The 57671-nt window shown below is 52.8% G+C and carries 51 protein-coding genes, 1 rRNA gene and 1 riboswitch; of the genes, 48 read left to right on the plus strand and 4 right to left on the minus strand.

What is annotated here, in order from left to right; genetic code table 11:
- Positions 1-223: 223 nt before the first annotated feature.
- The 23 genes from rrf (at position 224) to ilvA (ending at position 29304) form a co-directional block, all read left to right on the plus strand.
- Positions 224-340, plus strand: a 5S ribosomal RNA gene (rrf, locus tag HYD27_RS11035).
- Positions 341-1017: 677 nt separating this feature from the next.
- Positions 1018-1758: an acyl-[acyl-carrier-protein] thioesterase gene (locus HYD27_RS11040; protein WP_219214892.1), complete on the plus strand. Its 741-nt coding sequence runs from the start codon at positions 1018-1020 to the stop codon at positions 1756-1758.
- Positions 1759-1793: 35 nt separating this feature from the next.
- Positions 1794-3932 (plus strand): DNA topoisomerase III, encoded by a 2139-nt coding sequence (locus tag HYD27_RS11045; protein WP_219214895.1) that lies wholly within the window; start codon positions 1794-1796, stop codon positions 3930-3932.
- 295 nt (positions 3933-4227) lie between these two features.
- Positions 4228-5472 (plus strand): MFS transporter, encoded by a 1245-nt coding sequence (locus HYD27_RS11050; RefSeq protein ID WP_220101592.1) that lies wholly within the window; start codon positions 4228-4230, stop codon positions 5470-5472.
- 81 nt (positions 5473-5553) lie between these two features.
- Positions 5554-5817: a DUF1294 domain-containing protein gene (locus HYD27_RS11055; RefSeq protein WP_219214902.1), complete on the plus strand. Its 264-nt coding sequence runs from the start codon at positions 5554-5556 to the stop codon at positions 5815-5817.
- 26 nt (positions 5818-5843) lie between these two features.
- On the plus strand, positions 5844-6278 hold the full coding sequence (locus tag HYD27_RS11060) for a universal stress protein (protein ID WP_219214904.1): 435 nt from the start codon (positions 5844-5846) through the stop codon (positions 6276-6278).
- A gap of 160 nt (positions 6279-6438) precedes the next feature.
- Positions 6439-6540: riboswitch (purine riboswitch) on the plus strand.
- A gap of 242 nt (positions 6541-6782) precedes the next feature.
- Positions 6783-7268: a 5-(carboxyamino)imidazole ribonucleotide mutase gene (gene purE / locus HYD27_RS11065; protein ID WP_219214907.1), complete on the plus strand. Its 486-nt coding sequence runs from the start codon at positions 6783-6785 to the stop codon at positions 7266-7268.
- Positions 7265-8638, plus strand: coding sequence for a 5-(carboxyamino)imidazole ribonucleotide synthase (gene purK / locus HYD27_RS11070; RefSeq protein WP_228745085.1), 1374 nt, complete (start codon positions 7265-7267; stop codon positions 8636-8638). Before purE ends, purK begins: the two co-directional genes overlap by 4 nt.
- 6 nt (positions 8639-8644) lie before the next feature.
- On the plus strand, positions 8645-9940 hold the full coding sequence (gene purB / locus HYD27_RS11075) for an adenylosuccinate lyase (protein WP_219214910.1): 1296 nt from the start codon (positions 8645-8647) through the stop codon (positions 9938-9940).
- Between the two features lie 49 nt (positions 9941-9989).
- Positions 9990-10880 (plus strand): phosphoribosylaminoimidazolesuccinocarboxamide synthase, encoded by an 891-nt coding sequence (locus tag HYD27_RS11080; RefSeq protein WP_219214912.1) that lies wholly within the window; start codon positions 9990-9992, stop codon positions 10878-10880.
- A gap of 65 nt (positions 10881-10945) precedes the next feature.
- Entirely contained in the window at positions 10946-11191 is a 246-nt protein-coding gene (purS, locus tag HYD27_RS11085; RefSeq protein ID WP_019913657.1) for a phosphoribosylformylglycinamidine synthase subunit PurS, read from the plus strand.
- A 5-nt stretch (positions 11192-11196) separates the two neighbouring features.
- Positions 11197-11886 (plus strand): phosphoribosylformylglycinamidine synthase subunit PurQ, encoded by a 690-nt coding sequence (gene purQ, locus HYD27_RS11090; protein WP_219214916.1) that lies wholly within the window; start codon positions 11197-11199, stop codon positions 11884-11886.
- Entirely contained in the window at positions 11864-14110 is a 2247-nt protein-coding gene (purL, locus tag HYD27_RS11095; RefSeq protein ID WP_219214921.1) for a phosphoribosylformylglycinamidine synthase subunit PurL, read from the plus strand. The genes purQ and purL overlap by 23 nt, the downstream gene beginning before the upstream one ends.
- Positions 14095-15591, plus strand: coding sequence for an amidophosphoribosyltransferase (gene purF, locus HYD27_RS11100; protein ID WP_219214925.1), 1497 nt, complete (start codon positions 14095-14097; stop codon positions 15589-15591). Before purL ends, purF begins: the two co-directional genes overlap by 16 nt.
- Before the next feature lie 876 nt (positions 15592-16467).
- The gene (gene purM, locus HYD27_RS11105) at positions 16468-17508 is read left to right on the plus strand and encodes a phosphoribosylformylglycinamidine cyclo-ligase (RefSeq protein WP_219214927.1); all 1041 of its coding nucleotides are present in this window, start codon (positions 16468-16470) and stop codon (positions 17506-17508) included.
- Positions 17508-18122: a phosphoribosylglycinamide formyltransferase gene (gene purN, locus HYD27_RS11110; RefSeq protein WP_219215252.1), complete on the plus strand. Its 615-nt coding sequence runs from the start codon at positions 17508-17510 to the stop codon at positions 18120-18122. The genes purM and purN overlap by 1 nt, the downstream gene beginning before the upstream one ends.
- A gap of 418 nt (positions 18123-18540) precedes the next feature.
- A complete protein-coding gene (gene purH / locus HYD27_RS11115; protein ID WP_219214929.1) occupies positions 18541-20088 on the plus strand; it encodes a bifunctional phosphoribosylaminoimidazolecarboxamide formyltransferase/IMP cyclohydrolase in 1548 nt (515 codons plus the stop codon).
- A 23-nt stretch (positions 20089-20111) separates the two neighbouring features.
- Positions 20112-21377, plus strand: coding sequence for a phosphoribosylamine--glycine ligase (gene purD, locus HYD27_RS11120; RefSeq protein WP_219214932.1), 1266 nt, complete (start codon positions 20112-20114; stop codon positions 21375-21377).
- 265 nt (positions 21378-21642) lie between these two features.
- Positions 21643-22989, plus strand: coding sequence for an SEC-C metal-binding domain-containing protein (locus HYD27_RS11125; protein ID WP_228745086.1), 1347 nt, complete (start codon positions 21643-21645; stop codon positions 22987-22989).
- Positions 22990-23226: 237 nt separating this feature from the next.
- On the plus strand, positions 23227-24645 hold the full coding sequence (locus HYD27_RS11130; protein ID WP_309242050.1) for a transcriptional regulator: 1419 nt from the start codon (positions 23227-23229) through the stop codon (positions 24643-24645).
- A 232-nt stretch (positions 24646-24877) separates the two neighbouring features.
- On the plus strand, positions 24878-25135 hold the full coding sequence (locus tag HYD27_RS32665) for an aspartyl-phosphate phosphatase Spo0E family protein (RefSeq protein WP_219214943.1): 258 nt from the start codon (positions 24878-24880) through the stop codon (positions 25133-25135).
- A 502-nt stretch (positions 25136-25637) separates the two neighbouring features.
- The gene (locus HYD27_RS11140) at positions 25638-27821 is read left to right on the plus strand and encodes a methyl-accepting chemotaxis protein (RefSeq protein ID WP_219214945.1); all 2184 of its coding nucleotides are present in this window, start codon (positions 25638-25640) and stop codon (positions 27819-27821) included.
- 220 nt (positions 27822-28041) lie between these two features.
- Positions 28042-29304 (plus strand): threonine ammonia-lyase IlvA, encoded by a 1263-nt coding sequence (ilvA, locus tag HYD27_RS11145; RefSeq protein WP_219214948.1) that lies wholly within the window; start codon positions 28042-28044, stop codon positions 29302-29304.
- A gap of 75 nt (positions 29305-29379) precedes the next feature.
- Here ilvA and HYD27_RS11150 read toward each other — a convergent pair whose 3' ends face one another.
- Both HYD27_RS11150 and HYD27_RS11155 read right to left on the minus strand, forming a co-directional pair.
- The gene (locus HYD27_RS11150) at positions 29380-30327 is read right to left on the minus strand and encodes a hypothetical protein (protein ID WP_219214951.1); all 948 of its coding nucleotides are present in this window, start codon (positions 30325-30327) and stop codon (positions 29380-29382) included.
- Between the two features lie 41 nt (positions 30328-30368).
- A complete protein-coding gene (locus HYD27_RS11155) occupies positions 30369-31031 on the minus strand; it encodes a DUF1129 family protein (protein ID WP_219214954.1) in 663 nt (220 codons plus the stop codon).
- A gap of 181 nt (positions 31032-31212) precedes the next feature.
- Between HYD27_RS11155 and HYD27_RS11160 the strand changes: the two genes are divergently transcribed.
- From HYD27_RS11160 to HYD27_RS11200, 9 genes are all read left to right on the plus strand, one after another.
- A complete protein-coding gene (locus tag HYD27_RS11160) occupies positions 31213-31413 on the plus strand; it encodes a hypothetical protein (protein ID WP_219214957.1) in 201 nt (66 codons plus the stop codon).
- Between the two features lie 205 nt (positions 31414-31618).
- On the plus strand, positions 31619-32449 hold the full coding sequence (locus HYD27_RS11165; protein WP_219214960.1) for an alpha/beta hydrolase family protein: 831 nt from the start codon (positions 31619-31621) through the stop codon (positions 32447-32449).
- A gap of 85 nt (positions 32450-32534) precedes the next feature.
- Complete coding sequence (locus tag HYD27_RS11170; protein WP_219214962.1) at positions 32535-33311, plus strand: DODA-type extradiol aromatic ring-opening family dioxygenase; 777 nt, start codon at positions 32535-32537, stop codon at positions 33309-33311.
- A 247-nt stretch (positions 33312-33558) separates the two neighbouring features.
- Positions 33559-34662, plus strand: coding sequence for a DUF3048 domain-containing protein (locus HYD27_RS11175; protein ID WP_219214963.1), 1104 nt, complete (start codon positions 33559-33561; stop codon positions 34660-34662).
- Between the two features lie 204 nt (positions 34663-34866).
- Positions 34867-35484 carry a DUF47 domain-containing protein gene (locus HYD27_RS11180; protein ID WP_219214965.1) on the plus strand — a complete coding sequence of 206 codons (618 nt, stop codon included), beginning with the start codon at positions 34867-34869 and terminating at the stop codon, positions 35482-35484.
- Between the two features lie 12 nt (positions 35485-35496).
- Complete coding sequence (locus tag HYD27_RS11185) at positions 35497-36486, plus strand: inorganic phosphate transporter (RefSeq protein WP_219214967.1); 990 nt, start codon at positions 35497-35499, stop codon at positions 36484-36486.
- Between the two features lie 326 nt (positions 36487-36812).
- Positions 36813-37541, plus strand: a complete 729-nt coding sequence (locus HYD27_RS11190; protein ID WP_219214969.1) for an amino acid ABC transporter ATP-binding protein — start codon at positions 36813-36815, stop codon at positions 37539-37541.
- 39 nt (positions 37542-37580) lie between these two features.
- On the plus strand, positions 37581-38426 hold the full coding sequence (locus HYD27_RS11195; RefSeq protein ID WP_219215255.1) for a glutamate ABC transporter substrate-binding protein: 846 nt from the start codon (positions 37581-37583) through the stop codon (positions 38424-38426).
- 203 nt (positions 38427-38629) lie between these two features.
- Positions 38630-39280: an amino acid ABC transporter permease gene (locus tag HYD27_RS11200; RefSeq protein WP_219214971.1), complete on the plus strand. Its 651-nt coding sequence runs from the start codon at positions 38630-38632 to the stop codon at positions 39278-39280.
- Here the strand turns inward: HYD27_RS11200 and HYD27_RS11205 are convergent.
- Complete coding sequence (locus HYD27_RS11205) at positions 39277-39474, minus strand: hypothetical protein (RefSeq protein WP_219214972.1); 198 nt, start codon at positions 39472-39474, stop codon at positions 39277-39279. The genes HYD27_RS11200 and HYD27_RS11205 overlap by 4 nt on opposite strands.
- A gap of 491 nt (positions 39475-39965) precedes the next feature.
- Here HYD27_RS11205 and HYD27_RS11210 point away from each other — a divergent pair, with 491 nt between their 5' ends.
- The 4 genes from HYD27_RS11210 to corA all read left to right on the plus strand — a co-directional run bounded on the left by HYD27_RS11210 (position 39966) and on the right by corA (position 44269).
- On the plus strand, positions 39966-40616 hold the full coding sequence (locus HYD27_RS11210) for an amino acid ABC transporter permease (protein ID WP_219214975.1): 651 nt from the start codon (positions 39966-39968) through the stop codon (positions 40614-40616).
- 92 nt (positions 40617-40708) lie between these two features.
- Positions 40709-41998: an ATP-binding protein gene (locus HYD27_RS11215; RefSeq protein ID WP_219214979.1), complete on the plus strand. Its 1290-nt coding sequence runs from the start codon at positions 40709-40711 to the stop codon at positions 41996-41998.
- A gap of 3 nt (positions 41999-42001) precedes the next feature.
- Positions 42002-42904, plus strand: a complete 903-nt coding sequence (locus HYD27_RS11220; protein ID WP_219214983.1) for a response regulator — start codon at positions 42002-42004, stop codon at positions 42902-42904.
- Positions 42905-43309: 405 nt separating this feature from the next.
- Positions 43310-44269: a magnesium/cobalt transporter CorA gene (gene corA / locus HYD27_RS11225; RefSeq protein WP_219214985.1), complete on the plus strand. Its 960-nt coding sequence runs from the start codon at positions 43310-43312 to the stop codon at positions 44267-44269.
- 65 nt (positions 44270-44334) lie between these two features.
- On the opposite strand, the gene HYD27_RS11230 is transcribed toward corA, so the two are convergent.
- Positions 44335-44901, minus strand: a complete 567-nt coding sequence (locus tag HYD27_RS11230) for a tyrosine protein kinase (protein WP_219214987.1) — start codon at positions 44899-44901, stop codon at positions 44335-44337.
- 430 nt (positions 44902-45331) lie between these two features.
- Here HYD27_RS11230 and HYD27_RS11235 point away from each other — a divergent pair, with 430 nt between their 5' ends.
- The 12 genes from HYD27_RS11235 (at position 45332) to HYD27_RS11290 (ending at position 57468) form a co-directional block, all read left to right on the plus strand.
- Positions 45332-45622 carry a YerC/YecD family TrpR-related protein gene (locus tag HYD27_RS11235; protein WP_019913624.1) on the plus strand — a complete coding sequence of 97 codons (291 nt, stop codon included), beginning with the start codon at positions 45332-45334 and terminating at the stop codon, positions 45620-45622.
- A 3-nt stretch (positions 45623-45625) separates the two neighbouring features.
- Complete coding sequence (locus HYD27_RS11240; RefSeq protein WP_219214989.1) at positions 45626-46390, plus strand: sirohydrochlorin chelatase; 765 nt, start codon at positions 45626-45628, stop codon at positions 46388-46390.
- A gap of 318 nt (positions 46391-46708) precedes the next feature.
- Positions 46709-47596 (plus strand): diacylglycerol kinase, encoded by an 888-nt coding sequence (locus HYD27_RS11245; RefSeq protein WP_219214991.1) that lies wholly within the window; start codon positions 46709-46711, stop codon positions 47594-47596.
- Between the two features lie 196 nt (positions 47597-47792).
- Complete coding sequence (gene rlmD, locus HYD27_RS11250; RefSeq protein WP_219214993.1) at positions 47793-49460, plus strand: 23S rRNA (uracil(1939)-C(5))-methyltransferase RlmD; 1668 nt, start codon at positions 47793-47795, stop codon at positions 49458-49460.
- A gap of 295 nt (positions 49461-49755) precedes the next feature.
- Entirely contained in the window at positions 49756-49986 is a 231-nt protein-coding gene (locus tag HYD27_RS11255; protein ID WP_219214995.1) for an AbrB/MazE/SpoVT family DNA-binding domain-containing protein, read from the plus strand.
- The gene (gene mazF / locus HYD27_RS11260; RefSeq protein WP_219214998.1) at positions 49980-50321 is read left to right on the plus strand and encodes an endoribonuclease MazF; all 342 of its coding nucleotides are present in this window, start codon (positions 49980-49982) and stop codon (positions 50319-50321) included. The genes HYD27_RS11255 and mazF overlap by 7 nt, the downstream gene beginning before the upstream one ends.
- Before the next feature lie 197 nt (positions 50322-50518).
- Positions 50519-51508, plus strand: a complete 990-nt coding sequence (locus HYD27_RS11265) for a tRNA dihydrouridine synthase (RefSeq protein ID WP_219214999.1) — start codon at positions 50519-50521, stop codon at positions 51506-51508.
- Between the two features lie 53 nt (positions 51509-51561).
- Complete coding sequence (locus HYD27_RS11270) at positions 51562-52935, plus strand: YecA family protein (protein ID WP_219215001.1); 1374 nt, start codon at positions 51562-51564, stop codon at positions 52933-52935.
- 365 nt (positions 52936-53300) lie between these two features.
- The gene (locus HYD27_RS11275; protein ID WP_219215004.1) at positions 53301-53870 is read left to right on the plus strand and encodes an SF0329 family protein; all 570 of its coding nucleotides are present in this window, start codon (positions 53301-53303) and stop codon (positions 53868-53870) included.
- Between the two features lie 243 nt (positions 53871-54113).
- Positions 54114-55136 (plus strand): carbohydrate-binding protein, encoded by a 1023-nt coding sequence (locus HYD27_RS11280; protein WP_219215007.1) that lies wholly within the window; start codon positions 54114-54116, stop codon positions 55134-55136.
- A 283-nt stretch (positions 55137-55419) separates the two neighbouring features.
- Positions 55420-56661, plus strand: coding sequence for a S1 family peptidase (locus tag HYD27_RS11285; RefSeq protein WP_219215010.1), 1242 nt, complete (start codon positions 55420-55422; stop codon positions 56659-56661).
- 30 nt (positions 56662-56691) lie between these two features.
- Complete coding sequence (locus HYD27_RS11290; RefSeq protein WP_219215013.1) at positions 56692-57468, plus strand: hypothetical protein; 777 nt, start codon at positions 56692-56694, stop codon at positions 57466-57468.
- The last annotated feature ends 203 nt before the right edge of the window (positions 57469-57671 follow it).

Genomic DNA, 57671 nt, shown 5'->3' on the forward strand with positions numbered 1-57671 from the left:
TTGAAGACGACGAGGTAGATAGGTTGGAGGTGGAAGTGCAGCAATGCATGGAGCTGACCAATACTAATCGGTCGAGGGCTTATCCAAGAACATAAAACGCAGATTCGTTTCGGATTCAGTTTTCAGGAATCAAAGTCCTGATATAGCTTAAGCTGCATGTCCTTTGAGAGGACTGATCTTTTCTCGCAGCGATTTCGAGAAGCGGGAGCTTCGAAAAATCATGTTTGGTGGCGATAGCGGAGGGGTTCCACGCGTACCCATCCCGAACACGACCGTTAAGCCCTCCAGCGCCGATGGTACTTGGACCGAAGGGTCCCGGGAGAGTAGGACGCCGCCAAGCACACCGAGCCATTGTCGAGCAATCGGCAATGGCTTTTTTGTTGTTTTGGGAATTGGAGATAAGCCATGTGGAAAGTTGGAAATAAGTCAAAATACATTGTAGCGTGCTGAACCTCTGGGTTCTGCTTTGCAGGAGGAACAGTGAATTTAGGGGAGGCTAACTGATATCGCGGGGTAGGGAAGTGAAGTGGAATTAGTAAACCTAATGGACGAAAAATCCTTCGTTAGAAGGAGTTAGTGGGAAAAAGTAGACTTAATTGAAGCGCATTCCCCTGAAATGGGGGGAATCGGATGATTTAGTTATCCTTTTTCCCACTAACGCTTGCGAAAAAGGGGATGCAGGGAGAATTAAGTTCACTTTTTCCACTTGGGCTTCCCGCCGGGTGGTTTCAGCAGGCCGTCTTACACCTGAAATCCCAAACAGCTGCACTGTCCAGTTAAGGACGGTATAGCCGTTTTGTTCTTGTTTTGGTGGAAGTGTCCACGGACTACGGGTTGTGGATAGAATATGCGATGAGAAAGGCTGCACAAATCCTTATCCACATGTGGATGAGGATTTTTATTGCACATAGGTCCCGAAGTACTCCCCAGTTTAGGTGGATAGTGTAGAATAGATGTGGATACATAGGCTCTTTTTTTCTGAAATTAGTTTTCTTATGTTGCAAAGGGGATAACGTAGTGGATAATATACCTAATCTTCTGTGGACAGAGCAGTTTGTTGTCCAGTCAAGTGATACGGATTACCGATCTCAAGGCAAGCTCTCGTTCATTCTGGAAATCATGCAGCGTACAGCGGATGCCGCGGTCAATGCACTTGGTTTGAGTCTGGAGCAGATGCGGGGGGCTGGAATGGGCTGGATGCTGATTACCCTGGAGCTTGAAATACGGCGGATGCCAAGGCTTAGTGATCAGCTGACAGTTCAAACATGGAGTAAAGGAACCAAAGGGGCGTTATGGCAGCGGGATTACCGTATTTATGATATTAATCATGAAGAGGTAGCTGTAGCGCGTTCCATCTGGGCGCTGGTGGATATTGAGAAGCGGAAAATATTACGGCCTACTGCACTTCCGGTGCCTGTGATTCACTATGAGGGTGACTCTGTCGGCGCAATGCCTGATAAGGTAACAATTTCAGATCATATAAGCCTCCAGAACGCGTATAATTACCAGGTCCGGTTCTGTGGTCTGGACAGCAACTATCATTTAAATAATGCGCGGTATGGAGAGATCTGCTGCGATGCTCTTTCTTTGGAGGAATGGGGAGTCAGGGAGCTGAAGCGTTTCCGGATTACTTATGTACAAGAAGCGAGGTTCGGAGAGGAAATTCAGATCCAGCGATCAGCTTCAATCGCCGAAGGAATATTTGTCCAGGGTGCAGCAGGGGATAAATTGCTCTTTACCGCATGCCTGGAGTTTTGAAGATTTGTAATAAAGGATAGGGAATGGAGAGAGCTATGAAGGTATTGGTACTTGCGGAAAAACCGTCGGTTGCGCGTGAGATTGCGCGGGTCATGGGCTGTGCAAACAAACAGAAGAGCTATATTGAAGGACCGAGATATGTGGTTACCTGGGCTTTGGGACATTTGGTGGGCCTGGCGGAGCCGGAGGACTATAATAATAAATATGCCAGCTGGGCATTGGAGGATTTGCCAATTTTGCCGGAGAAGGCCAAGCTGAAGGTGCTGCGGGAGACGAGCCAGCAGTACAAGGCGGTGCAGCAGCTTATGAAACGGCAGGATATTGAGGAACTGATTGTTGCCACAGATGCTGCGCGTGAGGGCGAGCTGCTGGCGCGCTGGATCATGAATATGGCTGGATGGAAGAAGCCGTTCCGGCGCTTGTGGATCTCTTCGCAGACGGATAAAGCGATTAAGGAAGGGTTCGCTTCGCTCCGGCCGGGGCGGGATTTTGACCGGCTGTATGAATCGGCCCGCTGCCGGGCTGAGGCAGATTGGATGATCGGGCTTAACGTGACGCGGGCACTGACCTGCAGGTTCGGCGCTCCGCTCTCGGCAGGGAGGGTGCAGACACCGACGCTGGGCATGATTATGGACCGTGAAAGTGAAATTACCGGCTTCCGCTCCCAGGAGTATGATCAGCTTACGGCTGATTTTGGCAGCTTTCAGGCGGGCTGGCGGGCGCAGGGCGGGGATGGGCGTATTTTTGACCGGGATAAAACGGCAGTGTTGAAAGAGAAGCTTACCGGACGCAGCGGACGGATTACCAAGGTGCAAAAAAGCGAGAAGAGCGAACCGCACCCCCTGGCCTATGATCTCACTGAGCTCCAGCGTGATGCCAACCGCAAGTTCGGATTCTCGGCTAAGCAAACCTCCAGTGTGCTTCAACGGCTGTATGAGCAGCACAAGCTGGTGACTTATCCGCGTACGGACAGCCGGCATCTGACTTCGGATATGACGGGTACGCTAAAAGAAAGGCTGGACAGCGTGGCTGTTGGGCCTTACGCTGCACTAACAAGACCGCTGCTGAGGAAGCCTCTGCCGACCAGCAAGCGGATTGTGGACGACAGCAAGGTAAGTGACCACCACGCGATTATTCCTACAGAGCAGACCGTGCTGCTCAATTTGCTGGGTGCGGAGGAGCGCAAGCTCTATGATCTGATTGTCCGGCGGTTTATCAGCCTGTTCTATCCTCCGGCGCGTTACGACGCAGTAGCTGTGACGGTAAGCGTGGAGGGAGAGAGCTTCCATGTCAAAGGAACGACGGTAAAGGAAGCGGGCTGGCGCGAGGTGTACGGCGGAGATATGAGCAGCGATGACGAAGACGAGAATGCCGCAGATGAACCTGCGGCAAGCAGTGTGAAGCTGCCGGAGCTGCATGAAGGTGACCCAGTTACCATCCAGCGCTGTCTGATCCGTCCAGGCCGGACACAGCCGCCAAAGCGCTACAATGAAGCTTCACTGCTGACACAGATGGAGAAGCACGGGCTGGGAACGCCGGCTACCCGTGCCGACATTATCGAGAAGCTGGTCAGCTCGGATACCATTGAACGCCAGGGCAATCTGCTGCATCCTACAGGAAAGGGCAAGCAGCTGATTGCGCTGGTGGCTGGGCAACTGCGCACACCAGAGCTGACGGCACGCTGGGAGGGCGAATTGGAGAAGATTGCCCGCGGACAGGGAAGACCTGAGCCTTTTTTGGAGGGCATCCGCAGCATGGCCCGGGAGCTCGTGGCTGGTGTGAAGAACAGCGGTGCGGAATACAAGCCGCATAACGTTTCCAGCAGCCATTGTCCGAATTGCGGAACGCGGATGCTGGAGAAGAAGACCAAACGCGGCAAGCTTCTGGTCTGTCCGGCAGATGCTTGCGGTTATACCCGGGCGGGTGAGAAGCAGTTATCGAACCGCCGCTGTCCGCAGTGCCATAAGAAGATGGAGCTTAAAGAGGGTAAGGCCGGGCGCTATGTCCAGTGTCTTGGCTGCGGGATTACAGAAACAATGGATAAGGACCACAAGCATATCAATAAGCGCGAGCAGCAGAAGCTGGTGCAGCAGTACAGCAAACCCGAAAGTGTGGGCTCTAACTTGGGCGAGCTGCTCAAAGCAGCGATGGAAGCTAAGGAAAAGGGGAAATAAGGGGAGCAAGCGGCCTGAGCTGCAGCAGCAGCAGCAGAGAAAGGTCTGACTTGGGATGTGATAAAGACTGCCGAAAATGTTCGGCAGTCTTTATTTTGAGAGAAAATAGTATTGGAGAGAAAACAACATTGCTTGAAGAGGCTGTTACGTTTCCTGACACGAAATTCTGTGCCGCAGGCTCAGGAGAAATGTTTCAGGACTGTCCAACAAACTGTAAATATGCTTTACTTAAGGCTGTGAAGCTGGAAAGGCAGCGTTTGCGGAAAAATAGGAATGAGCGGGTGATAGTGTGGCAATGGTTCAGCAGAAAAGTAAGGGACCACAAGCAGTGGAGGTCCGGCAAAGCTGGGGCGGAAGCCGGTTTTACTTTTTAATAATAGTTTTTATGTTCTGGTTCTCTTCTTACATCTATGTTCCGGTACTCTCGCCGTATGTGGAGCATCTTGGAGCTTCCTATATCATGGTCGGCGCAGTGCTTGGGGTATACGGGCTGATGCAGATACTGTTCCGGCTGCCAATCGGCATTGTATCGGATGTGATGAATCGGCAACGGCCGTTTATCTATCTGGGGATGATCGCTAGCGGCACTAGCTGCCTGCTGTTCCTGGCCGGTGCGCACCCTGGCTGGGCGTTGGCTGCACGGGCAGTGTCCGGAATTGCAGCTTCGGCCTGGGTGGTCTATTCGGTGATGTTCGCCGGGTATTTTCCCAAAGAAGAAGCCGGCAAAGCCATGGGCATGCTGCAGTTTACAACGGTGATCGCTCAGCTGACGAGCATGATGATCAGCGGCTATATAGCAGACCACTGGGGCTGGAATGCCCCGTTTGTTATCGGTGGAGCTGTGGCGGCTGCAGCTTTGCTGCTTGTGCTCCGCTTGCCGGAGCATCGGCAGGAGAAGCGCGGGAGTGCGATCCGAATCAGAGACCTGGCAAAAGTAGTCAAAGAACCGCTGCTGGTTAAAGTTTCGCTTTTATCGGTGCTGGCGCATTGTGTGCTGTTCATTACAATGTTCGGTTATACCCCGAATCAGGCGCTTGATATCGGAGCGAGCAAGGAAAGCCTCGGCTGGCTGACTCTCGCATTCATGCTGCCTCATGCGGCAGCGACATTATACGGTTCCCGGTGGTTCGGCAGGCTGCTGGGAGACCGGGGAACCTTGCTGTTTGGTTTTGCCGGAAGTGCGCTGTTCACACTGCTGATTCCTTCAATGCCGACACTTGCGGCTCTATGCGCGACCCAGGCGGGCAATGGCTTTATGCAAGGGCTGATTTTCCCTTTGCTGCTGGGCAAATCAGTCTCCGGGGTGGCTCCGTTTAAACGGGCAACAGCGATGGGCTTCTACCAGGCGGTATACGCTATCGGCATGTCGGGAGGGCCTTTTGTGGCGGGCTGGATGAGTTCGGCCTACGGCTTGAAGGGAGGATTCTGGCTGGGAGGAATAGCGGCAGCGCTAGCGGCGGTATTGTCCTGGGTATGGATTAGAGACAGGGGTGAATCCGGCGGAAGAGGGAAAAGAGCCGGGCGGATACTTGGCAGGTGATGTTAGGATTATTGGTTTTTTGTCCAAAAGGGTAATATAATATATAGTAGATAGGATGAGTGGGAGGAGGCGCCGGGAAGGATGGTCCAGGTAGTACTGCTGTGGTTCGCACTGATTAATATCATCGGGTATGTGGTGATGTCCGAGGACAAGAACAAAGCCCGTAAAAGACGGGACCGGGTACCGGAAAAAACATTGTTTCTGCTGGCGTTCATGGGCGGAGCGCTGGGTGTGCTCATTGCCATGTACCGCAAGCGCCACAAGACCAGGCATACTTCCTTCCGGATCGGAATTCCGCTCTTGCTGCTGCTGAACATCTTGCTGTATGGTTACTTTTTGGGATAAACAAAACAGAAGAAGAGGTGGCGTACATGTTATTCTCTAAAATTTTGCTGGCCTATGACGGTTCCAAGGCTTCCAATCAGGCATTGGAGCGCGCGATCGAACTGGCTAAGGTAACTCCGGGCTCATCCCTTTACGTCGTACACGCTTTTGAATTCCCGCGGTTTTTCATCGGGGAAGCTCTCGCGCCTCTGCCGGCTTCGGTGAACAAGGATTATTACGATCTGGCGGTGCAGACCACCGACGAAGTAAAAAGCCGTCTGGAAGCGGAAGGATTGAACGCGACGGTTGAACTGCTGCAGGGCTCGCCTGCTGAAGTAATCTTGAATTACGCCAAGGAGCATGGTGCGGATGTGATCGTTATCGGCAGCCGCGGGCTCGGCGGAATCCGTGAGTTTGTTCTGGGCAGTGTAAGCCACAATGTGGTTCAGAGCGCGCGCATTCCGGTACTGGTCGTTAAATAATACATTTGCCCGGAGGAGCGCTGCTGCGTTCCCCTTTTTTCTTATAGACTGCCGGATATCAGGCGGAGCAGGGAATTCAAATGTGCCCAAAAGCGAACATTTCAACTATCATATTTGACAATGTTCGTGTTTAAGTTGACATGAAGTGTAGGCCATTGTTAAGATGAACCTATGAAGAACTCGTATAAAGCCGGGGATAAGGCCCGGAAGTTTCTACCCGGTAACCGTAAATTGCCGGACTACGAGGAAATAGGATGACTAGAACAGCCGCCAGCGCCGCCCCGGGTCCGGGGCGGCGAGCTGTGTGCTTGTCCCTGTTGCATGCCGCTGGAGCGGTGAAGACGGGCAGCTCTCCTAATTCCTGAAGTAGTCTGGGTCCACCCGCAGCAAAATGCGTCTGGAATCCGGGCTTTTTTTTTCGGAATTATGGAAAACTAAAGTGAAATAGGACAAACTTATAGCAGCTCGAGTCCGTAAATCAGGGAATGGAAGGTAGGTTGAATCATGTCTGTGCAGGTTGGTGTCATCATGGGCAGCAAATCAGATTGGGAAACGATGGAGCATGCTTGTGTGGTGCTTGAGGAGCTGGGCGTAGCGTATGAGAAAAAGGTGATCTCGGCGCACCGCACACCGGATCTCATGTTCCGCTATGCGGAGGAAGCGGCGGGCCGGGGTCTGCGCGTGATTATCGCCGGAGCGGGAGGGGCGGCGCATCTGCCGGGCATGGTGGCGGCGAAGACGCTGCTGCCTGTCATTGGTGTACCGGTGCAGTCGAAGGCGCTGAACGGACTGGATTCGCTGCTCTCCATCGTGCAGATGCCGGGCGGCATTCCGGTGGCGACAGTAGCCATTGGCCGGGCCGGAGCTACCAATGCAGGGCTTCTCGCCGCGCAGATCATCGGCGCGTTCGACCCTGAGGTGCAGAGCCGGGCGCAGCGGCGGCGCGACGCCATTCAGCGCGAAGTGCTGGAAAGCAGCGACAGCCTATGAGCTCAGAGAAGCTGAAGGCGGAGAGGCTGGAGACTCAGCCGGAAGCCTTGATGACGGACGGACGGGGACCCCAACCGGAGAAGCTGAAAGCTGGGGCTGCTGAGGTTACGGGGGAAGGAGGCCGGGAGCCGCTGCGGGCTGAGGGGATTCCGAAGACGGCTGCCGCCGCTTCGGAGGACATCGCCGCACCGGGGGCGGACACGCCCCGGACGCTGCTGCCCGGCGCGACAATCGGCGTGCTCGGCGGCGGGCAGCTCGGGCGCATGATGGCGCTGGCCGGCAGCGCCATGGGCTACCGCTTCGTGGCGCTGGACCCTGCGCCGGATGCGCCCTGCGGGCAAGTAACGCCGCAGATTACAGCGGCGTATGACGACCGGGACGCGGCGCGTGAGCTGGCGCAGCGCGCGGACGTCATCACGTACGAGTTCGAGAACGTCGACGCGGGTGTAGCCGCGCTGCTGACGAATGAATCGTACGTGCCGCAAGGCAGCGGGCTGCTGTATACGACGCAGCACCGGCTGCGCGAGAAGGCCGCCATCGAGGCGGCGGGCGTCGCCGTGGCCCCGTACCGCAAGGTCGGCAGCCTGGCGGAGCTTACGGCCGCGGCTGCCGACCTGGGCCTGCCCTGTGTGCTGAAGACAGCCACAGGGGGATATGACGGCAAGGGACAAGCCGTCATCCGCCGGGCGGAAGAGCTGGAAGCCGCCTTCCGGCAGGTAGCGCCCGGCGCTTCAGAGAGAGCCGCGCTGCCGGAGCTGGTGCTGGAGAAATTTGTCGCCTTCAAGTGCGAAATTTCTGTGGTTGCCGCCCGCAGCGCCTCCGGCGAGGTCAAGAGCTTCCCGCCCTCGGAGAACATCCACGTGAACAACATCCTGCACCTGTCCATCGTGCCTGCCAGGGTGCCGGAGCAGATTCAGCGGCGGGCCTGCGAGCTGGCTGAGCGGATTGTCACCGGGATGAACGCCGTCGGACTGCTGGCGGTGGAGATGTTCGTAACCGAAGCGGGCGAGCTGTTCGTGAATGAGCTGGCGCCGCGCCCGCATAATTCCGGGCATTATACGATGGATGCCTGCATAACCTCGCAGTTTGAGCAGCATGTGCGTGCCATCTGCAATCTGCCGCTGGGCGACACTGCGCTGCTGACTCCCGTAGTTATGGTAAATGTGCTCGGCCAGCATCTGGACGGGGCCATTCGGGCAGCCAGCACCACGGATGAAGAAGCAAACCGGCTTGGTGTAGCACCCAAGCTTCATATATATGGCAAGACTGAGAGCAAAACCGGCCGCAAAATGGGCCACATCAACCTGCTCTGCAAGGATACCGGCGACGGGCTGTCCTGGGTGGAGCAAACTAACCTTTGGAGGAACTGACCAGATATGATTGAACGTTACAGCAGACCTGAAATGCGGGCCATTTGGACCGAAGAAAATAAATTCAACGCGTGGCTGGAAGTGGAGATTTGCGCCTGCGAGGCTTGGGCCGAGCTGGGAGTGATCCCGCATGAGGATGCCGCGAAGCTGCGGAAGGATGCCAAATTCGACATCGTCCGCATTAATGAGATTGAGCTGGAAACGCGCCATGACGTCATTGCTTTTACCCGTGCGGTGTCAGAGAGCCTGGGGGCGGAGCGCAAATGGGTGCACTACGGACTCACCTCCACGGACGTTGTCGATACGGCGCTTGGTTATCTGCTTCGCCAGGCCAACGAGATCCTGGAGAAGGACATCATTAATTTCATCGGAATTCTCAAAGACAAGGCCTTAGCCTACAAGGACACACCGATGATGGGACGCACCCATGGCGTACATGCCGAGCCAACCACCTTTGGACTCAAAATGGCGCTCTGGTACGAGGAGATGAAGCGCAACCTGGAGCGGTTCCGCCATGCCGCAAACGGCGTGCAGTTTGGCAAAATCTCCGGCGCAGTCGGCACCTACGCCAATATCGACCCGTTCGTCGAAGAATTCGTCTGCCGCAAGCTGGGCACGAGTCCCGCGCCGATTTCCACACAGACGCTGCAGCGTGACCGCCACGCGGAATATATGGCTGCGCTGGCGCTGGTCGCCACTTCCCTGGACAAGTTCGCCACAGAGATCCGCGCGCTGCAAAAGAGTGAAATCCGCGAGGTGGAGGAAGCCTTTGCCAAGGGACAAAAGGGCTCGTCGGCAATGCCGCATAAACGCAATCCTATCGGCTGTGAGAATATCTCCGGTCTCTCCCGCGTGATTCGCGGCCATATGGTTACTGCTTACGAGAACGTTCCGCTGTGGCATGAACGCGATATCTCGCATTCCTCCGTGGAACGGATTATCCTGCCCGATGCGACTATGCTGCTGAACTATATGCTGAACCGCTTCGGCAACATTGTGAAGAACCTGACCGTGTTCCCGGAAAATATGAAGCGCAACATGAACCGCACCTTCGGCGTGCCGTTCTCCGGCCGCATCCTGACGAAGCTGATCGACAAAGGCTTCAGCCGCGAGCAGGCGTACGATACCGTGCAGCCCCGTGCGATGCAGGCCTGGGAGGAGCAGACCCAGTTCCGCGATATCGTTGAAGCTACACCGGAGATCACCGCTGTGCTCAGCCCGGAAGAGATTGCGGATGCGTTCAATCCGTCATGGCACCTCAAGCATGTGGACACTATCTTCCGCAAGCTGGAGCTTATTTAATAAAAGGTAAGTATATACGCAAGATCATTAGTTAAAGGGAGGAAAGGTCATGACACATCCTGCCGTATCCACGGCTGTGGATCTCGTAAATGCACCGCTGCTCTACAAAGGAAAGGTTCGCGAACTGTACGATCTGGGGGAACAGGCGCTGATCGTCGTTACGGACCGGATCTCCGCGTTCGATTATGTGCTTGACCCGGCGGTGCCGGAGAAGGGCAATGTGCTCAACCGGCTCAGCGCATTCTGGTTCGGCAAAACCAAGGAGCTTATGGAGAACCATGTCGTGCATATCGATGTGGACCAGCTTGGAGAGGCCGTGAAGGACCGGGAAGCGCTCAAGAACCGCATTATGGTTGTCCGCAAAGCGGAGCGCATTGACATTGAATGCGTAGTGCGCGGGTGCATTACCGGCGGAGGCTGGCGGCAGTATCAGGAGACCGGCAAGGTCAACGGAATCGAGCTTCCCGCTTACTTGCGCAAAAACGCAGTGCTTGCCCAGCCGATTTTCACCCCTGCGGCCAAAAACGATGTCGGACACGACGAGGATATCCCTTTTGAGAAGATGCAGGAGCTGATTGGTGCGGAGCTGGCGCTGGAGCTTAAGGAGAAGAGCCTGAAGCTGTTCGCTTTTGCCAGAGAGTATTGTGAGGAGCATGGAATCATTCTCGCGGATTGCAAATTCGAGTTCGGCCTGCTGGACGGCAAGGTTATCCTCATTGATGAGATTTTCACACCGGATGCTTCGCGCTTCTGGGCCAGGGATAAGTACGCACTGGATATTGAGATTGACAGTATGGACAAGGAGCCGGTCCGGGCGTATCTTTCCGCATCCTCCTGGGACAAGAACAGCACTCCGGACCCGCTGCCGCTGGAAGTCGTAGAAGAAACCACCCGCCGTTATCTGGATATTTATCATCGCCTTACCGGCAAGTCTTTATAGATGGCAAGCAATCATTATTAACCGCCAGGCCAAGCTCATTAAATTTTAGGAGGAACTACAAGCGTATGTTAAAAGCGACAGTCTATGTCACCATCAAAAAGAGTGTGCTCGATCCCCAAGGTGTAGCCGTGCAAGGGGCGCTGCATTCCGTAGGTTTTCAGGAAGTGGAGAGCTTGCGTATCGGCAAATATATGGAGTTGACCCTCGATACCGACAACCGCGCCGAGGCGGAAGGACGTCTGAAGGAAATGTGCGAAAAGCTGCTGGCCAACACGGTGATCGAGGATTACCGCTACGAATTGGAGGACTAAAAGTCATGAAATTTGCTGTACTTGTCTTTCCAGGCTCCAATTGTGACATTGACTGCTACAAAGCGGTGGAAGACAGCCTTGGTGAACCAGTGGATTATGTGTGGCATACGGCGACAGATCTGTCTGCCTATGACTGCATTCTCGTGCCGGGCGGCTTCTCTTATGGCGATTATCTGCGCTGCGGCGCAATTTCCCGGTTCGCTCCGGTTATGGCTGAAGTAGCCAAGGCTGCGGAGCAGGGCAAATTCGTGCTCGGCATCTGCAACGGATTCCAAATCCTGACCGAAGCCGGGCTTCTGCCGGGGGCGCTGCTTCGCAATAGTTCAATGAAATTCCGCTGTCACGACACGGTGCTTAAGGTCGTTAATAACAATACGCCTTTTACTGTTAATTATGTGAAGGATGAAGAAATTGTCATTCCCATCGCGCACGGTGAAGGCAACTATTATTGCGATGAGGAGACTTTGGCATCGCTCCGGGCCAACCATCAGATCGTATTCACATACACAGACAACCCTAACGGCTCGGTAGCCGATATTGCAGGCGTGAGCAACAAAGCGGGCAACGTGGTTGGCATGATGCCCCACCCGGAACGGGCGGCGGACAGCCTGCTTGGCTCGGAAGACGGCAAACGGATGTTCACATCCATTCTCAAGACATGGAGGGATCGTTATGACGCAGCAAGTATCCGCTAAGGAGCCGACCGCAGAGCAAATCGCGGAGCAGAAAATCTACAGCCAATTCGGTGTGTCGGACAGCGAATATGAGCTCATCACTTCTTTCATGGGCCGTAAGCCAAACTATACGGAAATCGGCGTCTTCAGCGTCATGTGGTCCGAGCACTGCGCGTACAAGAATTCCAAGCCGCTGCTGGGCCGTTTCCCTACAAGCGGACCGCGCGTGCTGATGGGACCGGGCGAAGGCGCCGGGATTGTAGACATCGGCGACAACCAGGCGGTTGTATTCAAAATCGAAAGCCACAACCATCCTTCGGCGGTAGAGCCTTATCAAGGCGCAGCTACCGGAGTGGGCGGAATTATCCGTGATATCTTCTCCATGGGAGCAAGACCGGTGGCGCTGCTGAACTCCCTGCGTTTCGGGAAGCTTGAAAGCGACCGGGTCAAATATCTGTTCGAGCATGTCGTCTCCGGTATTGCAGGCTACGGCAACTGTATCGGGATTCCGACAGTGGGCGGCGAAATTATGTTCGACGACAGCTATGACGGCAATCCGCTGGTCAATGCCATGTGCGTCGGCCTTATTGATCATGACAAAATCCAGCGCGGTGTCGCCAAAGGCGTAGGCAATCCCGTGTTCTATGTAGGTCCTCCTACCGGACGCGACGGGATTCACGGCGCAACCTTCGCTTCCGTAGAGCTGAGTGAGGAATCGGAAGCCAAGAAAACCGCGGTGCAGGTCGGCGATCCGTTTATGGAAAAGCTGGTTATGGAATCCTGCCTGGAGCTGATCGACAGCGGCATCGTGCTTGGCATTCAGGATATGGGCGCAGCCGGGCTGACCTGCTCCAGTGCCGAAATGGCAAGTAAAGCGGGCAACGGGCTGGAGCTGTATCTGGACCAGGTGCCACAGCGCGAAGACGGCATGACACCTTACGAAATGATGCTGTCCGAATCGCAAGAGCGGATGCTGTTTGTCGTTGAACCCAAGGATGAGGCGCAGGCGCAGGAGATTTTTGACCGCTGGGGCGTCATTTGCCGCAAAGTGGGGAAGGTAACGGATGACGGCCGTCTGAAGCTGTTCCATCACGGCGAGGTTGTCGGAGACATGCCGGTAACAGCTCTTGTTGACGAATGTCCGATCTATAAAAAACCATCCGCAGTTCCGGCTTACTATGAAGAGAACGCATCGGTTGACACACTGCGTTATGAGGAAGTGACCGATCTGGGCGGTGCGCTGCATACCGTGCTGGCTTCGCCAACCGTTGCAAGCAAAGCTTGGGTATATAACCAATATGACTACATGGTGCGGACCAGCACGGCGGTTCGTCCCGGTTCTGATGCTGCTGTGGTAACCATTCACGGCACACGCAAGGGCCTGGCCATGACCACGGACTGCAACGGACGTTATGTCTATCTGGACCCTGAAGTCGGCGGACGCATCGCTGTCAGTGAAGCCGCCCGCAACATTGTTTGCTCCGGGGCGAAGCCGCTGGCGATTACGGACAACCTGAACTTCGGCAGTCCGGAGAAGCCGGAGATTTTCTGGCAAATGGAACGTGCGGTAGAAGGAATGGCTGAAGCCTGCCGTGTCCTGGACACGCCGGTTATCGGCGGAAATGTCAGCCTGTACAATGAAAATGCATCCGGAGCGATCTACCCGACACCGGTTGTCGGCATGGTCGGACTGGTCGAGGATACCGATCACATTACAACACAGGCCTTCAAGCAGGAGGGCGACGCCATTCTGCTGCTGGGTGTAACCAAAGCGGAGCTTGGCGGCAGTGAATTCCAATATGCCGTCCACGGACTGACGGAAGGGCGTCCGCCGGCGCTTGATCTGGCTGCAGAGCAGAAGCTGCTGGATGCCGTGCTTGGCACAATTCGCGACGGTTTGGTCCGCTCGGCGCATGACCTCTCTGAAGGCGGCTTGGCGGCAGCGCTGGCAGAGAGCTGTATCAGCGGCTCCATCGGTGCGAATGTGGAGCTGTCCGCAGGCGGACTGCGCCCGGATGTGGCGTTGTTCAGCGAGAGCCAGTCCCGTATCGTATTGACATCGGCGCCTGAACATGCGGAAGAGCTGAAAGCGGCGGTTGCCGCTTACGGCGTGCCGGTAGAAATCATCGGAACTGTGGGCGGAGACAGGCTGCGTGTATCCCTGGATGGCACATCCTTACTGGACGAAGCTGTAGCTGCATTAAAAACCACTTGGGAGGATGCTATTCCATGTCTTATGAAATAAAGACCGGGAACGAGCAGGAGACCCCTATCCTGTGGACCGGCGACTTTTACAATGAAGGAACGGGCTCGGGAGATATTTTTGATACGCTGAAAGAAGAATGCGGCGTCTTTGGGGTCTTCGGACACCCGGAAGCCGCTTCCATGTCATATTACGGCCTGCACGCCCTGCAGCACCGTGGAGAAGAGAGCGCGGGCATTTGCGTGGCAGACGGGCGCGATTTCAACTACCACCGCGGCATGGGGTTGGTCAAAGAAGTGTTCGACAAAGACAAAATCGCCTCACTGATCGGCAACATGTCCATTGGCCATGTACGCTATTCCACCAGCGGCGACAGCAGGCTGACCAACGCGCAGCCGCTGGTCTTCAAATACCGCGACGGGGATCTGGCGATTGCCACCAACGGGAATATAGTCAATGAGCCCCTGATCCGCAAGCAGCTGGAGCAAGGCGGTTCCATCTTCCAGACCACAAGCGACACGGAAGTGCTGGCACATCTGATTGCGCGTTCGCAGAAGGATTTTGTCGAAGCGACCAAGGATGCGCTGCAGCAGCTGGTGGGCGGCTTCGCCTTTCTGCTGATGACCAATGACAAGCTGATCGTAGCTTCCGACCCGCATGGCCTGCGCCCGCTGGTTATGGGACGTGTAGGCGAAGCCTACGTATTCGCTTCGGAATCCTGTGCGCTGGAAGTCATCGGCGCCAAGTTCGTCCGTGACATTGAACCGGGCGAGCTGCTGGTGCTTGACCAGAACGGCTTCCTGGAAGACCATTTTGCCGAGCCGCAGCGCAAGGCGCTGTGTGCGATGGAATATATCTATTTTGCCCGGCCGGACAGCGATCTGAACGGCTCCAACCTGCACTCCGCCCGCAAGCGGATGGGCAGCCGCATGGCGCTGGAAGCCTTCGTTGACGCCGATATCGTAACCGGCGTCCCGGATTCCAGTATCTCGGCGGCCATCGGCTACGCCGAGCAGACCGGCATCCCCTATGAGCTTGGCCTGATCAAGAACAAATACACCGGCCGGACTTTCATTCAGCCGAGCCAGGAGCTGCGCGAGCAGGGCGTGAAGATGAAGCTCAGCGCGGTGCGCCGCGTCGTTGAAGGACAGCGCGTGGTCATGATTGACGATTCCATCGTGCGCGGAACGACCTCGCGGCGGATCGTCAATCTGCTGCGCGAAGCCGGAGCGACCGAGGTGCATGTGCGGATCACCTCGCCGCCGTTCAAGAACCCTTGCTTCTACGGTATCGACACACCGGACCGCCGCGAGCTGATTGCTTCCTACAAGACCATTGAAGAAATGTGCGAGGAGATCAACGCCGATTCGCTGGCGTTCCTCTCGCCGGAAGGCCTGATCCATTCGATCAGCGGCTATAACAGCGGTGATTACAAGGGTGGTCTGTGCCTCTCCTGCTTCGATAACGATTATCCGACGCAGGTGGATTTCGGCGGGGAAGAGAAGGACGGGTGTTCGTGTTGACATCCCCCTAAGTCCCCCTTGCAAAGGGGGATTCCGAAGGGCGCTGCCCTCCGGCCACCCGAAAGCTTGGCGGTAGGAGTTTGCTTTTAACTTTCTAAGATTGCGTGGGTGCGGGTGCCCGCTTTGTCCTGCGGACACGCTTTACGGCGCACCGGAAGCGCACGGCTTCGCCCCGTGCGCGAAAAGCAGGAGCCCCCCGGCCTGTTTGCTCCGCAAAAGCGGGGGTGCTCTCGCTAAAGGGGGCGCACGGCTTCGCCCCGTGCGCGAAAAGCAGGAGCCCCGGCCTGTTTGCTCCGCAAAAGCGGGGGTGCTCTCGCAAAAGGGGGCGCACGGCTTTGCCCCGTGCGCGAAAAGCAGGAGCCCCTGGCCTGTTTGCTCCGCAAAAGCGGGGGTGCTCTCGCAAAAGGGAGCGCACGGCTTCGCCCCGTGCGCGAAAAGCAGGAGCCCCTGGCCTGTTTGCTCCGCAAAAGCGGGGGTGCTCTCGCTAAAGGGGGCGCACGGCTTCGCCCGTGCGCGAAAAGCAGGAGCCCCCTGGCCTGTTTGCTCCGCAAAAGCGGGGGTGCTCTCGCTAAAGGAGGCGCTTGGCTTCGCCAAAAGCGCAGACTGACTGCCTCCGTGCAAGGCGCGTTAAATCGGCTTGCGGCGGGGTTTGAATCCGGTGGTTGGAGTGATGGAGAGGAAGTTTGGAACTGTAGGAGCGATAGCGTTCGCCTTTATGTTTGGATTTCTGCCGCCGCAGCGGTTCAAATCAAGGAAATCCAAACATAACAGCGACCGGAAGTCCAAACATTCCTTGTAATCATGAATATAACCACCAATCAAATCCCTGCCGCCCCGACTACGCGCTCTAAACTAATTTAAATGAGGTGTCCAAAAGTGTCGGAAGCTTATAAAAATGCCGGAGTGGATATTGCGGCTGGCAATGAAGCGGTAGAACGCATGAAAAAGCATGTGAAGCGCACATACCGTCCGGAAGTGATGACAGAGCTGGGCGGCTTTGGTGCGCTCTTCGGTCTCAATAAAGACAAGTATGAAGAGCCGGTGCTCGTATCGGGTACCGACGGCGTGGGCACGAAGCTCAAAATCGCTTTCGCGGCCGACCGCCACGACACGATTGGCATCGACGCTGTCGCTATGTGTGTGAATGATATTGTGGTGCAGGGTGCCGAGCCGTTATTCTTCCTCGACTATCTGGCCTGCGACAAGGTTGTGCCGGAGAAGATTGAGGCAATTGTTGCCGGAATCGCCGAAGGCTGCCACCAGGCAGGCTGTGCGCTGATCGGCGGCGAAACGGCGGAGATGCCGGGCATGTATTCGGCGGGCGAATATGATATCGCCGGCTTCACGGTAGGTGTGGCCGACAAAGCCAAGCTGGTAACCGGTGCGGATATTGCGCCGGGAGATACCGTAATTGGCCTGGCTTCCAGCGGCGTACACAGCAACGGATTCTCGCTGGTGCGTAAGCTTCTGCTGGAGAAGGACGGCTATGAACTGAACGATGTGGTTCCCGAGCTGGGTGCTCCGCTTGCGGATGTGCTGCTGGCACCCACAAAAATCTATGTGAAGCCGCTGCTGGCGCTGCTGGAGCAGCTGCCGGTCAAAGGCATGGCGCATATTACCGGAGGCGGGTTCATTGAGAACATTCCGCGTGTGCTGCCGGACGGTGTGAACGTGGAAATTAACTACGGCTCCTGGCCGGTCCTGCCGATCTTCGATTTGCTGCAGAAGAGGGGCAAGGTGAGCAACCGCGATATGTTCACCACCTTTAATATGGGGGTGGGGCTGGTGCTGGTTGTGGCTGCAGCAGATGGAGAACGTGCATTGGAGCTGCTGAAAGCGAGCGGCGAAGAAGCGTACCGGATTGGAACTGTCACGGAAGGGGAACGCATCGTTACCTTTACGGGGGCTGACGTGTGATGCAATGGAGCCGGATCGCTGTTTTTGCCTCCGGGCAAGGCAGTAATTTTGCTGCACTGGCAGAGGCTGAGAGGGCAGGGCAGCTTGGCGGTGGGCGCATCGAGCTGCTGGTGTCCGACAGGCCGGAAGCGCCTGTGGCCCGGCGCGCGGAGGCAGCGGGTATTCCCTCCCTCCTGCTGAGGCCGAAGGACTTCGCAAGCCGGGAGCTCTATGAAGCGGGAATTGTAGCTGAACTGCAGCGCAGGAACATTGGACTTATCGTTCTCGCAGGATATATGCGGCTGATTAGCCCTGTGCTGCTTGAACCCTATGCCGGGCGGATCATTAACATCCATCCTTCGCTTTTACCGGCCTTTGCCGGGAAAGATGCCATTGGCCAGGCACTGGATTACGGCGTAAAGCTGACAGGGGTGACGGTTCATTTTGTCGATGGCGGCATGGATACCGGGCCGGTTATCGCCCAGCGGAGTCTTGCGGTGGAGGCTGGCGATACCGCCGAATCGCTGGCAGAACGTATCCACCGGGTAGAATACGAGCTGTATCCTGCGGTCGTGGCTGCTCTTGCCGCGGGAAAAGTCGAACTGGACGGCAGAAGGGCGATTATCCGCGCATAGCGGCAAGCCAGGACAGCCTAAATTGCACCGGGCACAGCAACATCCAGCTTACCGCTGCAGGCTTATGACTCCATCCGACAGATGAAGCCGAGCCGATCGTTTTTGAACATAAGATGCCGGAACAGGAGCCTGTGCCATTCGCCATATTGCAACGGATACTGCCTGCACGGAGGATTTATCGACTTTCTCAGACAATGCCATGCCGTTCCGATATTTCTCGGGAAATATTGCACAAGCGGATGACGAAGTGTCGAGAAGCCGCGTTTTTTGGTTTGAGATTGCCTGGGAGCCCATGTCAGCAGCGCAGGTTTCAACTGGATTTCCATTATAGCTTGTGAGAGAAGCTTCCCATGGCAGAGCTGCATTAATGCTTCACCGCAAACTAATTCAGATTTATCCAAGAGGAGGACTAATCAAAGTGAGTATCAAAAGAGCGCTGGTCAGCGTATCGGACAAACAGGGCATCGTGGATTTTTGCCGCGAGTTGTCCGCATTGGGCGTAGAAATCATCTCCACAGGCGGCACTAGCAGCCTTTTGGCCAAAGAAGGCGTGCCGGTCATCGGCATTTCCGATGTGACAGGGTTCCCGGAAATTATGGACGGACGCGTTAAAACGCTGCATCCCGCCGTACACAGCGGCCTTTTGGCGGTTCGTGACAACGAGGAGCATACGCGGCAGATGCAGGAGCTGGGTCTGGACTATATTGATCTGGTAGTAGTTAATTTGTATCCGTTCGCGGAGACGATTGCCAAACCGGATGTGTCTTATGAGGAAGCCATCGAAAACATCGATATCGGCGGACCCACCATGCTGCGTTCAGCCGCGAAGAATCATGCTTTTGTCAGTGTGGTTGTAGATGCTGCCGATTATGCCGCTGTGCTTGAAGAAGTGCGGGCGGGCGGAGATACTTCGCTGGAAACCCGCAAACGCCTTGCGGCAAAAGTGTTCCGCCACACGGCGGCTTATGATGCGCTGATTTCCGATTATCTGGCTAACGTTACCGGCGAGCCGCTGCCGGAGCGCTATACTGTAACTTACGAGAAGATTCAGAATTTGCGTTACGGGGAGAATCCGCACCAGAAAGCAGCCTTCTACCGCAAGCCTCTGGCTGCGCAGGATACCCTGACGGCAGCAGAGCAGCTGCACGGCAAAGAGCTGTCCTACAATAACATCAACGATGCCAACGCGGCACTGCAGATTGTGAAGGAATTTGAAGAACCGGCTGTTGTTGCAGTTAAGCATATGAATCCTTGCGGTGTCGGCGTAGGGGCAAGTGTATATGAGGCTTATCAAAAAGCCTACAACGCCGATCCGACCTCTATCTTTGGCGGGATTGTGGCCGCGAACCGGATCATCGATGCGGATACAGCGAATATGCTGAAGGATATTTTCCTGGAAATCGTACTGGCCCCGGGGTTTTCAGAAGAAGCACTGGACATTCTCACGAAGAAAAAGAATATCCGTCTGCTCAAGCTCGGCAATCTCAGCACTGCTGCTGCCCGCAAATCCAGTTATGTGGTGACCTCCATTGAAGGCGGCATGGTGGTACAGGAGAGCGATGTGCATTCCGTCAATCCTGAAGAGCTGAAGGTTGTGACAGACCGCCAGCCTACAGAGGAAGAATTGAAGCAGCTGCTGTTCGGCTGGAAGGTCGTGAAGCATGTGAAGTCCAACGCCATCGTGCTGGCTGCGGATGATATGACGGTAGGGGTGGGTGCCGGACAGATGAACCGTGTCGGTGCGGCCAAGATTGCCATTGAACAGGCCGGAGAGAAGTCCAAAGGCGCTGTGCTGGCATCCGATGCCTTCTTCCCGATGGGGGATACCCTGGAGATGGCGGCAAAGGCTGGAATTACCGCGGTTATTCAGCCGGGAGGCTCCATCAAGGACGAAGAGTCGATTAAGGTCGCCAATGAATATGGTATTGCCATGGTCTTTACCGGCGTTCGCCATTTCAAACACTAGAACGCTGGGAGGGCTTCATGTCTATGGATATTTTAGTTGTAGGCGGCGGTGGCCGGGAGCATGCAATTATCTGGAGCCTGTCCCGCAGCTCCAAAGCCGGTAAAATCTACTGTGCACCCGGCAACGCCGGGATTGCGCAGCTCGCGGAATGCGTGCCGATCGGCGTGTTCGAATTCGATAAGCTGACCGCATTTGCCGAAGAAAAGAAGATCGACTATGTCGTCATCGGACCGGATGATCCGCTGGCGGCAGGCATAGTCGATGCGTTTGAAGCGCATAATATTGCTGTATTCGGCCCGCGCAGGAATGCGGCGGAAATTGAAGGCAGCAAGACCTTTATGAAGGACCTGCTGCATAAATACAGTATTCCTACCGCAGCTTATGAGAAGTTCAGCGATTATGAAGCGGCGCTGGCGTATTTGCGCAGCCAGGGGCTGCCGATTGTAATCAAGGCGGACGGGCTGGCGGCAGGCAAGGGTGTAACCGTAGCCTATTCGCGCGAAGAAGCGGAGCTTGCCCTGCGGAATATCATGGTGACCAAGGTATTCGGGGAAGCCGGCGCCCAGGTTGTCATCGAGGAGTTTCTTGCCGGACAGGAAATGTCGATTCTCGCCTTTGTCGATGGAGAGACTGTGCGTCCGATGGCCGCTGCCCAGGACCATAAGCCTGTGTTTGACGGAGACAAAGGACCCAACACCGGCGGAATGGGCACCTATTCGCCTCTGCCGCATATTGACGATGACATTGTACAGGAAGCAGTGGAGACCATAATTAAGCCAACCGCCCGGGCGATGGTGGCTGAAGGCCGTCCATTCAGCGGCGTATTGTTTGCCGGACTGATGATCTCGCCGGACGGCAAGCCGAAGACCATTGAATTCAACGCCCGGTTTGGCGATCCCGAGACACAGGTCGTTCTTCCGAGGCTGAAGAGCGACCTGCTGGAGATTTTCCTCGCTGTCACCGAGGGCAGGCTGGCGGATATCGACATCGAATGGAGCGGGGATGCGGCGGTATGCGTAGTCTTGGCTTCTGAAGGTTATCCCGGACCGTATCCCAAGGGAGTGCCGATCTCCGGTCTTGAAGACAGTTCAAATGAACTGGTTTTTCATGCCGGAACCGCGCGTGCTGAAGACGGGACCTGGGTGACGAACGGCGGGCGGGTGCTTGGGGTTGTCGGCATGGGTGCAAGCATTGCCGAAGCGCGTTCAGCGGCCTATGACACCGCGGCGAGAATTTCATTTCCCGGAATGCACAGCCGCAGCGATATCGCCATGAAGGCACTTGTCTGAGGACAAAGAACTGTATTACAGCAATTTTTTACGCTATTAGTCCTAAAAAAGGACTGACAAGTGATAGAAGAAGTGCTATAATACAACTCGTACGGGGGAAAATGTGCGGATATATACAGATAGAGGGTCTTTCCTTTCAGGAAAGGCCTTTTTTAAAATTATGAGAATTGATATGCTTCACACCATAAATTATTCTTCTGATTCTTGCAGAAACGGCCCCGTCCTTTGATATCTCTAATACTTAAATAGCGATGCGCTCATGCCAATGGTTTGTTACAGATTTAAGGGGGAATTACTTTTGAGTAAGGTTGGAAGAAATGACTTGTGCCCATGCGGAAGCGGGAAAAAATATAAGAAATGCTGCCTGGATAAGGAAAATTCTGTTGTGGAATCCATATTGCGGCTGGTAACAACGGAGGAGGCAGCCGCGCAAGAGACGGCAGCCGTTCTGCCGGAAATGAAGCTGCCGGACCAGGAGGCTGCGATTCGGCCGGAGAGCAAGCTTACCTTGACCAAGCTGAAAAAGATGGTGTCGCGTGAAATGAATTGGGAGCATCCGGCCCATGAGCAGCTGGCCTTGCAGCTTATCGAGAGCATGAGGAACCAGTATGAGCGGGAGCTGATCTTTGAAGCTCTGGTGCTGTGGAATGGCTATTCCCGCCAGAACAGACCTGCAGTGAAGAAAACAGGCTCATTCTGTGCGGCTATTGAGTATCTGCTGTCCGAGGAATATGGCTTCAATATTTCGCAGGCTGAGCTTGCCGGCAAATATGAGGTTACGGCCGCTACGATTTCACGCAAGGTAAAAGAAATGCTTAACTATATCGAGGAGTACGGCATGGGCGGCGAGGCAGACGAGCTTCTGACGCTGAACGGCCCGGGCACGCCCAAGGACAAGGCTCAGGCTCTGCTGTACAAGGCCATGGAAGCGACTTCTTCGAAACGGAGAATTCAGCTGGCGGAAACAGCGCTGGAAATGTATCCCGACAGCTCGGATGCTTATCTTATCCTGGCTGAGGAATCGGAGAATGAACATGACGCGCGGGCTTATCTCAAGGCGGGAATTGCTGCAGGGGAACGTGAGCTGGGGGAATTGTTTTTTGAGAGGAATAAAGGGTACTTCTGGGATCTTCACGAGACCCGCCCATACATCCGGATTTGTAAAAGCTATGCCGAATCCTGCTGGTTCGGCGGGAATGCCGAAGAAGCCGCGCAGATTCTGGAGCATATCCTGGAGCTGAATACGGAAGACAATACCGGTGCTCGCTACCTGCTCGCCGCTGTGTACCTGTACAGCAACCAGTTGGAGCAGGCAGAGCAGGTGCTGGAGAAGTATGGCAAGGATGATGCCGCCGCCGCTTTTTCCTATGACCGGATCATTCTGGAGTACAAGAAAAACGGAATCACCTCCCAGCTCAAAATGCTGTACCGCGTGGCGCGGGGAGTGAACAAGCATGTGCCCGATTATCTGCTGGGCGTGAAGCGCCTGCCGCATAACCTCCCTGATTTTGTCGGAATGGGTGATTTCAATGAAGCGATCGAATATGTTATTATGCACTCCCGTTTATGGGCGAGCGTGCCGGATCTGCTCAAGTGGATGCTGAAGCAATAGGGAAAAACGTTTTAAATACGGATCACAGCCGGCTGCGGCTGTGATTTTTTTGCTTTTATAGCTAAATTCCACGCGAAAAATAGCGAATTATATACCATTATGCAGAAAAAAGAAGAACGAAAAAAAAGAATTGACCTGGACAGAAATCGTGGTTATATTTGTAATATATTAGAATATATTATCAAATGCTAGCGAAGCTGCGGCGGGGATTTCGGCATTGTGAAGCGTTTCTAAGGGGTGGTTTCTTTGAACCATGCAACTACGATTCGCACCGAGCTGGAGAGTTTTATCGAACGCGAGGCTCTGAGCTTCAGCCAGTTGGGAAGGCTGGCGGGACTCAACGCTGGTACGGTGAGCTCCATTATGAAAGGCAACCGGATTATGGCCGTCGATCAATTGGACCGGATGACTGCAGTGCTGGGACACGATCAAGGTCACTTTTACGAGCAGTACATTCAGGAATGTATGGTTGAAGCCGTACCGAATTGGCGCAGAGTCAAGCCCTTTTTATACCGCTGTGCAGAGCTGGACAAGCTGAATTGCATCAAGCAGATCCTGCCGCTGCTGTTGGATAATCTGACCTATTCTCCGTTGCTGTTTGAAGTTGCCGAGGATTTTTTTACCGAAGGCAAGCACGCTGCGGCCGCTCTGCTCTATGAGAGTGTAGCCCTCAGCGAGCGAAGGCAGCATTCAGAACGGCTGGCCTTTTGCCAGTACCGCCTGTTTACGCTCCGGCTAAGCGATAATCAGGAGGACAATCTCCAGTGTGCGCTCCAGTTTGAGCCTTTTGTGGACAGGCTTGACGAGATAGACCAGCTTGATGCGTTAAGGGATCTGGCTAATACGTACCGTTCGCTGAGACGCTGGGACAAGGTGGAACGGATAGCCGAGGAGATGGGACGACTGGCTGAAATCCAGCTGGCCGCTCCAAGCCAGCCTTCCAGAGCAAGGGAGGAGTCCTGCAAGAAGCCAAAGAAGCCGTTGTTTGTATATTTGGCCTTCTCTTATCTGCTTCGTGGAAGCGTCTGTAATGCCAGGGGCGATCATGAGCAAGAGCTGCAATATACATACGCCTATCAAGACTTGAGTTGGGTCAAGGAAACTGACGAGGAAACCTTGCATTGGCTGACGCTGTATAAAGGATGGGCAGAGGCAAACATGTATGTGTCCAAGCTGATGCGCGGGGATGAAAGCGTGCTTGCCGATTACGTAGCCTATATCGAACAGAACAAGGACGAACTCCTGGTTGGCTTATTAAACATTACAGAGGCGGCCAATCTGTTTGATCTCAATGTGGATCACATCCTGCAGTTTTTTGACTCCGAAATCAATGGCTATATGCAGATCAGGCATCAGGAGGCTGTGGGTGTATATACGAAGCAAGTGGTCTCCGAGCAGCATGCCCGTTTTCTGTATGGGGTTGCCCATTATTATCTGCGGCAAGGCCTGTACCTGATGGGTTTTGAATACTTATTGGCCAGTCTGTCCACATCATCGCTGATCAATAATGAAACTCGTATTCTTACCTGTGTGAGATTATTCGAGAAATACAGAGCGCTGGCATCCCAAGAAACGCAAAATAGATATCAGAACCTATTAAAAGAGGAGGAAGAAGAACATGAAAAGAAAATTGGCATCCCTGTTGGTCGCAGTTAGCTTTGCCCTGGTGCTGGTTATTCCAATTTCTGCAGCAGTGAATCATTCCTTCAGCATTGCGGCTGACTTTCATGGGGGTTAATCTATCACTATAGTTCTGGAGTTAACAATATACTTGGAATAAGACCAGTCCTTGGCTGGTCTTATTAGAATTTTTTTCTAAATTATCAAAAAAAATTTTCACCCTGAAAAAGACATAGCCCTCTAAAATACTAAAAGAGGAGGGATAAGAGTGAGAGAAGAAGACTGTCTGAAACAAATTTTAGAGCAAGCCCGGCAAGATCTGAATAACCTGCAATATCAGTACGACCTGGATCATCCAGCCGTGCTTCATCAATCGATGGTACTCGACGAACTGATTAATCAATACACCCGGAGCAACGTTATCCAAGTGAAAAAAAGATCAGCAGCAGCCGGAGGGCGGCTGGCCGCCGAGGAGCTATGGCCAACCCGTTCACAGCTGTATCGCACCGCAAACTCCGCATCATAAAAACGGAGGAAGAGCCACTCTACGCACTACATAGCCTTCTTAATCATTGACCCTAGATGCACCAGCATATTTGAATTGTAATTGAATGGAATAGCAGGGCGTTAACGCTGCGGCATTTATTTTGGGTAACAGCGAATAGAATGACTGCGATCGTGTAACGCCTCCTGTTATTGCATTAACCTCCCCCAACCCCCTATTAAACCTGTAAACGACTGCCTATAATACTATTTGATACAAAACCTGACATGATATGAGCGGAAATTATTATAAAATAGTAAGAAATTCAGAATATAGGCTATAAAACAGGCGTTTACATAGATAAACGTTTGTTTAAATATGTTATTTTCGTAAAATACCTGACATGGACACAGTTAATTCACAGCTCCGAGTGAAACGTTAAAGGGATAAAGAGTTTTTTTGAAGAAATAAGTCGAAACAAAGAGAGTTTATATAGAGATACAATGTGATGCCGGTTAATTAATTTTGAAGGCGGGGGAGCCCTATGGCAGTGAGAAAAAGCAAGAAAGAGAAGGTAGAGACTGGGCTGCAGCCTGAGCTTAGAGCTGTGGACATGACAGCAACCTTACCATCAGCAGGCAAGGCGGAGAACAGGAACAGGCTGTTGCCCGGATTGTCGCCGCTGATTTCAGCCTTTAGCAATATGGGGATTCGGGGCAAGCTGTTTATGTCCGTGATTCTGTCTATAGTTGCTATTTTCGTTATTGTATCGGTAGTGATATACAGCAATGCCGAGCAGATTATTGTAGAGGATCTGAACAGCTCGCTGACATATGAGAAAGGCGAAATCAGCGTTAAGGTCCGCGAGCTGCTGCAGCCCGCTTCCGACAGTGTGGAACTGCTGAATGCCAACGCCTATGTCCGCGACTTTATTGGCAGGGCGGCTGCTGCGGATACCGTCACAGCCGCCAGTGGTTATGATGACCTTATTGCCACGCTGAATTTGATCAAGGACAATAACAAGAACCTGCTTAATGTGTATGTGGGTCTGGATGCAGCGAACAAGCTTATTACCCAGGACGAGTTCGAGCCTCCGGCTGATTTCAACCTGAAGGAACGGAGCTGGTATTCGCTGACAGCCAGGAATAAACGGACAACCGTTACAGATCCTTACATTGATGCCGGTTCAGGCAAAATGGTTGTCAGTGTCAGTGCTCCAATCCTGGATGAATCCGGAAAGCTGATCGGAGTGGCGGGTGCGGATATTTCTACGGAGCAGATTACGCAGGCGCTGAGCGCTTTTAATTATAAAGGCAGCGGTTTTGCCGTGCTGATCGATAAGACAGGAACCTTTATCTATCACCCGGACAGTGATAAGATCCTGCTGCAGAAGATGGGCGATCTGGGCGAGGATTGGAAAGCGGTCGGCGACAAAATGGTACAGTGGGGCTCAAACGTGCTCAAGACGGATATCGATGGCCAGGCAAGCTACGTATCCTACGCACCTGCGGTAGACAACCAGTGGTCGGTTGCCCTGGTCGTGCCCCAAGAGAGCGCGGAGCAGCGGCTCCAGAGCTTTAAGCTGATTTTTGTTCTCTCCATTATTTCATCTATTGTGGTGATGTCCGTGCTGCTCTATTTCGTCTCGAACAGTATACTGAAACCGATTCCGGTGCTTACAGCTGCTTTCCGGCAAGCGATGACCGGTGACCTGTCGGTGCGGGCCAAGGTTAACGCCAAAGGCGAGATAGGAGTACTGGCCGGGGGCTTCAACGAATTGATCTCCTCGCAGCAAAGTATGATTCAGGATATTATCCAGAGCTCCCGCAGCATTTCAGGTGCGGTGGGCAATACCGAATCCAATGTCTCTGCACTTGATGGAAGCATTTCCGAAATCTCCGCGATTACCGAAGAGCTGTCGGCCGGGATGCAGCAAACAGCGGCGGCGATGGAAGAGCTGAATGCCAGCACGAATGAAATTGAGCATGCGGTCAGCGGCATTGCACGCAAAGCCCAGGAAGGTGCGGAGAAGGCCAGACAAATCAATGACCGGGCAGAACGCCTGAAGGAAGGCGCGGACCGCTCCCGCACGCAGGCCGATGAAATGTATGGACAAGGCGAGGAGAAGCTGCGGCATGCGATTGAGCAATCCAAGTCCATTGCCCGGATTCATGCCCTGTCAGGGGCGATTCTGGAGATTGCCGCCCAGACCAACCTGTTGTCGCTGAATGCTTCCATTGAAGCCGCCAGAGCGGGGGATGCGGGCCGGGGCTTCGCGGTTGTTGCCGATGAGATCCGCAAGCTGGCTGAGAATTCACGGGAAACGGTCTCGCAAATCCAGGAGGTGACAGGCGCAGTGGTTGCGGCAGTCGAGAACCTGGTTGAAGGTGCGGAGAGCATGCTGCATTTTGTGGACCGGCAGGTGCTGAAGGACTATGACTCCATGCAGGAGACAGGCCAGCAATACAGTGAGGACGCCGGCTACATCAATGAACTGGTCACGGATTTCAGCGCCACCTCCGAGCAGCTGCTGGCATCCATCCAGAGCATGCTCTCGGCGATCAGTGAAACCAGCAGCGCTGCTAACGAGGGAGCGGAAGGCGCAGGCAATATCGCTGCCCAGGCAGAGCAGATCATCAGCAAGTCCGGCGGTATTGTGGCCGAGATGGAGGAGATCAAGCACAGCTCGGAAGAGCTGCTGCATACCGTATCCAAATTCAAAGCCTGAGTCCGGGAATCCATAGAACCATGCCTGCCGCTTTCAGCGCAGGCATGGTTTTTTGTATGTAAGTATATGACTCGCGCCGGCTCCCGGTTTCATCCCATCCATCCTCTCTTTCTTGCAGGGAATTGTGTTGCGGGAAGAGGACAATGCTTGATAAAATGTCCTCGGAAGAGTATGTTACAAGAAGCGAAAAGATTAGCTAGAGACAGTGAGGCGAGAGAGAATGAGAGAAGGCGAAGACCGGATCGTAGGAATGGAAGATATTGTGCGTGCGCATCATGTGCTGCGGGAGGTTATCGTCCGCACCCCGCTGCAGCTGGATGCGGTGCTGTCGGCCAGATACGGCTGCAATGTGTATTTGAAACGCGAGGATTTGCAGATTGTCCGCTCCTTCAAGATCCGTGGCGCGTACAATATGATCCGCAGTTTATCTGCAGAGGACAGAGAGAAAGGCATTGTTTGTGCAAGCGCTGGAAACCATGCGCAGGGCGTGGCCTATTCCTGCAAGGCTCTGGGCATAAAAGGCAAGATATATATGCCAAGCACGACCCCTAATCAGAAGATTAAGCAGGTGCGGAAGTTCGGCGGCGAGTACGTTGAGGTCATTCTGAAGGGTGACACCTTCGATGATGCGTACGATGAAGCGCTGCAGGCTTGCATTGATCATAGCATGACGCTGATTCATCCCTTTGATGAACCGCGGATTATCGCCGGCAACGGTACCATTGCCATGGAGATTATGGAGAGCCTGGACAAGCCGGCGGACTTTGTGTTCGTCACCATAGGCGGAGGCGGCCTTGCTGCCGGTGTCGCCACTTATGTTAAGACCGTTAGCCCATCCACCAAGGTTATTGGCGTAGAGCCTTCCGGAGCGGCTTCCATGAGTGAAGCGATGAAGCTTGGAGAAGTGGTCACGCTGGAAGAGATCAATAAATTTGTCGATGGGGCTGCCGTGAAGCGGGTAGGCGGTCTGACCTATGATATCTGTTCCCGCCGCCTGGACGATGTGGTTAAGGTGCCGGAGGGCAAGGCTTGTACAACCATTCTGGAGCTGTATAACGAGAATGCGATTGTTGTGGAGCCGGCAGGCTCGTTGCCGATGGCGGCGCTTGATCTGTACCGGGACCAAATCCGCGGCAAGACGGTGGTCTGCATCGTCAGCGGCGGCAACAATGACATTGACCGGATGCAGGAGATCAAGGAACGCTCTCTGATCTATGAAGGGCTCAAGCATTACTTCATGGTTAACTTTCCCCAGCGCGCCGGGGCACTGCGCGAATTTCTGGCCGATGTACTCGGACCAGGGGACGATATTACCCGTTTCGAATACACGAAGAAGAATGAAAAGGAGAATGGTCCGGCGCTTGTCGGCATCGAGCTTCAGCATAAAGACGACTATAACCCTCTCATTGCACGGATGCAGCAGAAGGGTGTAGATTATCTGGAAATCAATAAGGACCCCAACTTGTTTAACATGCTGATCTGAACCTCAATACATTAAATAAAGAATATAAAGGCCCGTCCCGGGAAGTTATGGGGCGGGCCTTCTGTATGGGCGTTATCAGGACTGCGGCACTTCCGTCTTCAGGTATTCGGTTACGCCGTCATCCAGCTTGTAGCCGTTCTCCTTGAGCAGCTTCATGAAGCCGTCCAGCTTCTGCAGGAACAGGCTGCTGCCGTTGTTCTTGGACAGAATGCTGCTGTAGGCCTTCTGCGCCTCCAGATCCATTTCCAGATTGTCATAGTGGAAGAGAGGGGTATTGTTCTGCCCATAGAAGGTATTGCTCATATATATCGAATACAACGCCTTCACCGCGGCCGTCCGGTTCGATTTGGGGTACTTCTGAATGAACTCCTCCTGGGCCAGCGCCCGTGCGGCTACATCTCCCCAGGAAATGACCAGGCCGTTATCCTTCGAGGAAGGCAGATCTGCTTCCGCAGCCATAATGGAAATATAATCACGGATATCGTCCGTAACGTATAATTTGTATTTGCGGTAAGCCGCGTAGTCAATCACAGGAAAAAAAGAACCTTCAGCCGTCTCCAGCTTATAGCCGTTGTCTCCTGCACTCTTCAGCAGGCTTCGTAAAGAAGGGTCATTCGTGCTCTCTGCCAGCTTGGCCATGCTGGTCCCTGCTTTATAGACAGAGGTAAGCTTGCGCTGGACAATGCTGCTCTTGAATTTGCTCTCCCAGGCGTTCAGGGCGGCCTTGTGCAGATTCTCCAGCTTCAAGGTCAACACGGTAGCCTGATAGGGGCTGACTGCATAGATATTGTTGTTCAAGTATTGAATAGCCTCCGGCAGCCTGGCTGAAGAGGACAGCAGCGGCAGGGCCGCCTTGTATACTGCTGTGGCATGGCTGCTGTCCGGCGCAGCGGCCTTTCCTGCACCGGAAGACCCGGCAGTGCTGCCTGCTGAACCCTCGGCAAGCACCTGCCCGGCCAAGCCCGTCTGCAGTCCGAGCACTGCAGCTATGGCGGCAGTCAGAATTGTTATTCTCATCTTCATGAAGTCTCCTCCTGTTTGAGTTGGAAATGAAACCCTGATATCTACGATTTGAAGAATATAAATTTCAATCCAAGCCCCCCGGCTGCTGCAAGAGCAAGACTCACCCAAGGCGAGAGGGAAATGACCGGAAACAGGCTTTCGAGAAAGATTCCAAGGAATACAGCGATGACGGCCACGCCCACATAAATCCCGAGCCCCCTGATATCAAACGCTTTGGGCTTCGGGGCATCATCCTCGGATAAGGCCGACATCCATTTCATGATCATCTCGATAAGAACAATAGCGCCGGCCCCCACAAACAGGATCGTAAAGATGCTGATCTGTCCGAAGATGCCCGCTTCTCCGGTGCCCCAGAGCAGGAGCAGTCCGGCAATGGCATATACGGCGAACAGCCCCGTCAGGGCAGCGCAAGGAATCATCAAGTAGTAGTTCAGCTGGCTGCGTGGCCTGCGTTCCGGAGCACTGGACGCAATCTCCCTGAAATAATCCTCCGGGTGTTCACCGAAGATCTGCCTGGCATTTTTGCCTTTGCCCTGTCCCTCCAGCAAAAGTGCCGCTGCTTCAAGCAGCAGTTCCTCGGTACGGACCGGGTCTACCCTGCTGGCCCGGAGTGCCAGCAGCATATCTTCATAATAAGAACGGTTGAACGGTGTCATCTGCTCGCGCAGCACATTATTTTGCTTAATCATAGCTTTGACTTTCATAGCGGAAATGTAAACCTCCAGTAGTTGATCAGAGTAGCCCTTAACCTAGAGTATACGTTTGGGCAGCGGCAGTGTGCAAGGATAAGCATTTCCCCATTTTCATGAATAATCCGTTTGGATGAGTGAACACTGTTAAGGTATCCGCTTCATCACTATGGCTTCAAGAAAGGCAGGGAGCGTTATGGAAAATGAGAACAAACGGGAACCCGGAAAATTCGTGGGCGACGGCTTCGCGCCTGCGCCGGCGGGTGAAGTAGTGGATTGGGGCAATTCCGACGGCTTCAGCTTATGGGATTCCGCACAGGGTGCGCCGGAGCACGGACTGGAAGACTGGCAGGGCAGACAAGAAACCCATGACATGTTTCACGACAGCTACGATTGAATGAAGAAGAGCCTGTCCTGTATCAGGCCTCTTTTGCTCCTTCTGGAGTGAAAGGGGTCTTTTTCTTCCTGGGACCCGGCCTCTTTATTCCTTTGCTTGTTGACAATGCTAACGCAAAACGTATAATTAAGATATTAATCTGACTAATTTAATCGGGATAATTATAATTTAAAATAGTGTACCTTTTTAGAGGAGGGCTTCAGCAATGGAACGGAATATTGTCATCCGGCATAACGGGGAAGAATTAACAGCGAGCATCCATTACCCATCCAGAGAAAAGGGAAGCACCGGGCGCTGCAAGGACCGGGTGCCGCTTGCGGTCATTTGCCACGGGTTCGTGGGCAACCGGATCGGAGTCGACCGGATTTTTGTCAAGGCCGCCCGTGAGCTGGCGGCGGACGGATATATGGTCATCCGTTTTGACTATGCAGGCTGCGGGGAGAGCAGCGGAAATTATGGCAGTGAAGACATGGAATCAATGATTGCCCAGACCCGGGCAGTCCTCGATTACGGTATTGGCGCTGCGGATGTGGACCCGCAGCGGGTCACGCTGATTGGACACAGTCTTGGCGGTGCAGTGGCACTGCTAACCGGAGTGCGGGACCGCCGGGTCAAGAATCTGGTGCTGTGGGCTGCGGTAGGCTACCCCTTCAATGATATCGTAAAGATCGTAGGAAGGGAAGCGTATGACCGTTCGGTGAAGAATGGCTCTGCGGATTTTGCCGGTTATACCTTTACCCCTGTGTACTTCAATTCGCTTGCTGCCTTTCAGCCGTTTCAGGAAGCGGGCAAGTTCAGCGGCGATGTGCTGGTGATTCACGGAACCTCCGATGATGTAATTCCTGTGGATTACGCCTTTCTCTACCAGAAGCTGTTCTGGACACGCCCCGAGGGACGCTGCGATAAAGAGGTGATTTTTCAGGGGGACCATACCTTCTCATCAGGTTCGGCCCAGGCTCAGGTGCTGGGGCGGACCAGGGATTGGATGAACCAGCAGGAGCATGTGCAGGAGGAATGGCAGAACTGGATGATATAGGGGTTGTCCTCCACTCGCATTAACTCAGAATAAGCGGTAAAATAAAGAGGCAGACCATATACTGGGTTATGGAGGTTGGCACCCTATGAAATTACCGGCATTTTTTATTGCACACGGTTCTCCGCTGCTGGCCCTTGAGAATAACGAATATACCCGTTTCCTTGAGCGGCTTGGGGCCGATCTGGGAACCCCGCGCGGCATTGCAGTCTTCTCTGCGCATTGGGACAGCCCTGAACAGCTGATTACAGTGGACGGACAGCATGAAACCTTGCATGATTTCTATGGATTTCCCGATGAGATGTACTCGCTGAGCTATCCGGCTCCGGGTGATCCCGCACTCAGCCGCCGAATCTCCGAACTCTTTACCGCGAAGAACCTTCCTCACCAGCCTGTGCTGGGAAGAGGGCTTGATCATGGGATTTGGGTCATTCTCAAAAAGATGTTCCCAGCTGCAGACATCCCGGTAGTGGCCTTATCTGTCGATTCCCTGCGCTCCCCGGAGGAGCAGTACAATATCGGCAAAATGCTGGCTCCACTGCGCGATGAGGGGATTCTGCTGATCGGCAGCGGCGGGCTCGTGCATAATCTGCGGCTGCTTAAGCAGGACGACCAGCCGGAGCAGTGGGCGCTTGACTTCGATGCCTGGATAGCAGGTTGCCTTGCGGCATGGGATTTGCCTTCACTGTTTGCCTATGAGAAAAAAGCGCCGCATGTGCGCAATGCCGTTCCCACGTATGGACGGGAGCATTTTGTTCCGATCTTCTATGTGCTGGGAACAGCCGATGAAGGCAGGAGCGCACAGCTGATGATACAGGCCTACCAATACGGGACGCTGAGCCTGAACTGCTGGATGGTTGACTAAATCACACGCTATGATAAATGGGGATACAGCCGGAAGAGGGCTGTATCCTTTTTAATGCGCCCGAATCAAGACAAATGCCTCCGGCTATGATTAAATGGAAGGAGCCGGCGGCTTCCTTAGCGGGTTTTATTGCGAAGAAAAGCAGGGGAGCAATGCTCCATAAAACTAAGCGCAGCTTCCGGAGCGATTTTTGTACGCAGCTGAACCATGGAAGTAATCCCACAAAAATTTAGGAGGAAAAATACATATGATCCTAAGCCGTCATTCATCCCGCCTGCTCTCCGTCTGCATGCTTGCGGCGCTGCTGCTCACCGCCTGTGGAGGGCAGCAAGCGGAAACGGTGCCTGCTCCTTCGGAGGCGCCAGTTCTTGCGCCGGCTCCATCCGCCTCTGCCGGGCCGTCGCCTACGGCTGAGCCTGCGGCAGAAGGGGTCTTGTCCGGACTGACCGGGCTTCCGGTGGAAGAGAGCAGCCTGCCCCGCCCCTTGGCGGTCATGATCAACAACGCGCCGGCTGCGCGGCCGCAATCCGGGATCAGCGAGGCGGATATTCTGTACGAGGTGCTGGCCGAAGGCGGGATCACCCGGATGATCGGAATTTTCCAGAGCCACACCGGCGTTGTCAAAATCGGACCGATCCGCAGCATCCGCCCGTATCTGATCGACATAGGCGAGAGCTACGGCAGCGTAACGGTTCATGCCGGAGGGAGCCCGGCAGCGTATGCCATTCTCCAGAAGGAGAAAAAGGATGATATGGACGAGATCGGCCGGGCCGGAGCATATTTCTGGCGGGACAAGGAGCGCAAAGCCCCGCATAATCTGTACAGCAATGCCGCCAAGCTGTACGAGGGGGCGGACAAGCTTGGATATGCCGGGACTGTGGAGGTTCCCGGGTATCTTTTTACAGATCCGGATTATGTCCCGGCTGAAGGGGAGGCTGCAGCGGAGTTAAGCGTTAATTTTCTGCTGGAGAGCTATACCGTGGGTTATAAATACAGCAGTGAGCGGGGGACTTACCTGCGCTGGGTGAACGGCAAGCCGCATCTGGACCTGAACAACAGCAATCCGGTCGAGGCTGCGAATGTGATTGTGATGGGTTCGGACCATAAAGTGCTTGATGATGTGGGAAGACTGCAGATTGATGTCGAGCTGGGCGGGGAGGCTGTCCTGTTTCAACGCGGACAGGTACTGAAGGGCAGATGGTCGCGCAAGCCGGGGGATGTGATCCGCTTCGTGAAGAATGATGGTACAGAGGCGCTGATGTACCCCGGAATCACCCATATTCTGATTGTGCCGAACAGCCCGTCCTTCAGCAGCCATATCGAATATGCGCCGGCTTCAGCTTCAGCCTGATACAGATGCAAAATTATGTCAATCAGAGAATTATTTTCGTGATTACAGATATTTGTTAATGTGGTGTAAAAAAGTTCGTTTCTTTTACTTCTATCCCCTCTACTGATATGGTAAGATAACAAGGGCTGTCATTCATTTTCATGCTGTTTACATATGAATGGCTTCACGTTTTCACGGCAATTTTATGTAAAGGGGTCTAAACTAATGAAGTTGAGAAAAAAGGACATATTCTTTGAGACGCTGGAAAATATGGCCGATACCATTGTCCAGGCGGCAGATTATTTCGCTCAGAATATTACTACTCTCCGGGAAAATGTCGACAATTTCGCAGCGGTGATGAAGAAATATGAATCCCAATGCGACACTTACACACATACCGTTATCAAGGAATTGAACAAAACGTTCATTACACCGCTGGAACGCGACGACATTATGGACCTGATTACGAGCATGGATGATGTAATTGACGGTCTGGAAGCTTCAGCTTCACGTTTCTATATGTACAACCTGCTGGACCCGGATGAATATATCGTGCAGTTCGCCGAGATTCTCCGCCAGTCCGCCTATGAAATTCAAAAAGCGGTTCATCTGCTCTCGCAGAAGAAGCTGCTGGCGATCCGCGAGTACACGATCCGTCTGAACGATCTGGAGAACCAGGGTGACGAAGTGCTCCGTATCTGCACCAAAGTCCTGTTCGAAACGGTAAAGGACCCTATTGAGCTGATCAAGCGCAAAGAGCTGTACGAGCGGCTCGAAACTACAACCGATAAATGCGAAGATGTGGCCAACATGCTGGAATCGATCATCATGCGCAACTCATAAGGGGCCGGAAATATGGAAACATCATTATTTGTGCTGGGTTTTGTTATTTTTCTCGCGCTTGCTTTCGACTTCATCAACGGCTTCCATGATACGGCCAATGCGATTGCCACTTCGGTCTCCACACGTGCGCTCCGGCCGCGGACAGCCATTATTATGGCGGCATCGATGAACTTCATCGGGGCGCTGCTGTTCACAGGAGTAGCCAAAAAAATCGGCGGCAGCATCACCGACCCGTCCCTGCTCGACAACGGGGTGGATATCGTCATAGCTACGCTGATTGCCGCCATTATCTGGAATCTGGTTACCTGGTGGCTGGGGATTCCATCCTCCTCGTCCCATGCGCTTATCGGTGCGCTAGCGGGAGCGGTATATGTGGGAGCCGGCACGGAGCATATCAAATGGAATGGCTTTATCGAAATCGTCGAGGGACTCGTGTTTTCCCCGCTGATTGCTTTTGTTATTGGTTATATCGTCATGACGATTCTGAAATGGATTTTTGCCAAACGCAGTCCGCATACCGTGAACAAAGGCTTTCGTTCCATGCAGATTGTTACAGCGGCGCTTCAATCCTTCACGCACGGTACGAATGATGCCCAGAAGGCAATGGGGATCATTACCTTTGCGCTCGTTACTTCGGGACGTCTGGATACGATGGAGGTTCCGCTATGGGTGAAGATCGCTGCGGCAACGTCGATGGCGCTCGGTACGTCAATCGGCGGCTGGAAGATTATCAAGACCATGGGAACGAAGATTTTCAAGATTGAGCCCATTAACGGCTTCGCTGCCGACATTTCCGCGGCTTCCGTTATTTTCACGGCTACACTGCTGCATTTGCCGGTAAGTACGACACATGCCATTACATCCTCCATCCTCGGTGTGGGCTCGGCCAAACGCTTCTCTGCTGTGAAATGGGGAGTCGCCGGACGCATTGTAGTGACCTGGTTTATCACCATTCCGATCAGCGCAGTGCTGGCGGGGATCATTTTTAAGCTTATATTCTAATAAGCGGCGCTGCTGCATGTATAAGATGTCACGGGAGCCAAGGACGGCTGCGGACATCTTTTTTTGTTGTCTTTTTTTAGAGTTTCAAGAGAGGAATGTCACAAAAACTCACAGTTAAGTGATAAAAAACATTAATCAGGGTTAAAAAGAAATGAAATATCTCACTTTTTGAAAAGAAAATGACATGAATAATTAGCGGTCTGCGTAGGATTATGTAGGATTTGGTAGTCTTTGCGGTAAGGTGTGTTTTAAGTGTTACCATAGCTGACAGAGGATTCCCAATAGATTCTTTCACGATAAAACGTTTTGGCAAAGGAGGCCTGTCGTTGATTGACTTTCATCAGGTAGAGAAGCATTACGGACATTTCCATGTGCTCAAGAGCATTGATCTGCATGTTCAAGAAGGGGAAGTAGTCGTTGTAGTCGGTCCTTCCGGCTCCGGTAAAAGCACCATGCTGCGCTGCATCAACCGGCTGGAGACCATCACGAGCGGAGGATTATCCGTTGACGGAATCACCGTAAATGAGCGCAAGACGGATATCAACAAGCTGCGCAAGGAAATCGGGATGGTGTTCCAGCATTTTAATCTGTATCCGCACAAAAAAGTGATCGACAACATTACACTGGCGCCGGTCAAGGTGCTTGGACTGTCCAAGGCGGAAGCCGAGAAAACGGCCATGTATTATCTCGAAAAGGTCGGGATTGCGGACAAAGCCCAGTCATACCCGTCACAGCTGTCCGGCGGACAGCAGCAGCGCGTAGCGATTGCCCGGGGACTGGCGATGAAGCCGAAGATTATGCTGTTCGACGAACCGACCTCCGCGCTTGACCCGGAAATGGTTGGCGAGGTGCTTGATGTTATGCGCACACTGGCCCGCGAAGGGATGACGATGGTTGTAGTCACTCATGAAATGGGCTTCGCCCGTGAGGTTGCGGACCGCGTAATCTTCATGGATCAAGGACAAATCGTGGAAGAAGCGGAACCGGAGCACTTCTTCGCGAGTCCGCGGGAAGAACGTACCCGTACTTTTCTCAGCCGTGTATTAAGCCATTAAAACAAACAGATAGGAAAAAGGGGAGGAAATAAAATGAAAATGTCCAAGAGCTTCAAAGGGTTAAGCGTGCTGATGATTGCTGCCATGCTGGTCATTGCCGGCTGCGGCAACAACAATGCCGCCAATAATGCGGGCAGCGGGAATGCTGCGGCAGGAAACAGCACGGATTCCGAAGCGATCGCCAAAATTAAGGAGCGCGGCAAGCTGCAGGTCGGCGTGAAGTATGATACCCGGCTGTTCGGATTGAAGGACCCGGCTTCCGGCAATGTGGAAGGCTTCGACATCGATATTTCCAAAGCCATTGCCAAGCATATCCTCGGTGATGAAAATGCGATTGAGCTGAAGGAAGTGACCTCGAAGACACGTATTCCGATGCTGAACAACGGCGAAATTGACATGGTTGTGGCTACGATGACCATTACAGAGGAGCGCAAAAAAGAAGTGGACTTCTCCGATGTCTACTTTCAGGCCGGTCAGTCACTGCTGGTAAAGAAGGGCAGTCCGATTACCGGAATTGAGGATGTGACCAAGGATACCAAAATTCTCGGCTCCAAGGGTGCAACTTCGATCAAAAATATTAAAGATAAGGTTCCGGGTGTCACTGTTCTGGAATTTGACAACTATCAGGATGCATTCAGCGCTCTGAAGGCCGGCCAAGGGGATGCGCTCACGACTGACGATGCGATTCTGTACGGTATGGCTTCCCAGGACCCTGGATATGAGGTTGTAGGCGAACCGTTCACCGACGAGCCTTACGGAATTGCTGTACAAAAGGGCAATACGGATGTAGTTAATGCCGTGAATGATACACTGGCTGAACTGAAGGCCAATGGCGAATATGATGCTATCTACACCAAGTGGATCGGCAAAGCTCCGGCAAAATAAGATTCTGCTGAGAGAGAAGCAAGGCTCAAAGGCAATGGCGAAAGGATGGAACGGGGAATCCCGCCGGCCATCCTTTCGTCTTTATGCGCCTGAACTTTCATTTGAAGAAGTTTTGAATCGGCATAGTCAGCTTGCCGGACATTCTTAACTTTTCAGGTTCAAATGCTACAGCAAATATTTTTGGGCAAGGGCAGGTGACATCTATGGATTTTTCGATATTAACCAATTATTTTGGCCTGTATATGGAGGGCTTCCGGGGCACCTTGCTCTCCAGTTTACTCGCGCTTATCGGCAGCTTTGTCATCGGCATGGTGATCGCGGTCTTCCGCATTACTTCGGTGAAGGGGCTGCGGTGGTTTGGAACAGGCTACGTGGAGTTTATCCGTAACATTCCGCTGCTGCTCGTCGTGTATATTTTCTTTTACGGTCCCTCAGCATTGGGCTTCACGCTGGATGGATTCAAGGCAGGTACGATTGGACTGGCTGTCTATACCTCGGCCTTCATCGCCGAAGCCATCCGTGCGGGGATTATGGCTGTCCCGAAGGGTCAGATGGAGGCCGCGCGCTCGTCGGGCCTTAGCTATTTGCAGACGATGATGCATGTTATCCTGCCCCAGGCCATCAAGCTGGTCATCCCGCCTCTCGGCAACCAGTTCATCAATCTGATCAAGAATTCCTCGGTGCTGACCCTTGTGGCCGGGCTTGACCTGATGTATTTCGCCGACGGCATTTCAACGGAAACCTACCGCACGTTCGATACCTACATTTTCGTTGCGCTGTTCTACCTGGTGCTTACCCTCCCGCTCAGCTACGGCGTGCGTGTATGGGAGCGCCGGCTGCAGCGCAAATATTAGTTAATGTTTTGCACTTTGCTCTTATGCAGTCCGCGAAGCGGCTGCCGGGTTCTCGCAGTCCGCGAAGCGGCTGCCGGGTCTTCGCAGTCCGCGAAGCGGCTGCCGTGTCTTCGCAGTCCGCGAAGCGGCTGCCGGGTCTTCGCAGTCCGCGAAGCGGCTGCACGGTTTTCTGCAGTCCGTAAAGCGGCTGCCAAATGAAGCACCTGCGAGAGAAGGCCGGGTCACCCGAGACCTTCGATCCAGCTGCTTCCGATCTTAGCTTTGCTTGGCAAAGCTTTGAACCCCGTGAGATACGAAACGGAGTGAGGGTGCGGAGCATATTGGCGGCAGCGGAAGCGTTCGCCCGGAGGCTCGGGCTCTGCCTGAAATTAAAGATGAGCGCAGCTTGAAGGTGAAAGCAACGGAGGGGAAGTTTGGAACTGTAGGAGCGGAAGCGTCCGCCTTTATGTTTGGATTTCTACCGCAATCGCGGTATGAATGAGGAAATCCAAACATAACAGCGGCCGGAAGTCCAAACATTCCCCGGAGTTGCCCGTCACCGGCAAAGCCCCGCCCGAATCTTTATCTTCCGGCCTGGCCCGCGCCACCACCGCAGCGCAAAAGCCTGCCGCTGCCCGCACCCTCACGAGGCCCCTTCTCACCCATTTCAACACCTTTGCAATCAAAGCACTAAGGAGGGTTTCTATTGGATTTTGCCGGTGCATACTCCGCCGATAATTTGAGATTTCTGCTCGACGGGCTGTACGTTACCCTGATCGTGGCGTTCGTGTCGATCATTCTGAGCTTTGTGCTGGGCTGCGTGATCGGAGTGATCCGTTACGCCGAGGTTCCGGTGCTGTCGCCGGTGATGTTCTACCTGGTGGAGCTGATCCGTAATCTGCCGCTGCTGCTGCTTATTTTCTTCGTCCGCTTTGCGTTGCCTGAGGTAGGCATCAGGATGAGTCTGATTACAGCGGCCATTGTCGCCTTGACGATATTTGAAGCTGCGATGATTGCCGAGATCGTCCGCGGCGGTCTGACCTCTATCGACAAGGGGCAGATTGAAGCGGCACGCTCGTCCGGGCTCAGCAATTTTCAGACCTTATGGCATATCGTGCTGCCCCAGGGGCTCCGGCGGATGGTTCCGCCGCTGGTCAGCCAGTTCATCTCCCTGCTGAAGGATACCTCGCTCGCGGTAGTCATTTCGCTGCCTGAGCTGATGCATAATGCCAACATTGTCATCGGGCACAGCTACAGCTACGCGATACCGACGCTGATGCTGGTGGCACTGATTTATTTTGCCGTGAATTATCTGCTGTCGATCCTCTCCCGGAGACTGGAGAATAAAGTCGTCTGAGCCGGACGCATCAATCGTGCATTAATGCGTATGAAATAGGCTTCGGTTATGATACTATAATTGTCAACATCCCTTGGCAGGAGCAGTGAGTGATGGGACAATCTATATTGAAATCTAAGCTTGCGCAAATCTCAGCGGTTGCAGTCGGTACGGCGGTGGCCGGTGAATTCAAAATAAATCCGTTTGATGGCGACATCTTCCGGATTGCAATGGGCAGCAGCGCTTTTCTGCTGTTTTTGCTTTTAATGCGCCGTTTGCCGTATGTGAGTACCGGGATTGCAACAGGCATCGTTGTATTGCTGTTCCGTACCGCTATGGATGCGACCCTGGGCAGCGGACAGACGCTGCTGCAGAGCATGACCAGCCATTTCTCGGCAATGATCTATTATATCGTGTTCGCGCTGCTGATGAATCTGATCAAAAGCCGGATTGATTCCTTCCATCCGCTAGTGCTCGGCGGTGTTGCCGCGCTGATCGACCTGCTGTCGAACGAGATGGAGCTGCTGACCCGGCTGATTGTACTGGATTCGGCCACCTTCCGCTTGAATGAATGGGCGTTTCTGATGGCGATTGCCGTCCTGCGCACCTACTTTACAACCGGAGTGTACAGCAGTATTTCGGTCAGCCAGCTAAGGATTATCCAAAGAGAGCAGACACAGCGGATTGAGCAGATGCTCGGGTTCGGTTCCGGCCTTTATGGCGAGGTTTTTTATCTGGAGAAATCAATCGAAACGCTGGAAAAGGTGACCCTGAGCAGCTACGAGCTGTACCGGAGCCTCAAGGCCGAGGAATATCCGCCGCGCCACAGCCGTCAGGTTCTGGACATTACCCAGCAGATTCATGAGGTTAAGAAGGACTCGCAGCGGATTCTGGCCGGTCTTGTCAAGCTGGTGGAGCGCGAGGCTACGGGAGATATGCCGTTATCCGGCATCCTGCGGTTCACCGTCAAGAGCAATGCCAAATATGCGGAAATGCTCGGCAAACACATCAGCTTCAGAATCAATCTCACCTCCGATTACACCACGGACAGCTACATTCCCCTGCTGACCCTGCTGAACAATCTCACCGCAAATGCCGTTGAAGTCATTAAAGGCAAGGGCAGTATCTCTCTGGATGTCTATGAAAAAGGGGATCAAACCCTGTTTACCGTTACCGACAGCGGCGGCGGGATCAAGGAACGGGATATGGAGCTGCTGTTTGACCCCGGCTTCACCACCAAGTTCGATGAAGAGGGCGTGGCCGCAACGGGGATTGGACTTTCCCATGTACGGGATATTGTTGATTTATTCGAGGGGGAAATAACCGTCCAGCCGGCTTCCCATGCCGGAGGGGCGATGTTTCAGATTAAAGTGCCGACGGCAAAGCTGCGGAAGGAGGAATAGGGGATGCCGCTTTCTTTCTGTATAGTGGATGACGATGGAACCGCCCGGAGAATGCTGCAGCATATTATTGAGGACAGCGGACTGGGCGAAGTGGTGGGAACGGCGGAATGCGGGCAGGATGGAGTGCGCCTGATTTTGAGTGAAAGCCCGGATATTGTGCTGATGGATCTGCTGATGCCGGATCAGGATGGAATTGAAACGATTATCTCCTTGCAGGCCCAGGGCTGCCGTTCCAAATTCGTGATGATCTCACAGATCGAGAACGGGGAGATGGTCGGGCGCGCCTACCGCAGCGGAATTGAGTTCTTCATCCGCAAGCCGATCAACAAAATCGAAGTCGAGGCTGTGCTGCACAAAGTGAATGAACGCTACGCGCTGGGCCGTTACCTGGATGAGATCAAGTCGAGTCTGGGCAAGCTGGAAGGGCTGCACTTCGGACTGCCGCCGGTCCAGGCCAGCAAACGTACGGTCAAGGAGATCATTCAGCCGATTCTGATGAATATGGGCATGATCAGTGAGAGCGGAAGCCGGGATATCATCACAATCATGGAGCTGGCTGCGGCAAAAGAGAACACCGGCAGCCTGCCGCCGCTCAAAGAGCTGTACGAAATGGCCGCTGCCGCCCATAAGCCGGTTCCCGCCGAGGCGGCCAAAGAAGTCAAGGCGATTGAGCAGCGGCTGCGCCGGGCGCTGGCGGCGGGACTCACAAATCTGGCTTCCATCGGCCTGACCGACTATGGCAATCCCAAGTTCGAATATTACGCGCCGCTGTATTTCGATTTTGAGGAGGTGCGGTTGAAGATGAAGGAGATTGAACAAGGCCGGGATTCCGGCAAGGTTAAGGTGAACATCAAGAAATTCCTGCAGGTGCTCCATTTGGAGCTGATGGAAGGCCTGAGCCGTTGAAATGCAGCAGCCGGGCCTTTTAGCACTGTAATTGAACCTCCGGGACGGAACTGCTTGCCAGCGGTTCCTTTCTGGAGGTTATTTTTTAAAAGATAAGAATTTATATGTTTTGGGGTCCCCGCAAAGTACCTGAGTCATCATCGAAGCCAAGGCCCCGCTTTGTGGGGTTATTTTAAAAGATAAGAATTTATAGGTTTCACGCTATAAATTAGCCTTATCTTTCTCGCTGAAACGGATACCGTCCTTATAAGGACGGCAAAGCCGTTTCCACTTGATCCGGGGATTTATTTGCTCTTGGCGGGCAGGCAGGGGACATCCGGTAATTTGGGAAGAAGCGGCCTCTTGCGGTACAATGGTTATGCAGAGGAAAGTGCGACGGATAGAAGCAATAGACGGAGGACTCATATGATACGAACGCTCGCGGTAACACATAAGGGGGAGGTGCTGACGGATCTGCCGCTCCAGGAGATAACCCTTGCTGACTATGCCTGGATTTGGGCGGATTTTGCCACCCCTACAGCGGAGGAGACTTTGCTGCTGGATACTTATTTTCATTTTCATCCATTAGCCATTGAAGACTGTATGCATGTGCTGCAGCGCCCGAAGCTGGATTATTATGAGGATGTGCAGTTTTTTGTGCTGCATGCGCTGAATGAGCGGACGCTGGAGGCGGAGGAGGTTGACCTTTTTCTCAGCAAAAGCTTTCTCGTGTCCTATCACCACCAGCTGAAGCCGGAGATGGCAGAGGCCTGGGAGATGGTAAAAGCGGAAATACATAGCCGCAAGGGCTGGTCGGGCGGTCCGGTGGCTGCTGCGTACACGGTAATGGATAAGCTGGTAGACCGGTATTTCCCAAGCTTGTACAGCCTGGAGGATGAGCTTGCCGATCTGGAGAGCCAAGGCAGCAGCGAGTCGGTAGAGGAGCTTATGAGCCAGGTATTTAACGTGCGCGGCCGTCTGCTCAAGCTCCGCCGGACCATTGTGCCGATGCGTGACCTGATGTACCGGATTGTCAATTCGCAGCATGTGCAGAGCAATGGGGAGGAACGGATCTATTTTGGCGATATCTATGATCATTTGCTGAAGCTGACCGATATGATTGAAGTTGACCGGGAAATGACCGCCGATCTGCGCGACAGCTACATCTCGCTCAACTCCAACCGGATGAACTCCATTATGAAGACACTCACTGTAATTACGACCGTATTTATGCCGCTGACTCTGATTGCCGGGATTTACGGCATGAATTTCCGGGTGATGCCCGAGCTGGATTGGGAGTATGGCTACTTGGCGGTGGTGCTGCTGATGCTGGTGCTCGGCGTGGGCATGTTCCGCTGGTTCCGGCGCAGCGGCTGGTTTAAGTGACACGGCACGGGGGATAGTACGGGACAATCAGGAGCGCCCTTGAGGGAAAAGCGTTAAACGCCGCCTCACTTGCGGCGGCGTTTAACAGAGGCAGGGGAGGATTTGCGGCGGCTTTTTGGAGCCGCTTTTTTGCGTGGCTGTGTTCCCTGCCGTCTCTTCTTGCGCCGTTTGGGGCTGTAGAGTGCTGCATCCTCTTCAGCGGCAAGTGCGCCTGCTCCCGATCCTTTGTTCTTGCCAAAGCTGCCCATGACCAGCTTCACCATCGGGGCCATCTGCTGAAACCCCTGCATGACCTTCTGCACCTTGCCCATGGAATTGACAATGCCGTCAACGCCGCCCAGCCGGTCGACAATTCCCTTGATCTGCTCCATATTCGCGAGATTCCCGAGTCCGCCCAGTCCTCCAAGCAGTCCGCCGGGCTTGGCTGCCGCTGCTTCGGCCACAGGTGCAGCCAGTGCGGTATCGGCAGCCTCCGTGCCAATGGCGGGAAGCATACCGGGTTCCCCATACACGGGAGGCTGGGCATAGGAGCTGATCCCGGGATATGGCGATGAGGGATACGGCGGCGGAGGATACGGCTCGGCCAGCGAACGGCCGTTCCGGCGGGAATGGTTATAGTAATGATCAGGCATAACATCACATTCCTTCGTTAGTGGTTTGCTATACTGTATGTCATAGGCGAACATAAGGTATAGACGAACGCCCGGTTTACCGGGATAGCAGCGGAAAAGGGCGAATGCCCAGCCGGGGCCTCCGGAAGTGAAGAAACCGTGACCATGCTTGATTTTCATTGCTTATGTAGTACTATAGTTAAGGCAGTAAAAGCTATGAAAAGAGGAAATAGAGTATTCTGCTGCATATTATTTGTGCGCCTGGGGTGGACGTTTGTCCGTCATTTTCGTTCTTTACAGCGTGAAATCGTTAATGCTTGAAAAATGTGCTCCAGTACCATATAGTAGAGGCAAGATAGTCCTTCAAATTTATGCTTCGGAACTCTTTTTTTTGAATAATGCATCATCTTTGATGCAAGCAGCTGACCAAACTTTTAGGGGATGATAATCGATGCAGCTTAAGAAGCTAAACGATAAAAGTATAGACCAATTATTTGAAGCCATTTTAACATTGAAGAATATGGAAGAGTGCTATGTATTCTTTGATGATTTGTGCACGGTAAATGAAATCCAATCCCTCTCGCAGCGTCTGGAAGTGGCGCGTATGCTGGGCAAAGGTTCTACATACAATCAGATCGAAGCGGAGACCGGAGCCAGCACGGCAACGATTTCGCGTGTGAAGCGCTGCCTGAATTACGGCAATGACGGATACAAATTAACGCTGGAACGCCTGGGGCGATAATTTATGAAGCCGGGCGTACTGATTATCAGCCACGGCTCCCGCGACAAGACCTGGGTGTCTATAGTAGAGGAAGCAGTAGGCCAATTAGCGCTGGGGGAAGGGCTGCCCGTTGCGGTTTCTTTTTTGGAGCTGGTAGAGGGCCGGTTGATTCAGGATGGAATAGAGAGCTTGGAACATGCAGGGGTCACAGATATTATTGTGATCCCCTTGTTTGTTTCATCCGGCAGCACGCATGTCGATGAAATAGAGTATGCGCTGGGTGCCAAACCTGCGCCCGGGAAGGAAACCGGCCTCGAACCCTTCACGGTCAAGGCCAAGGTGCATTACGGCTATCCGGTCGACGATGACCCGGATATTGCCGTAATGATCTGGGATAAGCTGCGCGGGCTGTCGAAGCAACCGGAGCGGGAGACGATTCTGCTCGTGGGCCACGGCAGCAGGCATGATGGCTTCCGCCAGCGCTGGCAGCAGGGCATTTCTTCGCTGGCGGAGCGTGTGCGCCGGATTAGCGGAGCGGCAGCGGCGGATTACGGGCTGCTGAACCCGGACAGTGTACGGAGCAAGGTGGAGTATTGGCGGGAGCAGGGCCATGAGGTACTGGTGGCTCCGCTCTTTTTAAGTGAAGGCTATTTCACCAAGGTTGTTATTCCGGAACGGCTCCAGGGCCTGGAATATGCCTATTCGGGCCAGACCTTGCTGCCGCATCCCCTGCTGCCGCATTGGATTGAGCAGCAGGTGAAGGGGATGTTAAAGCGGCTCAGGGGATAAAATTTAAAATTGTTTTCATGCTGAAACGGATACTGAAAGGGGTACTATATTGCACAGCATAGGAAGCAGGCGCTCCGATGAAGGACGGCTTGTCTGTGACCGCCTGCTCCAAAAGATAACGGTTCCGGTATTTATTCCGCCTGCCGCCGCATACATATATTTATGCTTTCTGTTATGGGAATTAGCTTGTCTCCTAACAGAACCGCAGAGATATACCTCTTTCCGGTGACATTTCTGCTTGCCGAGATTGCTTGTGCGGCCCCGAATTGGGTATAATCAGTAAGGTTATCTATTATAAAAACAGGTGGCGTTCCGGTAATGAAAACTGCGAGATTGATTTATAATCCCACTTCTGGTCGGGAAGAAATGAAGAAGCGGCTCGCCGATATTTTGGACCGGCTGGATATTGGCGGTATTGAAGCCTCCTGCCATGCAACAACCGGAGAGGGCGATGCTACGGCAGCGGCAGCGGAAGCCGTCGAGCGCGGATGCTATGATCTGATTATAGCAGCAGGCGGCGACGGCACGCTGAACGAGGTCATTAACGGTATGGCCGAGAAGCCGAATCTTCCTCCGCTGGGTGTGCTGCCGCTGGGGACTACCAATGATTTTGCCCGGGCGATGGGCATTCCGAAGAACTGGGAGGATTCCTGCGATCTGATTCTCCGCCAGGAGTCGCGCCTCATTGATCTCGGCAAAGCCAACGACCGTTATTTCATTAATATAGCCGGCGGCGGAAGACTGACCGAGCTGACATACGAGGTTCCCAGCAGGCTGAAGACCATGATGGGCCAGCTTGCCTATTACCTGAAGGGTATCGAAAAAATGGCCAGTCTCTCTCCGCAGGAGCTGTATATCCGTGCAAACGGCCAAGAGCTGATTCATGATGAGTTCATGCTCTTCCTGATCGCCAATACCAATTCCGTAGGCGGCTTCGAGAAGCTTGCTCCGGATGCCCGCATCGACGACGGATTGTTCGATGTAATCGCGGTCAAGAAGTGCAATCTGGCCGAGTTCATCCGTCTGGTCAGCCTGGCGATCCGCGGCGAGCATCTGCAGGACAAGAAGGTCGTGTACTTCCGTACCGATGCGATGGAGGTCACCTCCCCCGGCTATGTCCAGCTGAACCTGGACGGCGAGCTTGGCGGAACGCTGCCGGGCAATTTCAAAATTTTGCCGCAGCATCTGCGGATTTTTGCAGAATAATTAAGGAAGCACATTGCAGCACGGCAGGACAGGATATCGCGTTCCTGCTGATACAGCCTTATTCGCAATAGCTCCATTTCATCCGGCCTTTCGCTCCTGCTTGCAAGCTGAGCGGCGGATGAGCTGGAGTTTTTTGAAATATATATTATAGAGAAGACAGGAACACCGAAGATAATGAAAGAAGTGAATATATCAGATGAGTAAGCAACGCAGCGGACGCAGCGCAAGCCGCCGGGACAGCCCGGGACCTGCCGCCGGACTGCCGGTGAGCAAGAATGACGAGGTGATGCTCGATATCATCGGCATGACCCATGAAGGTGAAGGGGTAGGCCGTGTAGAAGGCTTTACCCTTTTTGTGTCGGGAGCCCTGCCCGGTGAGAAGGTCTGGGCCAAGGTGCTCAAGACCAAGAAGCAGTACGGCTACGCCAAGCTGCTGAAGCTGGTAGAGGCCAGCAGCAACCGGATCGCGCCGCCCTGCGGCATCTACGACCAATGCGGCGGCTGCCAGCTGCAGCATATGGACTACACTGCCCAGCTGGCATGGAAACGGCAGCTGGTGGCGGACAATCTGCAGCGGATCGGGAAGCTGCGGGTGGCGGAGGCGCCGGGTAGAGGCGCGGAGGCTGGGAGCGGAGGTGCCAGGGGCGCTGCCCGTGACAGCGAAGAGGCAGATACGGATTCGGGCGGAATTTCGGCGGCTGAGAGCGATCATGCGGCAAGTACCGCAATTACGGCAGATGCGGATGGTGCGGTAAAGGCCGATGTGCATGCCAACGTAAGCGAAGCCGCGGACTCAGATGCCAATTCCGCAGCTCCCCCGGCTGAGGGGATCATCGTCCGGCCAACGCTGGGTATGGATGAGCCTTGGCGTTACCGGAACAAGGCACAGGTGCCCATCGGCGTAACCGAAGGCGGCCTGGTCGGCGGCTTCTACGCCCGCGGCAGCCACCGGATCATCGATATGGAGACATGCCTGATTCAGCACGAGCATAATGACGACGTTGTAGCTGCGGTGAAGGGCATCGGCAGAGAGCTAGGCATCTCCGCTTATAATGAAGAAACCGGACGCGGACTGCTCCGTCATGTTGTCGTGAAGAAAGCCTTCCGCACCGGCGAAATGATGCTGGTGCTTGTGACGAACGGGCGGGACATCCCGTATCTGGACGCCTGGATCGGCAGCATCCGTGAACAGCTCCCGGATGTAGTCAGCATCTGTCAGAACGTCAACACGCAGCGCACGAACGTCATTTTCGGTAACGAAACCCGTGTCCTGTGGGGTAGAGATGTTATCTACGATTACATCGGCGATGTACAGTTCGCTATCTCCGCCCGGTCATTCTATCAGGTGAACCCGGCACAGACTGAGGTGCTGTACGGCAAAACCGTAGAATACGCAGGACTTACGGGCAATGAAACGGTTATCGATGCCTACTGCGGCATTGGAACGATCTCGCTGTTTCTGGCTCAGCATGCGGCTAAGGTGTACGGTGTAGAGATTGTGCCTGAAGCTATTGAAGACGCGAGGTCGAACGCTAAGTTAAATGGGATGAAGAATGTAGTGTTCGAGGTAGGGGCATCCGAGGACGTGATTCCGAACTGGAAAGAGCAGGGCGTTACGCCGGACGTAATCGTGGTCGATCCGCCGCGAAAGGGCTGCGATCCTAGGCTGCTGGATACAATTCTGGCGATGAAGCCGGAGCGGGTGGTATATGTGTCGTGTAATCCGTCGACACTGGCGAGGGACTTGCGGGTGCTGGAGGATGGTGGATACAAGACAGTAGAGGTAACTCCGGTGGATATGTTCCCGCATACGGTGCATGTGGAGTCGGTGGCGTTTCTGGTAAAAAGTGGTAATTCGAAGTAACACTTTTTGAAACTATATAAGCTGAACTTAAGAATTATGGAAAGCGGCCTGATGAAATCCTTGCGAGCCAAGGATTTCATCAGGACATCAAGTCTGATTCTTAAGTTCACTCTATATAATGTGAAAAAGTAAACGCCAAATCAAAAGCAATATATTGCAGCCTGAGTTCGTTATTCATAGGACTCAGGTTGTTTAGTCTCTCTTGGAAACCTGGGCAATTTTAGAACTCCACAACGAGTTGACTTCCAAAGATAATACGTTTATACTTTGTTTATACATTTTAGGGGGCGGTTCCATGTTTCAGGTTCAAAAATGGGGTAACAGCTTGGGCATTCGCATTCCGAAGTCCCTTGCCTTAAGGGTTGGTATTGAGGAAGGCTCCGAAGTCGATCTTGATGTGGAAGATGGGCATCTTATAATCAAGCCGAAGTCGGCTGCACTGGACGAAATCCTTTCCCGGGTCACACCAGAAAATCTCCATAAAGAGGTTTCTACAGGTGAGCTACAAGGACGGGAAGTATGGTAACGGGCGGGTACGTGCCGGATCGCGGCGACTTGGTATGGTTGCAGTTCAACCCACAAGCGGGGCATGAACAGGCAGGTAAACGTCCTGCCTTGGTCGTATCTCCTGCATCTTATAATGGTAAGGTTGGACTTTGCTTGCTCTGTCCGGTAACTTCGAAGCAAAAGGGCTACCCGTTTGAAGTAGTTATTCCGCAGGATATACCCATCGAAGGGGTTATCCTTGCCGATCAAGTAAAGAGTCTCGATTGGCAGTCCCGACAGGCAGCATTCATCTGTAAAGTACCACAGATAATACTGTCAGATGTCGTTGCTAAACTCGACTTACTGATTCACTGACCGATAAATGTAGGCAGCAACAAGAAAATAAGCATTTTTCTTATATCCGCGCAGGGTTATGCTTACTCCACGCATGTGGAATCGGTGGTGCTGTTAGTGCAAAGGGACAATTTAAACGGAGATCTATTGGAGAAACAAATTAGTTTTACTATTTCGGGTTACAGATTTGTCCCGGTATTTATAGAGAGGTTTTTGACATGACAAAACATTTTTGGCGTGATTTGCCACGGCCTTTTTTTATACTGGCGCCTATGGAGGATGTGACGGATGTTGTTTTTCGCCATGTCGTAAGTATTGCTGCCAGACCGGATGTGTTTTTTACGGAGTTTGCGAATTCAGAGAGTTATTGTCACCCGGAGGGGCACCATGCTGTGCGCGGGCGTCTGACCTTTACAGAGGATGAACAGCCCATTGTAGCTCATATCTGGGGAGATAAGCCGGAATACTTCCGTCAGATGAGCATTGGTATGGCGAAAGAAGGCTTCAAGGGCATCGATATTAATATGGGTTGTCCTGTAGCGAATGTAGCAGAGAACGGGAAGGGAAGCGGCCTGATCTGCCGTCCCGAACTCGCAGCGGAGATCATCCAGGCCGCCAAAGCCGGGGGACTGCCCGTCAGTGTAAAAACAAGGCTCGGTTTTAGTAGATTAGAAGAATGGCGCGGCTGGTTAACCCATATTTTGCAGCAAGACATTGTGAATCTGTCCATTCATCTGCGTACAAGAGAGGAAATGAGCAAAGCAGACGCTCACTGGGAACTGATTCCGGAGATTAAAAAGCTTCGTGATGAGGTGGCACCAGATACACTGCTGACCATTAACGGGGATATCCCTGACCGTCAGACCGGCCTTAAGCTCGCTGAGCAATATGGGGTGGATGGTATTATGATTGGGCGCGGTATTTTTCAGAATCCGTTTGCTTTTGAGCAGAAGCCGAAGGAGCATAGTAGTGAAGAATTACTTGATCTGCTGCGGCTGCATCTGGATCTCTATGATAAGTACTCAGTACAGGCACCACGTTCGTTCAGCCCTCTTCAACGATTCTTTAAAATCTATGTCCGCGGATTTCGCGGGGCCAGTGAATTAAGAAATAGCTTAATGAACACCAAGTCAACACATGAAGTGCGTGCGCTGCTGGGTGAGTTTGGAAACAAGGAGCATGACGGGGCGGAGGAACTTGGAAATTAAGCTGCCCAGTGATATTAAATGGTAATAGATTTACTTTCAGAGGAGTGTGTAACATGATAGGAAGAAATGACCCTTGTTCTTGTGGGAGCGGGAAAAAGTATAAGCAATGCTGTTTGCTTAAGCAGGCGGAGGATCAGACACTGCAGGTGAAGGCGCGGCACTTTTTTGAGCGTAAGTTTAAATTGACCAATGACCTGTATTCCTTTCTGGCTCAGAAGCAAGGCGGAGAATGGGTATTCAATCACCAAAAAATCTTACCCTTCGATTTCTCTTTAGGCTATTACAGAGATGGGGCCGGAAACATGTGGTCATATTTCTGTCGTGTATATGATAATGGTTTGCGCGGAATAGACTGGTTTGTGGAAGAAAGGGGCCAGAGGTATTCCGGGGAAGACCGGGAGATGCTGGAAAGATGGAGGGGAATGAGGTTTTCCTGCTATCAGTTAGTGGACCAATATGAGCAAGGTGCGGTCATTGAGGATATCTGGACCAAAGAAAGGTATCGGATGCCCTACTGTGAAACGATGATTAAGCTTCCTCCTTGGACCGCGGCTGTCGGAATGATTGAGCCTTATATAGAAGATTGGTGTATCCATGGAGTGTTTATGTGGGGTCACCCTGATGTTGCATCCGGGGTAAAGACCCGGGTAGAGCAGCTGCAAGAAGAAGCGGCAAAGGCTTCAGAACAGAAAATGTCACCTGTGGACATACTGGCCGCCAACTATCCGGAGATGCTTGAAGTGTGCAACAGAATTAGTAGTAGAAATGGACAACCGTTTAGCCATATGGAGGACACGGGGGAGCAAATTTTTGAAACGCGCCAATATACTTGTGAGTATCCTGAACTGCTAGAGCAAATGCTACTGGACACTCGGGATGAATATATTCTAGCGCCGGGGAAAGCTCCTGAAGAAGGTACTATCGTCATTAGCCGGGCAGACAAGCTGGACGGGATATTAGGCACAATACCAGCGGACCGCCGGGAACAGCTTGGCTTGAACGAGATCGAGATCGCGAAAGATTTGGCGACGATTGTGATCGATAAAAAGGGTGTAACGGTTTCCGGTTGGCAGAGTGCTGAGCTTGAAGCTACGCTGGAGCTGCTAGAATCGAAGCTGTCTGCAGCCTCCGGCCTGACTCGGGTTAATGAACGAAGAGAGGCTAGGCAGTTTCCCAAAGAGCTTGTCCTTAAAGGATACAATATAATAACAGACAAGACTCTCTCCGATCAAGAGGTTAATGCTTACGGAAATTTACCCGTGCAATTGCAATGGTATCGTAATACACAAGAGAAAGTTCCTGCAGAAAGTGCCGAAATGCTCGTTAGGAAAAGAGAATATGAGCAATACCGGATCAATCCGGGTTTACCTAATTTAAACTTCTTGCGTATAGCGCTTGGGTTGCCTGAGAGTCCGTTTACCGGGTGAGGGAATTTGTGTATGCGTAAGTGCGTACGCTGATCATGGGGCGGAGGAACGCGGAGATTAAGCTGTATAAGCTGAACTTAAGAATGATGGACAGCCGATGGACGAACCTCTTGCGGAGCAAGGATTTCGTCCATGCAGCAAGTTACATTCTTAAGTTCACTCTATATGCCAGGTAAAAATAGAAAAAGATGTGAAAAGATTGAGGATTGGCTGAATGGAGAGGGGACCAACCCGGAGCCAGCAAGCCTTTCCTCTGTTTTGTTAAAAGATAAGAATTTATATGTTTTGGGGTCCCCGCAAAGTACCTGAGTCATCATCGAAGCCAAGGCTCCACTTTGTGGGGTTATTTTGTGGAGGGGGATTACATGTCCTGGAGCAAATTGAAGCAACAACTGGAGGGTTTTCTCTGTCCTGCGTTAAATGGAAGGGTAGAATACCGTGCACCGGGTTACCGTTATCTGCCTGATAAATCAGGAATTTGTTATATCTCGGTAGATAAAAAGAACGTGCTCAATATGAGTGATAAAACGAATTCTATCAGATGGTATCAAACGGAGCTGGAAATTAAGAATGATCCCGATATCCGGATTCCTGTCAGCAAGGACGACATTGAAGCGGCCAGACAAGCTGCCAAGGGGCCAGTGCCCGAGGATCGTCTAATCGTAATGGCCAGAAGCAGAAAAATCTCAGAACATGCCAAAGAGCTTTTGTCAGCCCAGGCTGCATTAAGTAAATCGAATTTTATCGTTGTGGCGAATAAGTTCCTGACTACTCCTATAGAGGAGAGCTTAGAGAGCAACGATATGGTATTGAATATTCTGGCTTTGGTGGACCGGAGAGTCGGGAAGAAGCGGATATTGGGTATGGCGGAGAAGATTGGGTTGAAGCATCCGGTTGTGCGGTATTTTTATGAGCTGCGGCGGGGGGCGTTGTGAAGCGCAATACGTTGCAGGCACCATTAAGAGAATGTTTTGCGATAGGAACGGTATTCCATGGAATATGATCAGCTTGGATAGCTCCACTGACGGCGGATGTCAATGGAGCTATTTGTTATGGAGGCAACCCGTTAAAGTTCATCCATTATGGAATTAATTTCAAAAAAAATAATAAAATATAATGCCTGTGGGTCGTCTCATGGGCGGGACCCGGATAAATAAAATTTAAGGAGGTTTAAGAGATTGAATAAAAATGTTCCAGCTAGAGCCGTATCCCTTCTGGTAGTAATCGCAGTATTTCTATCCCTATTCTTCACAGCCTTACCGCCGGCCAGCGCGGCCGCCAGAGGAGCATGGGCTCCGAATACTGCGTATGCAGTAAATGATACAGTAACCTATAGCGGAAGTACGTATACCTGTCTTCAGGCGCATACTTCCCTCACAGGCTGGGAGCCGCCAAATGTTCCTGCGCTATGGAAGAGCGGCAGCACCACAACGCCAACACCGACACCTACGCCAACCACACCCCCGGCCACGAACGGAGTCACCTTCTATGCAGACATCAACTATGGCGGCAAGGTCGTAACCCTGGGAGCAGGCAATTATGTACTGTCCCAGCTGAATAATGCCGGAATTCCGAATGACTGGATGTCTTCGCTTAAGGTTCCTGGCGGCTGGACGGTTGAAGTCTATGAGAATGATAACTTTGGCGGAGCCAAATGGACCTATACGGCAGATTCCTCCTGGGTTGGCGACAGTGTCAATGACAAGATGACCTCGGTTAAGATCTATACGGGTTCACAGCCTCCTTCAGTAACCAAGCCTGCCGAGGTTCACAGCCAAATCTGGACCTATGCCGTGAATGCAGACAATGCTTATGGCAAGGGTGGAGATTTCGCACTGCTGCTGAGTGCGGTGATTAAGAAGGAGAGCAGCTTCGGAGCAGGCCTGCCCGGCAGCCCATCCGCCGGTGACGGATTGATGCAGGTCGAACCTAACACACGTAATGCCTATCTATCCCAATTCAGCGCCAAATTCGGCCGCGCGTATAATCACAGCAGTGAACAGGATCAGGTATACCTGGGCGCATTGATCCTGAATGAGAAGATTGTCAGATTCGGAAATATCTATAACGGATTGCTGCACTATAACGGAGGCGACAACTGGTATCCGGGCGCAACAGATTCCTATGGCCGTCCGATTCTGGCAGATCAATATGCAGATGCGGTTTATGCCACATATAAGGGGTATGGGGGGAGGAATTAAAAATAACAGACAGGGAGGATTCAGTTTTATAGCATACGAAATAGATTAGCCTTAGAGATAATTCTCTGGGGTTTTTTACATTAAAAAGTAAAATTATTCAAAAAAGTATTGCATTTAGTCGAGTTATACGTCATATATAAATAGACAGCAAGAGTCATTTCGACTAATAGCGCTATTATATACTCGAAGGGAGGAATTATAGCAATTTGTTTGTAGATAAAGCTGGCGTTTAGGGAGCCTTATGAGGGGCCTGCTGGAAATTTATTAAGAGGGGATGAGTTTGTTGAAAAAGAACATTCGTTATTTTTTATGCCTCATGCTCGTATTTTTAATGATTCCGCTGAGTGTAGCTGCTTCTAGTCCTGACCGAAATGCAGACTTAACACATACTGTACCGAAAGCCATTATTCAAGCAATGGAATTGCAAGAGCCTGCCCTTCGGGCCTATCAGAATTTGTGGGACAGTTTCAATAAAGATGAGCTAGGCACACCCATTTATCCTGATGATTATGCAGGAGAATATATCAGCGGTGATAAACTTGTCATTATGTTAGTAGAGCCTTCCCAAGAGCTTCAAGCCGAGTATATTAAACGAGCACAAGACAATGAGCATGTTAAATTTGAAAGCGCTTCATATTCACTGAATTACCTGAATAGTCTGGATCAAGTCGCTCAACAGCTTCAGGAACAGGATTACCGCATTGGAAGTTATGGTGTGGATAGAAAGGCTAACCTTTTTTATATTTCAGTTATCCAAGAGGATTACAATAAGCTTATGGATGAGCAATTCCAAACCCTCCAGAAGACAACGGAGAACTTACCTATTCGTATAGAGCCCGGAACGCCTAATACCAGTACAGCCCAATTATGGGGCGGAGACCGAATTACAAATGAAGATAACGGGGCGGGATTAAGTGTAGGCATCGGAGGAACTTATGGCGGCAGCAATGCCATTCTAACAGCAGGGCATAGCAATGAAAAAGTAGGCCTCTTGTTTACAAGATATCCTTATATTCAGTATTCGGGAACCCGTACGGGACAGGTTAGTTATCAGCGTGCCAACAGATCGAGCGGTGCTACCGGCGTAGATTCACTGGGAGACTTTGCTATGGTGACCTTAAGCGGAAGCGATACGCCAACGAACAAAGTATATGGCAGTGTGTCCATAACCGGCACCTATTCGTCGGTTCCTGTAGGAACAACAATATATAAATACGGGGCAACCACGGGTTATTCCTGGGGGACCGTTACACAAGCAAGCATTAGCGTTACCTACTCGGATGGACTGTTTACAACCTACTACGTTAATGGCCTGTATCAATCGGTTATGCAGAACTCATCCGGTACGGACGCCATTGCTGGAGGAGACAGCGGCGGGCCGGTATACATGAAGGACGGAACTGCAAATAAGCTGCATGGTATTGTAACGGCAAGAAGTAATCCGACGAGCGGACCGGCCACCATTATGTACTCAACACCTATTTACTATGCAGAGAACGCCGGCTTCACCGTAAAGGTTAATTAACTTAACTGAACCGATAAGGAGGATAATGACATGTCTGTTCCCTCAGTTTCCAAACCATTGCTTTGGTGGTGTGCCGTGTTAACGGTCATTATCCTCTTTTGCGTTGTTGTCTACCGGACAGGGTCCGCCCTGTATCACAATTATCAATTACGTAAGGATTTCTCTTCTGCGGCAACTGCCAGTCCCTATCAACAAGGGATTCCGCTGGGGCAAATGGATCTAAATACGTATAACTCCTATTTTCCTGGCATTTCTGCAGAGCCTGCTTTTACGTTAACGCATCGTATAGAAGCACCTGTGACCTTGCAGTATTATACAGAGATTCCAACCGGCGAAACCGCTGTTGCCTTGGAAATCCCCAAGGGTACTATCATTGTAGCCATTCCGGAAGGGACACAAGGCTCTTCCTTTTACGAGTTAGGGTATGGCTATACCAGCTATCCTACTTATGAGAAGGGTTGGCGGTATGTCCGCCCGTTCAAGACGACAGAGGATGCAAGCGCTGCATTGAGCGAAGAGTATTATTATGTAAAGCTGGGCAGCTTAGAGGCTGTATTGGACACAGCGATTAGAGCAAACAAGCCTTTTCGTGCCGCTGTACGTCAGCAGCATTGGACCCTGGATCGGGGAAAGCATATATTTGCACGATATATTGATGACGTACTGTATCAGAATGGAGCGTACCTTTCGCCGGATTTGTTTTATCGGGTGGTTGATCGTTGGAGTGTAATGTTGCTTGGGGTAGTGGGGGGGATCGTCTTTTTCCTGCTAGGGTCAAGTTTATGTGTTCCCCGAAATCGAGGTTAGAAAGAGATTGGGGCTACATGATACTCAATGTTTAAGAGAACGCCATGTTTGTTACTCCTAAAATAATCCAATATAGATACATAAGCTGATACGATAATGTGATCGCTTAAAAGATCATTGGGTTGTTCCGAGTGGTATTACTCCCATATTCAGGGACAAGGGGAATCCGTGGACGGATCACTGATGACGATGAATTCTGCTCC

Origin of the sequence: Paenibacillus sp. S150, assembly GCF_019352175.1 — a bacterium.
Taxonomy (GTDB): Bacteria; Bacillota; Bacilli; order Paenibacillales; family Paenibacillaceae; genus Paenibacillus_AQ.

Coding starts and splice junctions, on each gene's coding strand:
- HYD27_RS11165 (WP_219214960.1), top strand. CDS start 31,619: ATGGAACGGAATATTGTCATCCGGCATAACGGGGAAGAATTAACAGCG.
- HYD27_RS11245 (WP_219214991.1), top strand. CDS start 46,709: ATGAAAACTGCGAGATTGATTTATAATCCCACTTCTGGTCGGGAAGAA.
- purD (WP_219214932.1), top strand. CDS start 20,112: ATGGATATTTTAGTTGTAGGCGGCGGTGGCCGGGAGCATGCAATTATC.
- HYD27_RS11175 (WP_219214963.1), top strand. CDS start 33,559: ATGATCCTAAGCCGTCATTCATCCCGCCTGCTCTCCGTCTGCATGCTT.
- HYD27_RS11290 (WP_219215013.1), top strand. CDS start 56,692: ATGTCTGTTCCCTCAGTTTCCAAACCATTGCTTTGGTGGTGTGCCGTG.
- purE (WP_219214907.1), top strand. CDS start 6,783: ATGTCTGTGCAGGTTGGTGTCATCATGGGCAGCAAATCAGATTGGGAA.
- HYD27_RS11125 (WP_228745086.1), top strand. CDS start 21,643: ATGGTTTGTTACAGATTTAAGGGGGAATTACTTTTGAGTAAGGTTGGA.
- HYD27_RS11215 (WP_219214979.1), top strand. CDS start 40,709: ATGGGACAATCTATATTGAAATCTAAGCTTGCGCAAATCTCAGCGGTT.
- purB (WP_219214910.1), top strand. CDS start 8,645: ATGATTGAACGTTACAGCAGACCTGAAATGCGGGCCATTTGGACCGAA.
- HYD27_RS11055 (WP_219214902.1), top strand. CDS start 5,554: ATGGTCCAGGTAGTACTGCTGTGGTTCGCACTGATTAATATCATCGGG.
- HYD27_RS11235 (WP_019913624.1), top strand. CDS start 45,332: ATGCAGCTTAAGAAGCTAAACGATAAAAGTATAGACCAATTATTTGAA.
- purN (WP_219215252.1), top strand. CDS start 17,508: ATGCAATGGAGCCGGATCGCTGTTTTTGCCTCCGGGCAAGGCAGTAAT.
- HYD27_RS11045 (WP_219214895.1), top strand. CDS start 1,794: ATGAAGGTATTGGTACTTGCGGAAAAACCGTCGGTTGCGCGTGAGATT.
- purL (WP_219214921.1), top strand. CDS start 11,864: ATGACGCAGCAAGTATCCGCTAAGGAGCCGACCGCAGAGCAAATCGCG.
- ilvA (WP_219214948.1), top strand. CDS start 28,042: ATGAGAGAAGGCGAAGACCGGATCGTAGGAATGGAAGATATTGTGCGT.
- HYD27_RS11140 (WP_219214945.1), top strand. CDS start 25,638: ATGGCAGTGAGAAAAAGCAAGAAAGAGAAGGTAGAGACTGGGCTGCAG.
- HYD27_RS11185 (WP_219214967.1), top strand. CDS start 35,497: ATGGAAACATCATTATTTGTGCTGGGTTTTGTTATTTTTCTCGCGCTT.
- HYD27_RS11170 (WP_219214962.1), top strand. CDS start 32,535: ATGAAATTACCGGCATTTTTTATTGCACACGGTTCTCCGCTGCTGGCC.
- HYD27_RS11195 (WP_219215255.1), top strand. CDS start 37,581: ATGTCCAAGAGCTTCAAAGGGTTAAGCGTGCTGATGATTGCTGCCATG.
- HYD27_RS11220 (WP_219214983.1), top strand. CDS start 42,002: ATGCCGCTTTCTTTCTGTATAGTGGATGACGATGGAACCGCCCGGAGA.
- HYD27_RS11275 (WP_219215004.1), top strand. CDS start 53,301: ATGTCCTGGAGCAAATTGAAGCAACAACTGGAGGGTTTTCTCTGTCCT.
- rlmD (WP_219214993.1), top strand. CDS start 47,793: ATGAGTAAGCAACGCAGCGGACGCAGCGCAAGCCGCCGGGACAGCCCG.
- purS (WP_019913657.1), top strand. CDS start 10,946: ATGTTAAAAGCGACAGTCTATGTCACCATCAAAAAGAGTGTGCTCGAT.
- purF (WP_219214925.1), top strand. CDS start 14,095: ATGTCTTATGAAATAAAGACCGGGAACGAGCAGGAGACCCCTATCCTG.
- HYD27_RS11060 (WP_219214904.1), top strand. CDS start 5,844: ATGTTATTCTCTAAAATTTTGCTGGCCTATGACGGTTCCAAGGCTTCC.
- HYD27_RS11240 (WP_219214989.1), top strand. CDS start 45,626: ATGAAGCCGGGCGTACTGATTATCAGCCACGGCTCCCGCGACAAGACC.
- HYD27_RS11265 (WP_219214999.1), top strand. CDS start 50,519: ATGACAAAACATTTTTGGCGTGATTTGCCACGGCCTTTTTTTATACTG.
- mazF (WP_219214998.1), top strand. CDS start 49,980: ATGGTAACGGGCGGGTACGTGCCGGATCGCGGCGACTTGGTATGGTTG.
- purK (WP_228745085.1), top strand. CDS start 7,265: ATGAGCTCAGAGAAGCTGAAGGCGGAGAGGCTGGAGACTCAGCCGGAA.
- HYD27_RS11155 (WP_219214954.1), bottom strand. CDS start 31,031: ATGAAAGTCAAAGCTATGATTAAGCAAAATAATGTGCTGCGCGAGCAG.
- HYD27_RS11200 (WP_219214971.1), top strand. CDS start 38,630: ATGGATTTTTCGATATTAACCAATTATTTTGGCCTGTATATGGAGGGC.
- purQ (WP_219214916.1), top strand. CDS start 11,197: ATGAAATTTGCTGTACTTGTCTTTCCAGGCTCCAATTGTGACATTGAC.
- HYD27_RS11180 (WP_219214965.1), top strand. CDS start 34,867: ATGAAGTTGAGAAAAAAGGACATATTCTTTGAGACGCTGGAAAATATG.
- HYD27_RS11160 (WP_219214957.1), top strand. CDS start 31,213: ATGGAAAATGAGAACAAACGGGAACCCGGAAAATTCGTGGGCGACGGC.
- HYD27_RS11230 (WP_219214987.1), bottom strand. CDS start 44,901: ATGCCTGATCATTACTATAACCATTCCCGCCGGAACGGCCGTTCGCTG.
- HYD27_RS11270 (WP_219215001.1), top strand. CDS start 51,562: ATGATAGGAAGAAATGACCCTTGTTCTTGTGGGAGCGGGAAAAAGTAT.
- HYD27_RS11080 (WP_219214912.1), top strand. CDS start 9,990: ATGACACATCCTGCCGTATCCACGGCTGTGGATCTCGTAAATGCACCG.
- HYD27_RS11255 (WP_219214995.1), top strand. CDS start 49,756: ATGTTTCAGGTTCAAAAATGGGGTAACAGCTTGGGCATTCGCATTCCG.
- corA (WP_219214985.1), top strand. CDS start 43,310: ATGATACGAACGCTCGCGGTAACACATAAGGGGGAGGTGCTGACGGAT.
- HYD27_RS11050 (WP_220101592.1), top strand. CDS start 4,228: ATGGTTCAGCAGAAAAGTAAGGGACCACAAGCAGTGGAGGTCCGGCAA.
- HYD27_RS11150 (WP_219214951.1), bottom strand. CDS start 30,327: ATGAAGATGAGAATAACAATTCTGACTGCCGCCATAGCTGCAGTGCTC.